The sequence below is a fragment of the Klebsiella sp. 141162 genome, from assembly GCF_050600755.1.
GTDB lineage: Bacteria > Pseudomonadota > Gammaproteobacteria > Enterobacterales > Enterobacteriaceae > Klebsiella > Klebsiella aerogenes.
In genome coordinates this window covers 229,454-287,124 of sequence record NZ_JAQIRI010000004.1, presented here as the reverse complement: position 1 = coordinate 287,124, position 57,671 = coordinate 229,454, and the positions used below count along the sequence as shown (strand labels likewise).

The 57,671-nt window shown below is 57.3% G+C and carries 49 protein-coding genes (2 of these 49 running past the window's edge); 21 read left to right on the top strand and 28 right to left on the bottom strand.

Going from position 1 to position 57,671, the window contains the following annotated elements; all coding sequences use genetic code 11:
* Nucleotides 1-687, top strand: the 3' portion of a protein-coding gene (locus PGR23_RS15010) for an ABC transporter ATP-binding protein (protein ID WP_042894203.1). It extends 387 nt beyond the left edge of the window; 687 of the gene's 1,074 nt are visible here — the last part of the coding sequence; its start codon lies off the left edge, out of view; it ends in the stop codon at nt 685-687.
* On the top strand, nt 680-1,990 hold the full coding sequence (locus tag PGR23_RS15005; protein WP_396279985.1) for an ABC transporter substrate-binding protein: 1,311 nt from the start codon (nt 680-682) through the stop codon (nt 1,988-1,990). The genes PGR23_RS15010 and PGR23_RS15005 overlap by 8 nt, the downstream gene beginning before the upstream one ends.
* Nucleotides 1,991-2,090: 100 nt before the next feature.
* On the opposite strand, the gene PGR23_RS15000 is transcribed toward PGR23_RS15005, so the two are convergent.
* The 5 genes from PGR23_RS15000 to iolD form a co-directional block, all read right to left on the bottom strand.
* The gene (locus PGR23_RS15000; protein ID WP_015368530.1) at nt 2,091-3,587 is read right to left on the bottom strand and encodes a sugar porter family MFS transporter; all 1,497 of its coding nucleotides are present in this window, start codon (nt 3,585-3,587) and stop codon (nt 2,091-2,093) included.
* 153 nt (nt 3,588-3,740) lie between these two features.
* Nucleotides 3,741-4,640 carry a myo-inosose-2 dehydratase gene (gene iolE / locus PGR23_RS14995; protein WP_396279986.1) on the bottom strand — a complete coding sequence of 300 codons (900 nt, stop codon included), beginning with the start codon at nt 4,638-4,640 and terminating at the stop codon, nt 3,741-3,743.
* Between the two features lie 23 nt (nt 4,641-4,663).
* Entirely contained in the window at nt 4,664-5,548 is an 885-nt protein-coding gene (locus PGR23_RS14990; RefSeq protein ID WP_289578029.1) for a sugar phosphate isomerase/epimerase family protein, read from the bottom strand.
* Nucleotides 5,549-5,589: 41 nt separating this feature from the next.
* Nucleotides 5,590-6,603 carry a Gfo/Idh/MocA family protein gene (locus tag PGR23_RS14985; protein WP_015704222.1) on the bottom strand — a complete coding sequence of 338 codons (1,014 nt, stop codon included), beginning with the start codon at nt 6,601-6,603 and terminating at the stop codon, nt 5,590-5,592.
* Nucleotides 6,604-6,650: 47 nt separating this feature from the next.
* Nucleotides 6,651-8,591 carry a 3D-(3,5/4)-trihydroxycyclohexane-1,2-dione acylhydrolase (decyclizing) gene (gene iolD / locus PGR23_RS14980; RefSeq protein WP_396279987.1) on the bottom strand — a complete coding sequence of 647 codons (1,941 nt, stop codon included), beginning with the start codon at nt 8,589-8,591 and terminating at the stop codon, nt 6,651-6,653.
* 527 nt (nt 8,592-9,118) lie between these two features.
* Here iolD and PGR23_RS14975 point away from each other — a divergent pair.
* Nucleotides 9,119-11,032 carry a bifunctional 5-dehydro-2-deoxygluconokinase/5-dehydro-2-deoxyphosphogluconate aldolase gene (locus PGR23_RS14975; protein ID WP_396279988.1) on the top strand — a complete coding sequence of 638 codons (1,914 nt, stop codon included), beginning with the start codon at nt 9,119-9,121 and terminating at the stop codon, nt 11,030-11,032.
* 148 nt (nt 11,033-11,180) lie between these two features.
* Nucleotides 11,181-12,035, top strand: coding sequence for a MurR/RpiR family transcriptional regulator (locus tag PGR23_RS14970; RefSeq protein WP_015368536.1), 855 nt, complete (start codon nt 11,181-11,183; stop codon nt 12,033-12,035).
* An 84-nt stretch (nt 12,036-12,119) separates the two neighbouring features.
* Here PGR23_RS14970 and iolB read toward each other — a convergent pair whose 3' ends face one another.
* Both iolB and PGR23_RS14960 read right to left on the bottom strand, forming a co-directional pair.
* Nucleotides 12,120-12,920 carry a 5-deoxy-glucuronate isomerase gene (gene iolB, locus PGR23_RS14965; protein ID WP_396279989.1) on the bottom strand — a complete coding sequence of 267 codons (801 nt, stop codon included), beginning with the start codon at nt 12,918-12,920 and terminating at the stop codon, nt 12,120-12,122.
* 18 nt (nt 12,921-12,938) lie between these two features.
* A complete protein-coding gene (locus tag PGR23_RS14960) occupies nt 12,939-14,444 on the bottom strand; it encodes a CoA-acylating methylmalonate-semialdehyde dehydrogenase (RefSeq protein ID WP_015368538.1) in 1,506 nt (501 codons plus the stop codon).
* 355 nt (nt 14,445-14,799) lie between these two features.
* Here PGR23_RS14960 and PGR23_RS14955 point away from each other — a divergent pair, with 355 nt between their 5' ends.
* Together PGR23_RS14955 and PGR23_RS14950 are read left to right on the top strand one after the other, a co-directional pair.
* Nucleotides 14,800-15,621: a TIM barrel protein gene (locus PGR23_RS14955; protein ID WP_315712406.1), complete on the top strand. Its 822-nt coding sequence runs from the start codon at nt 14,800-14,802 to the stop codon at nt 15,619-15,621.
* An 87-nt stretch (nt 15,622-15,708) separates the two neighbouring features.
* Complete coding sequence (locus PGR23_RS14950) at nt 15,709-17,211, top strand: helicase HerA-like C-terminal domain-containing protein (protein WP_315712405.1); 1,503 nt, start codon at nt 15,709-15,711, stop codon at nt 17,209-17,211.
* A 142-nt stretch (nt 17,212-17,353) separates the two neighbouring features.
* Here the strand turns inward: PGR23_RS14950 and lptG are convergent, their stop codons facing one another.
* Together lptG and lptF are read right to left on the bottom strand one after the other, a co-directional pair.
* Complete coding sequence (gene lptG / locus PGR23_RS14945) at nt 17,354-18,436, bottom strand: LPS export ABC transporter permease LptG (RefSeq protein ID WP_045394714.1); 1,083 nt, start codon at nt 18,434-18,436, stop codon at nt 17,354-17,356.
* On the bottom strand, nt 18,436-19,533 hold the full coding sequence (lptF, locus tag PGR23_RS14940) for an LPS export ABC transporter permease LptF (protein WP_045394713.1): 1,098 nt from the start codon (nt 19,531-19,533) through the stop codon (nt 18,436-18,438). Before lptF ends, lptG begins: the two co-directional genes overlap by 1 nt.
* 390 nt (nt 19,534-19,923) lie before the next feature.
* Here lptF and pepA point away from each other — a divergent pair, with 390 nt between their 5' ends.
* The 3 genes from pepA to PGR23_RS14925 all read left to right on the top strand — a co-directional run bounded on the left by pepA (nt 19,924) and on the right by PGR23_RS14925 (nt 24,855).
* Nucleotides 19,924-21,435 carry a leucyl aminopeptidase gene (gene pepA / locus PGR23_RS14935; RefSeq protein ID WP_008807121.1) on the top strand — a complete coding sequence of 504 codons (1,512 nt, stop codon included), beginning with the start codon at nt 19,924-19,926 and terminating at the stop codon, nt 21,433-21,435.
* Nucleotides 21,436-21,556: 121 nt separating this feature from the next.
* Nucleotides 21,557-22,000: a DNA polymerase III subunit chi gene (holC, locus tag PGR23_RS14930; RefSeq protein WP_020079783.1), complete on the top strand. Its 444-nt coding sequence runs from the start codon at nt 21,557-21,559 to the stop codon at nt 21,998-22,000.
* Nucleotides 22,000-24,855, top strand: coding sequence for a valine--tRNA ligase (locus PGR23_RS14925; protein ID WP_396279990.1), 2,856 nt, complete (start codon nt 22,000-22,002; stop codon nt 24,853-24,855). Before holC ends, PGR23_RS14925 begins: the two co-directional genes overlap by 1 nt.
* Nucleotides 24,856-24,903: 48 nt before the next feature.
* Here the strand turns inward: PGR23_RS14925 and PGR23_RS14920 are convergent, their stop codons facing one another.
* Nucleotides 24,904-26,100, bottom strand: a complete 1,197-nt coding sequence (locus tag PGR23_RS14920) for a YjgN family protein (RefSeq protein ID WP_396279991.1) — start codon at nt 26,098-26,100, stop codon at nt 24,904-24,906.
* Between the two features lie 184 nt (nt 26,101-26,284).
* On the opposite strand from PGR23_RS14920, the gene PGR23_RS14915 reads away from it, so the two are divergent.
* Nucleotides 26,285-26,788 (top strand): GNAT family N-acetyltransferase, encoded by a 504-nt coding sequence (locus tag PGR23_RS14915; protein WP_045394710.1) that lies wholly within the window; start codon nt 26,285-26,287, stop codon nt 26,786-26,788.
* A 246-nt stretch (nt 26,789-27,034) separates the two neighbouring features.
* On the opposite strand, the gene miaE is transcribed toward PGR23_RS14915, so the two are convergent.
* Both miaE and rraB read right to left on the bottom strand, forming a co-directional pair.
* Nucleotides 27,035-27,799, bottom strand: a complete 765-nt coding sequence (gene miaE / locus PGR23_RS14910) for a tRNA isopentenyl-2-thiomethyl-A-37 hydroxylase MiaE (protein ID WP_049059566.1) — start codon at nt 27,797-27,799, stop codon at nt 27,035-27,037.
* 71 nt (nt 27,800-27,870) lie between these two features.
* A complete protein-coding gene (gene rraB / locus PGR23_RS14905; protein ID WP_015368550.1) occupies nt 27,871-28,296 on the bottom strand; it encodes a ribonuclease E inhibitor RraB in 426 nt (141 codons plus the stop codon).
* Nucleotides 28,297-28,459: 163 nt separating this feature from the next.
* Here rraB and argF point away from each other — a divergent pair, with 163 nt between their 5' ends.
* Nucleotides 28,460-29,464, top strand: coding sequence for an ornithine carbamoyltransferase (argF, locus tag PGR23_RS14900; RefSeq protein WP_396279992.1), 1,005 nt, complete (start codon nt 28,460-28,462; stop codon nt 29,462-29,464).
* Nucleotides 29,465-29,520: 56 nt separating this feature from the next.
* Here the strand turns inward: argF and PGR23_RS14895 are convergent, their stop codons facing one another.
* A complete protein-coding gene (locus PGR23_RS14895) occupies nt 29,521-29,973 on the bottom strand; it encodes a YhcH/YjgK/YiaL family protein (protein WP_320482891.1) in 453 nt (150 codons plus the stop codon).
* 164 nt (nt 29,974-30,137) lie between these two features.
* Here PGR23_RS14895 and PGR23_RS14890 point away from each other — a divergent pair, with 164 nt between their 5' ends.
* The 4 genes from PGR23_RS14890 (at nt 30,138) to ridA (ending at nt 32,179) form a co-directional block, all read left to right on the top strand.
* A complete protein-coding gene (locus PGR23_RS14890) occupies nt 30,138-30,272 on the top strand; it encodes a pyrBI operon leader peptide (RefSeq protein ID WP_072201274.1) in 135 nt (44 codons plus the stop codon).
* A 36-nt stretch (nt 30,273-30,308) separates the two neighbouring features.
* Nucleotides 30,309-31,244 carry an aspartate carbamoyltransferase gene (gene pyrB, locus PGR23_RS14885; RefSeq protein ID WP_045394707.1) on the top strand — a complete coding sequence of 312 codons (936 nt, stop codon included), beginning with the start codon at nt 30,309-30,311 and terminating at the stop codon, nt 31,242-31,244.
* Between the two features lie 13 nt (nt 31,245-31,257).
* Nucleotides 31,258-31,719 carry an aspartate carbamoyltransferase regulatory subunit gene (gene pyrI / locus PGR23_RS14880; protein ID WP_015368555.1) on the top strand — a complete coding sequence of 154 codons (462 nt, stop codon included), beginning with the start codon at nt 31,258-31,260 and terminating at the stop codon, nt 31,717-31,719.
* Nucleotides 31,720-31,792: 73 nt separating this feature from the next.
* Complete coding sequence (gene ridA, locus PGR23_RS14875) at nt 31,793-32,179, top strand: 2-iminobutanoate/2-iminopropanoate deaminase (RefSeq protein WP_020079786.1); 387 nt, start codon at nt 31,793-31,795, stop codon at nt 32,177-32,179.
* Nucleotides 32,180-32,236: 57 nt separating this feature from the next.
* Here ridA and PGR23_RS14870 read toward each other — a convergent pair whose 3' ends face one another.
* The 3 genes from PGR23_RS14870 to mgtL all read right to left on the bottom strand — a co-directional run bounded on the left by PGR23_RS14870 (nt 32,237) and on the right by mgtL (nt 37,697).
* Nucleotides 32,237-34,630 (bottom strand): beta-N-acetylhexosaminidase, encoded by a 2,394-nt coding sequence (locus PGR23_RS14870; protein ID WP_396279993.1) that lies wholly within the window; start codon nt 34,628-34,630, stop codon nt 32,237-32,239.
* A gap of 158 nt (nt 34,631-34,788) precedes the next feature.
* On the bottom strand, nt 34,789-37,497 hold the full coding sequence (mgtA, locus tag PGR23_RS14865) for a magnesium-translocating P-type ATPase (protein ID WP_045394705.1): 2,709 nt from the start codon (nt 37,495-37,497) through the stop codon (nt 34,789-34,791).
* Between the two features lie 146 nt (nt 37,498-37,643).
* Nucleotides 37,644-37,697 carry a mgtA regulatory leader peptide MgtL gene (gene mgtL, locus PGR23_RS14860; protein WP_219340445.1) on the bottom strand — a complete coding sequence of 18 codons (54 nt, stop codon included), beginning with the start codon at nt 37,695-37,697 and terminating at the stop codon, nt 37,644-37,646.
* 181 nt (nt 37,698-37,878) lie between these two features.
* Here mgtL and treR point away from each other — a divergent pair, with 181 nt between their 5' ends.
* The 3 genes from treR (at nt 37,879) to treC (ending at nt 42,082) form a co-directional block, all read left to right on the top strand.
* A complete protein-coding gene (treR, locus tag PGR23_RS14855) occupies nt 37,879-38,826 on the top strand; it encodes a trehalose operon repressor TreR (protein ID WP_045394704.1) in 948 nt (315 codons plus the stop codon).
* Nucleotides 38,827-38,956: 130 nt separating this feature from the next.
* Nucleotides 38,957-40,375 (top strand): PTS trehalose transporter subunit IIBC, encoded by a 1,419-nt coding sequence (gene treB / locus PGR23_RS14850; RefSeq protein WP_045378471.1) that lies wholly within the window; start codon nt 38,957-38,959, stop codon nt 40,373-40,375.
* A 51-nt stretch (nt 40,376-40,426) separates the two neighbouring features.
* A complete protein-coding gene (gene treC / locus PGR23_RS14845) occupies nt 40,427-42,082 on the top strand; it encodes an alpha,alpha-phosphotrehalase (RefSeq protein WP_396279994.1) in 1,656 nt (551 codons plus the stop codon).
* Nucleotides 42,083-42,138: 56 nt separating this feature from the next.
* Here treC and celB read toward each other — a convergent pair whose 3' ends face one another.
* The 3 genes from celB to PGR23_RS14830 form a co-directional block, all read right to left on the bottom strand.
* Nucleotides 42,139-43,491, bottom strand: a complete 1,353-nt coding sequence (gene celB, locus PGR23_RS14840) for a PTS cellobiose transporter subunit IIC (RefSeq protein WP_045378465.1) — start codon at nt 43,489-43,491, stop codon at nt 42,139-42,141.
* Between the two features lie 25 nt (nt 43,492-43,516).
* Entirely contained in the window at nt 43,517-44,824 is a 1,308-nt protein-coding gene (locus tag PGR23_RS14835) for a 6-phospho-beta-glucosidase (protein WP_320896137.1), read from the bottom strand.
* A gap of 91 nt (nt 44,825-44,915) precedes the next feature.
* On the bottom strand, nt 44,916-45,224 hold the full coding sequence (locus tag PGR23_RS14830; RefSeq protein ID WP_020079792.1) for a PTS sugar transporter subunit IIB: 309 nt from the start codon (nt 45,222-45,224) through the stop codon (nt 44,916-44,918).
* 261 nt (nt 45,225-45,485) lie between these two features.
* Between PGR23_RS14830 and PGR23_RS14825 the strand changes: the two genes are divergently transcribed.
* From PGR23_RS14825 to nrdG, 3 genes are all read left to right on the top strand, one after another.
* Nucleotides 45,486-46,229 carry a MurR/RpiR family transcriptional regulator gene (locus tag PGR23_RS14825; RefSeq protein ID WP_045394700.1) on the top strand — a complete coding sequence of 248 codons (744 nt, stop codon included), beginning with the start codon at nt 45,486-45,488 and terminating at the stop codon, nt 46,227-46,229.
* A 356-nt stretch (nt 46,230-46,585) separates the two neighbouring features.
* Nucleotides 46,586-48,724, top strand: coding sequence for an anaerobic ribonucleoside-triphosphate reductase (gene nrdD, locus PGR23_RS14820; protein WP_047078412.1), 2,139 nt, complete (start codon nt 46,586-46,588; stop codon nt 48,722-48,724).
* Nucleotides 48,725-49,196: 472 nt separating this feature from the next.
* Complete coding sequence (gene nrdG / locus PGR23_RS14815) at nt 49,197-49,661, top strand: anaerobic ribonucleoside-triphosphate reductase-activating protein (RefSeq protein WP_045386772.1); 465 nt, start codon at nt 49,197-49,199, stop codon at nt 49,659-49,661.
* A gap of 3 nt (nt 49,662-49,664) precedes the next feature.
* Here nrdG and PGR23_RS14810 read toward each other — a convergent pair whose 3' ends face one another.
* The 9 genes from PGR23_RS14810 to PGR23_RS14770 form a co-directional block, all read right to left on the bottom strand.
* A complete protein-coding gene (locus tag PGR23_RS14810) occupies nt 49,665-49,949 on the bottom strand; it encodes a type II toxin-antitoxin system RelE family toxin (protein ID WP_315712385.1) in 285 nt (94 codons plus the stop codon).
* Complete coding sequence (locus PGR23_RS14805) at nt 49,939-50,181, bottom strand: type II toxin-antitoxin system RelB/DinJ family antitoxin (RefSeq protein ID WP_047046232.1); 243 nt, start codon at nt 50,179-50,181, stop codon at nt 49,939-49,941. The genes PGR23_RS14810 and PGR23_RS14805 overlap by 11 nt, the downstream gene beginning before the upstream one ends.
* A 77-nt stretch (nt 50,182-50,258) precedes the next feature.
* Nucleotides 50,259-52,169, bottom strand: coding sequence for a BglG family transcription antiterminator (locus PGR23_RS14800; RefSeq protein ID WP_396279995.1), 1,911 nt, complete (start codon nt 52,167-52,169; stop codon nt 50,259-50,261).
* Nucleotides 52,170-52,191: 22 nt separating this feature from the next.
* Entirely contained in the window at nt 52,192-53,343 is a 1,152-nt protein-coding gene (locus tag PGR23_RS14795) for a lactonase family protein (protein ID WP_045394693.1), read from the bottom strand.
* A 320-nt stretch (nt 53,344-53,663) separates the two neighbouring features.
* Nucleotides 53,664-54,404 (bottom strand): 2-dehydro-3-deoxy-phosphogluconate aldolase, encoded by a 741-nt coding sequence (dagF, locus tag PGR23_RS14790; protein ID WP_045394691.1) that lies wholly within the window; start codon nt 54,402-54,404, stop codon nt 53,664-53,666.
* Nucleotides 54,401-55,519, bottom strand: coding sequence for a DgaE family pyridoxal phosphate-dependent ammonia lyase (locus PGR23_RS14785; RefSeq protein ID WP_396279998.1), 1,119 nt, complete (start codon nt 55,517-55,519; stop codon nt 54,401-54,403). Before PGR23_RS14785 ends, dagF begins: the two co-directional genes overlap by 4 nt.
* On the bottom strand, nt 55,503-56,636 hold the full coding sequence (locus PGR23_RS14780; RefSeq protein WP_047046238.1) for an amidohydrolase/deacetylase family metallohydrolase: 1,134 nt from the start codon (nt 56,634-56,636) through the stop codon (nt 55,503-55,505). Before PGR23_RS14780 ends, PGR23_RS14785 begins: the two co-directional genes overlap by 17 nt.
* A gap of 112 nt (nt 56,637-56,748) precedes the next feature.
* The gene (locus PGR23_RS14775; RefSeq protein ID WP_015368573.1) at nt 56,749-57,393 is read right to left on the bottom strand and encodes a DUF4310 family protein; all 645 of its coding nucleotides are present in this window, start codon (nt 57,391-57,393) and stop codon (nt 56,749-56,751) included.
* A 13-nt stretch (nt 57,394-57,406) separates the two neighbouring features.
* Nucleotides 57,407-57,671, bottom strand: partial view of a DUF4311 domain-containing protein gene (locus PGR23_RS14770; RefSeq protein WP_015368574.1) — the final stretch only. It continues 512 nt past the right edge of the window; only the last 265 of its 777 coding nucleotides appear in the window; the start codon falls outside the window, past its right edge — the gene reads right to left on this strand; its stop codon occupies nt 57,407-57,409.

Below are 57,671 nucleotides of genomic sequence, written 5' to 3'. Positions count from 1 at the left end.
GCTAAGCTCTCCGGCGGCCAACGGCAGCGGGTAGCGATGGCGCGGGCGATCGTGCGTAATCCGCGGCTGTTCTTAATGGATGAACCGCTGTCCAACCTCGACGCCCGCCTGCGCAGCGAAGTCCGTGACAGCATTATGGACCTCCACCAGCAGTTGAAAACCAGTACCGTCTACGTCACCCACGATCAGACCGAGGCCATGTCGATGGCCGACCGCATCGTGGTGATGAACGGCGGCCACGTGCAGCAGGTAGGACGGCCAGAATATCTGTATGCCAACCCGGCCAATCTGTTCGTGGCCGGATTTATCGGTTCGCCAGCGATGAACCTGCTATCGCTCCCCTGCGTTGACGGCAACGTTCAGCTTGGCGAACTACGCCATCCGCTACCGCCGCGCCACCGCAGCCAGACCCGCGTCTGGCTGGGCATTCGCCCGGAACATATTACCGACCGCGTGGAGCAAGGCCATCTGCGCCTGCCGGGCACCGTCCTGCAACGAGAACTGATGGGAGCCGATTATCTGCTCCACGTCAGCACGCCGATCGGCACCCTGCGCTTTAGCCGCCGCCACCGCGGCACGGTACCTGAAAAAGGCGAATCGCTGATCCTCGGCTTCTCGCCTGCCGATGTGCATCTTTTTCATGCTGAGACCCAGCATAATTTACTGATGGAGACAGACCATGTTTAACCCCATCACCGCCCTGACGGTTGGGCTCAGCCTCGCCCTGAGCGGCGCGGCGCTGGCGAAAGAGAAAATAGACTTCATGTTCCCGGCCCCGGTCGACGGCAAGCTGACGATGGAGATGACACGCGTTATTAAAACGTTCAACGACTCGCAGCAGGATGTCGAAGTTCGCGGCATCTTCACCGGCAACTATGACACCACCAAGATCAAAGCCGAATCCGCACAGAAGGCCGGACAACCGCCGGCGCTGGTGATCATGTCCGCCAACTTCACTACCGATCTGGCGCTGAAGGATGAGATCCTGCCGATGGACGAACTGTTTAAATATGGCGATCAAAAGGCTGGCGATTTTCTGCAAAAGGAATTCTGGCCCGCGATGCATAAGAACGCCCAGGTGATGGGCACCACCTATGCGATCCCATTCCATAACTCGACGCCGATCCTCTACTACAACAAGACGCTGTTCGATCGGGCTGGAATCGCCCAACCACCGCAGACCTGGGCCGAGCTGCTGGCCGATGCAAAAAAGCTGACCGACGAGAGCAAAGGCCAGTGGGGGATCATGCTGCCGTCGACCAACGACGACTACGGCGGCTGGATCTTCTCGGCGCTTGTGCGGGCCAACGGCGGTAAATATTTCAATGAAGACTATCCGGGTGAGGTTTATTACAACTCGCCGACCGCTATCGGCGCTCTGCGCTTCTGGCAGGGTCTGATCTACAAAGACAAAGTGATGCCTTCCGGGGTACTGAATTCGAAGCAGATCAGCGCTTCATTCTTCTCCGGCAAGCTCGGAATGGCGATGCTCAGCACCGGCGCGCTGGGCTTTATGCGCGAGAACAGTAAAGATTTTGAACTCGGCGTCGCCATGCTACCAGCCAAGGAGCAGCGCGCGGTGCCGATCGGCGGCGCCAGCCTGGTAAGCTTTAAAGGCATCAACGACGCGCAGAAGAAAGCGGCCTACCAGTTCCTGACTTATCTGGTAAGCCCGCAGGTGAACGGGGCGTGGAGCCGCTTTACCGGCTACTTCTCGCCGCGCAAGGCTTCTTACGATACGCCGGAGATGAAAGCATATCTGCAGCAGGATCCGCGGGCGGCGATCGCCCTTGAACAGCTGAAGTACGCGCATCCGTGGTACTCCACCTGGGAGACCGTCGCCGTGCGTAAGGCGATGGAGAACCAGCTGGCGGCGGTGGTCAACGATGCCAAAGTAACGCCGGAAGCCGCGGTACAGGCGGCACAGAAGGAAGCTGACGCGCTAATGAAACCTTATGTTGATAAGACCGCGCTGGGAGAAGTGAAGTAGCACAGATCGGTTGCGGGGCGCCCGGCTTGCGCCGTAAACGCCCAGGCCGGGTGACCAACCGCCCCCAGCGCAGGATGCGCCGGGGAGATTTTGTGAAGCCTTAGATTTTATCCGCCTGCGACGAAGCCCAGGATTTACGCGCGTAGGCTTTTCCCGCCGGGCTGGTATCCAGCTTCTCGCGCAGATAGTGCTCGATCTGCTCAAGGCTGCGGTTGCGCGTTTCCGGCACGCATTTGATCACGAAGATCGCGCCGAAGATGCCGATTGCCGCAAAGATAAAGAAGGTTCCGGACAGGCCGACCCACGACAGCAGCATCGGGAAGAACAGCGAGATCAGGAAGTTGGCAATCCACATTGAGAACACCGCCCCGCCCATAAACATCCCGCGCATCCGGGTTGGGAAAATTTCCGATAACAGCAGCCAGGTCACCGGCGACAGTGCCCCCTGCTGGAAGCTCAGGAACAGCAGCATTCCCGCCAGTACCATATAGGCGCGCAGCGCATCCGGCTGACCATTGACCGTTTCCGGCAGCAGGTAGCTCACCGCGCCGATAAACACCAGGCAGGCGGTACAGCCGAACTGGCCGATCATGGTCATTGGGCGACGGCCTATCTTCCCCAGCATCCAGATGCCGACAAAGGTCATCAGTACCGAAACCACGCCGTTGGCGATGGTGGCGAACAGCGCGGCGTTATCGGTCATACCGACCGAGGTCAGCACCGTCGGCGCATAGTACATAATGGTATTGACGCCGGTAAGCTGCTGAATAACCGCCACGCCGATACCGATCATGAACAGCTTAAACAGCCACGGAGTCATGATTTCACGAATTTTTGGCTTACCGAGATTGCGCTGCTCGTCGAGAGTTTCCGTAATCTCCATTAGCTCCCATTCGACATCATCTTTACGCCGCGTACGCTCCAGCACCCGGCGCGCTTCCGCCAGTCGGCCTTTCATCGCGTACCAGCGCGGGGTATCCGGCATAAACATCATGCCAAACCACAGCAGCACGGCAGGCAGCGTCGCCACCGCCAGCATCCAGCGCCAGGTGCTCTCGCCGCCCCACAGCTCATGGAAGGTGGCGTTAGAGATATAGGCCAGCAGCTGGCCGGAGACGATCATCAGCTCCTGCAGCGTGACCAGTTGCCCGCGTTTGTTGGCGGGCGCCATCTCAGCGATATATACCGGCACCGTTGCCGCCGCGCCGCCAACCGCTACGCCGAGAACCAGGCGGAAGAAAATCATCCAGTTGACGTCCGGCGCAAGGGCGGTACCCACCGCGCCAATAGCGAAGATCACCGCCAGCCAGAGGATGATTTTCTTTCTGCCTGCGGCGCTGGCCAGATGGCCAGAAAGCAGTGCGCCGAATGCGGCGCCGAACAGCAGCGAGCTGGTCACCAGCCCGGTGGTAAACGGCGTGAGGTGCAGTTCCTTACCCATAAACAGTAGGGCGCCGGAAATCACCCCGGTGTCGTAGCCAAAGAGTAAACCGCCTAAGGTCGCAATCAACGCGACGATCTTAACAAACGGCGTTGCCGGGGCGTCGCTATTCGGCCCCGACGCTTTATTGAGTGTGAGATATTGTTCCTGTGACATAGAAGACTCCAGTAACCTACCTTGTAGGGGGAAGATATGCTCTTGTCTGAATACAGAGGCCTCCTGCCTCACGGACGTGTCGTTCTCGTGTGGTTCTTTTGAGGTTTAGAAAAAGCAGGCCACGCAGCTGTGTGGCCCGAAATGCATCAACGATCAGATTCCTGCCGTTTCGCGGATGTACTTACGCGCCTTTACGGCGTATTCGAAGGGGTTCGCCAGCGCAGGGTCTTGTTCGGCTTCCACTACCATCCAACCCTTGTAGTCGTAGTCATCCAGCAACTGGAAGACCGGGCGGAAATCTATTTCGCCGTCTCCCGGTACGGTAAAAGTGCCTTTCTTGACGCCGTCGAGGAATGAGAGCCCTTCGCGGCGCACCTGCTCAATCACCGCGGGGCGGACGTCTTTCAGATGCACGTGGTTGATGCGCGGCAGATATTTTTTCAGGATCGCCAGCATCGGCGCCTCGCCGCCCTCTGAATACCAGGCGTGACCGGTGTCATAGAGCAGGAAGACGCGTTCGTCCACCAGCGACATAAACTTGTCGATCTCCGCGGCAGTCTGAATGCCGGTGCCCATATGGTGATGCAGACAAACCTGCATCCCCTTCTCTGCCGCCAGTTTGCCAAGCGCCTTATAACCTTCGGCTACCCGCTGCCACTCTTCGTCGCTAAAGCACGGTTTTACATCGCCGAGGATCGGTTTATCGAGCCCCTGGATACTGCCGCTTTGTTCAGAGCAGCCAATCACCTTCGCGCCCATCGCATGGAGGAAATTCATGTGGTTAACGAATTCATCGATGGTTTTTTCTCTTTGGCCATTCGCGAAGAAGGTGCTGAACCAGGCGTTGCAAATTTGCATGCCGCGAATATCCAGCATCGGCTTCAGCACCGCCGGGTCGCGCGGATATTTGCTGCCGACTTCGCTGCCGGTAAACCCGGCCAGCGCCATTTCGCTGACCGTTTGCTGAAATGTGTTTTCGCTCCCCAGCTCAGGCATATCGTCGTTAGTCCAACCGATAGGGGCGATAGCCAGTTTGACGTTGTCTTTGTTCATTTTGATGCTCCTGCCGCCGCGCCTTACCGGCGCAGCAGTTCACGTTCGATAAGTTCACGCGTTTCCACGGCCTGGTATTTCATCTTTTCCGGGTAACCAAACAGCGAGGTGCAGACGATCGGTTCACCGCCAACTTTGAAGGTCTGTTCAGCGAAGCGCATATCGCGCAGAGTGCTAAACAGAGCATTGAAATCGACATCCCCCTCGCCGACGCCGACGTGCTGGTGTACGGCGGCGTCAACGCCCGGCGGATTAACGATATAGCGGCAGTGTTTGGTGTGGTTGCGGGTATCGGCAATCAACACGTGCGACAGGTCCTGCCCGGCATAGCGCAGCATCTTCTCGACTTCACCTTTACCTTTGTCGTAGAAGAAGGTGTGCGGTACGCTGTAGACATACTTCACGTTGTCGCTGCGGAAGGACTTCACGATATCCACCGTCTCGTTGTTTTCTTCGCAGAAGTCCCACGGATGGGCCTGGATTTCGACGCGGATCCCTTCACGTTCGAATATCGGCAGCAGTTCTTCCATCGAGCGGTAGAACATCTCTTCGCAAATTTCCGGCTGGTTAGGATCGCCAGAAAATTCGGTGTTGATAACCTGCACGCCCATCTCTACCGCTACTTCGATTAGCCGTTTCCAGTTCTTCACCGCCGCCTGACGGCGCAGCTCATCCGGGCCGGACCAGCGATAAACGCAGATGAACGAGGAGAGTTCAACGCCGTTGTCACGCAGCGCCTGCTTATACTCGGCCATGATCTCCCGGCTGGCGCGCGGATGTTTGTAGAATGGGTTAATCTGCGGGTGCGGCGACTGTTCAATGTATTTGTAGCCCCACTCCGCCACCTGCTGGACCATTCTGGTGATCCCGAGATCTCGAATCACATCGACATCAAAAGCAATTTTCATCGTCGTTACCTGTTTGAAACGTTACGTCGGTGAAGGATGATTTAGCGTTGGTAGAATGCCGGGCACTCAGGCAGCGACACTGCTACCGGTTCGTTACACTCTTGCGCCTTCAAACAGGCGTCGGCGGCAACCGATGCCGCATAGCCGTCCCAGGCGGAGGGGCCCTGCAGCTTGCCGGCTTTCACATCATTGATAAATGCCTGCAGTTCGACGTCGTAGGCTTTGATGAAACGGTCTTTCCAGTCGGTGAGGATGGCGGTAGACAGGCTGGCGGCTTTACGCATCTCCACCGCCGACGGTTCCGGCAGGCGCGCAATGCCCGTTTCGCCAACGACTTCGCACTGGATGTCATAGCCGTACTGGCAATTCACGAAGACTTCGACGTCGATCAGGGTGCCCTTTTTCGTTTCAAACGAGACGATCTGTGGGTCTTTCAGCCGCGCATGGGTATGGGAGGTCGAGCGCGGGAAGCGTACCTGTACGGAGCGGTAGTCGTCATTTAGCAGCCAGCGCAGCACGTCCAGCTCGTGGATCAGGGTGTTGGTAATCGCCATATCGGTGGTGTAGTTCTCGCCGACCGACTGGTTGCGGTGGGCGCAGCGCAGCATCAGCGGCGCGCCGATATCGCCGTCATCAATGACTTTCTTCAGCGCCAGATAGCCTTCATCGTACGGGCGCATAAAGCCGACCTGCACCAGGCGACGCCCGGCTTTCATTTCAGCATCAACGATGCGGCGACAGCCTTCCGCGCTCATCGCCAACGGCTTTTCGCAAAATACGGGCTTACCGGCCTCAATAGCCGCCAGGGTGTACTCTTCATGGGTTGGATCCCAGGAGGTCACCAGCACGGCGTCAACGTCGCTGGCTTTAATCACATCATGACCGTCGGCGTAGACTTCCGCCTGCACGCCCGGCAGCGCTACTGCCGCACGGGCGTTATCGGCGTTGATATCGGAAACGGCGACCACGGTCGCCCCCTGTAAGACCTGGGTGCAGCGACGGATATGTTCTTTACCGATGGCGCCTGCGCCGATGACACCTAATTTGAGTGACATGATGGTTCTCTCCGTAGTTCTGTAGGGTTCAGGGTTCGTGTTCTTTGTTAGTAATCCCGCGCCTGGGCGCGTTTTTCATTAATCATTTCAGCGACTTTACGGATGCGTTCCGACAGCGCCGTCTGCGCCACGCCGACGTTCCACCAGCTCCCGTATTTGTGGACCATGGTTTTCGGCAGCACTTTAATGTCGATAAGCGTGCTGACGGTTTCACGGCGAGCGGCATCCAGCGCGTGGCGAAGCTCATCGAGGGTGGTGACCCGCCAGGTCTTGCAGCCGTAGCCGGAAGCGATCGTGGCGAAATCCACCGGCACCAGCCCGCCCTGCAGCTGGCCGTTTTCCGCCGAGCGGTAGCGGAACTCGGTGCCAAAGCTATCCATACCGTGTTCCAGCTGCAGGTTGTTGATGCAGCCGTTCGCCATGTTGTCGAGCAGAATGACGTTGATCTTCGCCCGCTCCTGCAAGGAAGTGACCAGTTCAGAGTGCAGCATCATGAAGGAGCCATCGCCGACCAGCGAATAGACCTCGCTCTGCGGCTGCGCCAGCTTCACGCCGAGAGCGGCGTTGACTTCATAACCCATGCATGAGTAGCCGTACTCTACGTGATAGGTGTTCGGCGCCCGGTTGCGCCAGACGCGTTGTAAATCCCCCGGCAGGCTGCCCGCCGCCGCCACAATGACCGCATCCGCCGCCAGCGACTCGTTCAGCAAGCCAAGTACGCTGCTTTGCGTCAGGGTAGAATCCGTGATTTGACGGAATTCGCGATAAACCGATTCACGGTCAATATGGTCGTCAATTTCTGGTACGAAATCCTTTTCCTGCCAGACCGCCTGATAGACGCGCTGGGTCTCTTTCATCTGCCGGCTCTGCACGCTTGCAATCTGCGCGCCCCATCCTGCCTGCCAGGACTCGTTCTCCAGCGCAGCGCTGAGCGCGCTCAGCGCCTCGCGGGCGTCCGCCAGCATTGGGATGCCGTCCAGCTTCCAGGCATCAAAATTACTGACGTTCACGTTAAGGAAGCGCACGCCAGGGGATTGGAATATCCATTTCGAGGAGGTAGTGAAATCGCTAAAGCGTGTGCCGATACCGATGACCAAATCGGCCTCTTTCGCCAACAGGTTGGCAGCCAGACAGCCCGTTTCGCCAACGCCACCGACGTTCAGCGGATGCGATGAAACCACCGTGCCCTTACCGGCCTGCGTTTCCGCAAACGGAATGCCGTAACGTTCGGCGAAGCTCACCAGCGCATCGCCTGCCGCGGAATATTTCACGCCGCCGCCGCAGACGATGAGCGGTTTACGGCTGGCTTTTATTGCCGCTACCGCATCAGCCAGCTGCGCCGCGCTTGGCGGACGGCGATCCAGACGGTGGACGCGGCGGGCAAAAAAGGACTCGGGATAATCCCAGGCTTCACCCTGCACGTCCTGCGGCAGACACAAGGTAACGGCGCCGGTTTCCGCCGGATCCGTCAGCACGCGCATGGCATTAATGCAGGCGCTCATGAGCTGTTCCGGGCGGGTAATACGATCCCAGTACTTACTCACCGCGCGAAATGCGTCGTTAGTCGTGATACTCAGATCGTAGCTCTGTTCGATTTGCTGCAGTACCGGGTCCGGCTGGCGGGTGGCGAATACATCGCCCGGCAGTAATAACAGCGGGATACGGTTGGCCGTAGCCGTCGCCGCGGCGGTGATCATGTTGGCCGCCCCGGGGCCGATGGATGAAGTACAGGCTATAATCTGCCGACGCAGCGACTGGCGAGCAAAGCCGGTCGCCGCATGGGCCATTCCTTGTTCATTACGCCCCTGATAAACCCGCAGCTCGCCGCGGTTTTCTTCCAGCGCCTGGCCTAAGCCCAACACGTTGCCGTGACCAAAAATAGCGAAAATCCCTTTCACGAATTTCTGCGCTTCGCCGTCCACCTCCAGATACTGGTTATCAAGGAACTTCACCAGCGCCTGCGCCATTGTCAGTCTCAGTTTGCCCATGTTGCCTAATCCTTATCGTTCAGTATTTGTCGTGTGAGTTAGCGCTTTGCTCGCCAAAGAAGATGGCGTAGGTGCGGGAAAGCCGTTAACGTCCACTGGAATATTTTTGGATTATAGGCAAACATTTTTTTCATTAAACACAAATACAGAAGAAATGTTTCATTTTGCGAGAAGGATCAAACTCTCTACCCATTTCACACGTTTCACTTACATCTCCTTCGCGAGAAGGCTTCCAAACAAAAGAGGAAAAACAAAATTATCTACATGAAAATTATGGATAATATTGATATTAAAAAAAGGGGAACATGGGTAAACGGGACGCAGACAGCATGTATGAGCAGGCAGCTGCTCAGCCGCGCAGAGTGGTAGATCCTTCACACTTTTGGTTTTTTAATTTCGATTAGATTTGAAAATGAAATATTTATTTCTCAAACTAGAGATAACCAATAACCATCAGGCTGTTCACGGCAGACCGTCACTCGAGCGACCTTCTCCTGGCAGCAAATATGCAAAAGGAAACCCAAGCGATGAATGCAGCAGTTAAGCGGCTCGACGTCATCTGTATTGGCCGGGTGGCCGTCGATCTCTACGCCCAGCAGATAGGGGCAAGGTTGGAAGATGTGGCGAGTTTCGCCAAATATCTCGGCGGCTCCTCAGGCAACGTCGCCTTTGGCACCGCGATTCAGGGGTTGAAATCAGCGATGCTGGCCCGCGTTGGCGATGAACACAACGGTCGCTTCCTGCGTGAAACCCTCAGCCGCGCAGGGGTCGATACCGAATACCTGATCACTGATAAAGACCGGCTGACCGCATTGGTGATGCTGGGAATCAAGGATCAGGATACCTTCCCGCTCATTTTCTACCGTGACAACTGCGCCGATATGGCGCTGACGCCTGACGATATTAATGAACAGTACATCGCTTCTTCCCGCGCTCTGGCGGTGACCGGCACGCATCTTTCACATGCCAATACCCGCGAAGCGGTGCTGAAAGCGCTGGAATACGCCCGCCGCCACGGTCTGCGTACCGCACTGGATATCGACTATCGCCCGGTGCTGTGGGGGCTGACTTCACTTGGCGACGGTGAAACGCGTTTCATTGAATCCGGACCGGTGACCCGCCAGCTGCAGGAAGTTCTGCATCTGTTCGATTTAGTCGTGGGCACCGAAGAGGAGTTTCATATTGCCGGCGGCAGTACCGACACCCTCACCGCGCTGAAAAACGTGCGCCACGCCACTAACGCGACGCTGGTCTGCAAGCGCGGGCCGATGGGTTGCGTGGTGCTGGAAGGCGCGATCCCGGATAGCTGGGATCGCGTCCCGCTGCAGCAGGGCGTTCGCGTCGAGGTGCTTAACGTGCTCGGCGCCGGCGACGCCTTTATGTCCGGCCTGCTGCGCGGCTGGCTGAATGATGAAGGCTGGGAACAGGCCTGCCGCTACGCCAACGCCTGCGGCGCGCTGGTGGTTTCGCGCCACGGCTGCGCGCCGGCGATGCCGACGAAAGTCGAACTTGATGATTATCTATCGCGGGCAGATGCCGTTCCGCGCCCGGATATCGATGCGCGGCTCAATCACTTGCACCGGGTGACCAGCCGCCGCCAGCCGTGGCCAGAGCTATGTATCTTCGCCTTTGACCACCGCAAACAACTGGCGGACCTGGCGTTAGAAACCGGCCGCGATCCGGCCTGCATTCCCCGGCTCAAGCTGCTACTGTTGGCAGCCGCCGAAGCCGCAGCCGCTGAGGCCGGGCTTGAACAGCGTAGCGGTATCCTGGCCGACGGCACCTACGGCCAGCGTGCGCTTAACGCCATTACCGGTAAAGGCTGGTGGATCGGCCGGCCGATCGAGCTCCCCAGTTCACGTCCGCTGCGCCTTGAGCATGGCAATATTGGCTCGCAGCTGATCGACTGGCCGCTGGAGCACGTCGTCAAATGTCTGGTCTTTTACCATCCGGACGATCCGGCGGCGCTGCGCGCCGAGCAGGACGCGCTGCTGCTGGAAGTATGGCAGGCCTGTAATAAGTCCGGGCACGAACTGCTGGTGGAAGTGATCCTACCGGAGAACGGGCCAGACAAAGACGAACGCCACTACCACACCATGCTGGAGCACTTCTATCAGTTAGGCATCCAGCCAGACTGGTGGAAGCTGCCGCCGCTGGCCAGCGCGCAGTGGGAGCGGATCTCCGCGCTTATCGAGCGTGAAGACCCGTGGTGTCGCGGGATCCTGCTCCTGGGGCTGGATGCGCCATCGGATCGTCTGCGCGCCGGTTTTGCCGAAGCGGCCAGACACCCAATGATCAAAGGCTTCGCCGTCGGCCGCACCATCTTTGGCCAACCTTCGCGCCGCTGGATGCAGGGCGAACTGGATGATGCTGCGCTGATCGATGAAGTAAAGCGTAACTATCTGCGGCTCATTGGCTACTGGCGCGAAGCGCGCGGCTAACCTCCTTCAGGCCCGCCTCTTCCTTGAAAATGGCGGGCCTGCGGTTTCTTCGTGAAATGAATCGCGTATTTCATCGCAAAAAATGAAAAATTCGCTTCATTTGGTACACTGGAAGCCATATTCCTTCCATTTTCTCAGAGCGCAACTTATGGCTAATAATCCGACCCAACTGACCATCCTGCAGGATGAAATCAGACGGCGCTACGACACGCTCAGCAAACGTCTGAAGCAGGTGGCGCGCTATATACTGGATAACAGTAATAGCGTTGCTTTCGATACCGTAGCCTCCATTGCGCAACAGGCTGACGTTCCGCCCTCAACGCTGATTCGCTTCGCTAACGCCTTTGGCTTTAGCGGCTTTAACGAAATGAAGCAGATGTTCAGGCAGCATCTGATGGAAGAGACCGCCAACTACACCGAGCGCGCACGTCTGTTCCGCCAGACCACTAACGACGAAACGACGCCGCCGGAAACGCCGACGGAAATCCTCAACATGTTCAGCATGGTCAATACCCAGGCGCTGCAGCAACTGGCAATGCAGACCTCCGGCGAAGACCTCAACCGCGCGGTAGATTTACTGGCGGATGCGGAAAATATCTATGTCATCGGCCTGCGTCGCTCGTTCAGCGTCGCCTCTTACCTGACCTACGCGCTGCGCCATCTGGATCGCAAAGCCTTCCTGATCGACGGCCTCGGCGGGATGTTCACCGAGCAGCTCAGTCTGGTGGGGCCGAAGGATGTGGTTGTGGCGGTGAGTTTCTCGCCCTACGCCCGTGAAGTGGTGGAGCTGGTTGAGCTTGGCGCCCAGCGCAAGGCGCGACAAATCGCCATTACCGATAGCCAGGTAAGCCCGCTTGCCGCCTTCAGTGATGTGTGCTTTGTGGTGCGTGAAGCGCAGGTAGATGGTTTCCGTTCGCAGGTGGCCTCGCTGTGCCTGGCGCAGACGTTGGCGGTATCGCTGGCATTGAATAGCAGCAAAGAGCCGCAGCAGCACCGCGCCTGATTACCCGTTGCGCTACGCTGTAAACAACGGCAATCAACAGACAAAAAAGCCGGGACATCCCCGGCTTTTCTCGTTTATCGCGCACTATGAATAGCGATCGCTGTTGATCCAGGCGTGATCGTCTTCCCAGGTAAATAGCCACTTACGATCCGGCCCCGCCATTACGTTCAGATAGTAGCTGTTGTAACCGGCGATCGCCGCTACCGGATGATAGCCGCGCGGCACCATCACCACATCATGGTTATAGGGCGCCATACAGGCATCCAGGCTGCGGTCATCGGTGTACACTCGCTGAAAGGCAAAGCCTTGCGGCGGATCGAAGCGGTGGTAGTAGGTCTCTTCCAGCTGGGTTTCCTGCCCCGGCAGCGCGGTATCGTGCTTGTGCGATGGCCAGGAGCTGGTCGCCCCTTCTTCGGTGTAGACTTCCACCACCAGCAGGCAATCCGCCTGCGCATTATCCGGCAGAATATTGTGCACCAGGCGCTGGTTGCGCCCTTTACCGCGATGCTCTACGCCGACATCCTCAGGCCGTATCACTCGCGCCGGAAAGCTGCCTTTGCCCGGCGCGCTGCAAACCGCCAGCTCAAGATCGGAATCTGCAGTGACCTCGACCTTATCGTGCGGCGGCACATAGACCGACCACGGCGGCGTACGCTCGAATGGCGACATGCGTGTACCAAGGTCGGGAAAATCGGCTTGCTGAGTTTTGATCGAGGCCAGCCCGGAAACCAGTACCAGACATAGCTCACGCTCGCCGCTCTCCAGGGTCACGGTTTGCCCCTGTTTTAACATCCAGACATCAAAGCCAATATACTGCCACCCCGCGCTCTGCGGGGTGATGTGCTGGATATGTCCCTCTTTTTGCGCTTTAGCCAATAACGACATAGCGTTCTCCTTCGCCGATTAACCTAACGTCGGCATACTGAATTCAGATACGGTTTGCTGCCCCTGCGGCCAGCGCACGGTGGCAGTTTTCATACGGGTATAGAAGCGGACGCCGTCCGGCCCGTGGACGTTCAGCGCGCCAAATACCGAGCGCTTCCAGCCGCCGAAGCTATGGAAGGCCATCGGCACCGGCACCGGTACGTTGACACCAACCATGCCGGCCTGTACGTCATGGACGAACTCGCGGGCGGTATGGCCGTTGCTGGTAAAGACGGCGCTGCCGTTGCCAAATTCATGGCTGTTAACCAGCGCCAGCGCGCTTTGGTAATCAGCGACGCGAACGATCCCCAGCACCGGACCAAATATCTCTTCGCGCCAGATGGTCATTTCAGGAGTGACGTGGTCAAACAGCGTACCGCCAACGTAATATCCGTCCTCATGCCCGGCTACGCGCAGCCTGCGGCCATCCACCACCAACGACGCCCCTTCGCTGACGCCCTTATCAATATAGCCGAGTACTTTTTTCTGATGCGCTTCGGATACCACCGGCCCCATTTCGTTTTCGTCTTTGCCGCGCAGGCAGCCGGGACCGACTTTCAGCGACTCAACTAATGGTTTCAGGCGGGCGATTAACTTATCTGCGGTCTCGTCACCGACGGCCACCACTACCGGCAGGGCCATACAGCGCTCGCCAGCGGAACCATACGCGCCGCCCATAATGGCATTCACGGTCGCATCAAGATCGGCGTCCGGCATCACGATGGCATGGTTTTTCGCCGCGCCAAACGCCTGGACGCGTTTTCCGTGAGCGCTGGCGGTTTTATAGATATATTCCGCCACGCCGGAGGAGCCGACAAAGCTGACGGCGGCAATACGCGGGTCGGTATAAAGCTGCTCGGCATCTTCATTGCTGCAATGGATGACGTTAAAGACGCCATCCGGCAGACCGGCTTCTTTCAGTAACTCAGCCATGCGTACCGCCGCGGTTGGCGCCAGCGCCGGTGGTTTCAGCACGAAGCTGTTGCCGCAGGCCAGCGCGATGGGGAACATCCACATCGGCACCATCGCCGGGAAATTAAACGGCGTTATCCCCGCCACCACGCCCAGCGGCTGCATGAGCGAATAGCTGTCGACGCCGGTACCCACGTCGGAAGAAAACTCGCCTTTAATGAGATGCGGAATACCGCAGGCGAACTCAACCACTTCCATGCCGCGGGTCAGCTCGCCCAACGCATCGGACCACACTTTGCCGTGCTCGCTAACGATAATTCCCGCCAGTTCATCGACGTGCTGTTCGAGCAGCATTTTAAAATTGAACAGCACGCGGGCGCGGCGCAGCGGCGTGGTGCGGGACCAGCTGTCAAAAGCGTCGCGAGCGACCTGGATTGCGTCGGAAACCTCCTGCGCGGTGGAAAGCGTGACTTCGCGAACTACATCGCCAGTGGCCGGGTCGTACACCGGCATCGTTTCGCGGCTGCTGCTGGTTACCGTTTTCCCACCAATAAAGTTACCTGTGATAGTCATCTTCTCGCCTCATAGTGTAGAAGGCCGTTCAAGTTACGGCCCGTCGCTGATTGTGCTGTGCTATAACCGTAGTAAAATGAAATTTATATTTCAATAAACAGATAAAATGAAATTCCACTTTGGTGATAGCTGTCGCATTTTTCAGCAAGCCTCTCTCTATGTGATTTCATATCACAGCAGTATAGAAGGTGAGATTTTATGCGGTTAGCTTTGATGTAAACCATGAAATGGCGCAGCAACTATTTTGCGATCGTGCTCAAATAACCATCATTTCATCCATTGCTAATGATGAAATAAACATTTTAACTATCTGGCAATCGAACTAAACCAGTCAACATCTTGTCAGGAGTGTCAAATGGCCATTGCCCCGCAGCGTTTCTGTATCAATCGTAAAATTGCGCCGTCGCTCAGCATTGAGGCGTTTTTCCGTCTGGTGAGCGAACTCGGGCTGCATAAGGTCGAGCTGCGTAATGATTTACCCAGCGGTAAAGTCACCGACGCGCTTACCCACCAGCAGGTGCGCAGGCTGGCCGACCGATACCAGCTTGAAATTCTGACGATCAACGCCGTCTATCCCTTCAACCGCCGCAGCGCTGAAGTACGTCACCTGACGGAGTCGCTGCTAAAAGAGGCGCAGGCTATTGGCGCCAAATCGCTGGTGATGTGCCCGTTAAACGATGGCACCACCGTAGCGCCGCAAGAAACGCTTGCCGCTATGCGCGAGCTGGCGCCGCTGTTCGAACAATATGGCATTCAGGGTCTGGTCGAGCCGCTGGGCTTCCCACAAAGTTCGCTGCGCTCGGCGGCGCAGGCGCAGGCGCTTATTCGCGACGCCCAGGTACCGTTTAAGATATTAATTGATACTTTCCACCATCATCTTTATCCACAAGCTGAAGAGGAATTCAGCCAGCTGGACATTACTGATATAGGCCTGGTGCATCTCTCCGGCGTCGACGATCCCCGCCCGCGCGAACAGTTGACCGACGACGAGCGCATCATGCTGACACCACAAGATAGGCTGCTGACCTGCCAGCAGATAAAACATCTCGAAGCCCGCGGATATCGTGGCGATTACGCCTTCGAGCCTTTCGCCCCGCAGCTGGCGTCATGGCGTGAAGAGGATATTCGCCGCGAGATTGAACAGAGCATTGCGCTGATTCAACGCCACTGCGCGTGAGATTAAACGTTGAGAGTTATCGATTTCCTCCCTCTTTTTGCTGTCAGGTTGCCTATAATCGACGCAGGATAAATGGAGGAATCGATCATGAGCTCACCCCTGCTAATTGCACGCACGCTGGACAAACAGCTCCACCTGCTGCCGGCAATGGCCAACCGTCACGGCTTAATTACCGGCGCCACCGGCACCGGTAAAACCGTTACTCTGCAAAAGCTGGCGGAGTCGTTTTCTGAGATCGGCGTGCCGGTCTTTATGGCCGATGTGAAAGGCGACCTGACCGGTATCGCGGAGGCAGGCCAGAGCTCTGAGAAACTTCAGGCGCGTCTGGAAAAAATCGGCGTTACCGACTGGGAGCCGCACGCCAACCCGGTGGTTGTTTGGGATATCTTTGGTGAAAAGGGCCACCCGGTGCGCGCCACGGTGTCTGACCTCGGCCCCCTGCTGCTCGCCCGCTTGCTCAACCTGAATGAAGTACAAAGCGGCGTGCTGAACATTATTTTCCGTATCGCTGACGATCGCGGTCTGCTGCTGCTCGACTTTAAAGATCTTCGCGCCATTACCCAGTTTATTGGCGATAACGCCAAAGCTTTCCAGAATCAGTACGGCAACATCAGCAGCGCGTCGGTAGGCGCTATCCAACGTGGTCTGTTGACCCTGGAGCAGCAAGGCGCAGAGCACTTCTTCGGCGAACCAATGCTGGATATTCAGGACTGGATGCGTGTCGATGCCAGCGGTAAAGGGGTGATTAATATCCTCAGCGCCGAAAAGCTCTATCAGATGCCGAAGCTGTACGCCGCCAGCCTGCTGTGGATGCTCTCCGAACTCTACGAGCGCCTGCCGGAAGCCGGCGACCTCGAAAAACCGAAGCTGGTGTTCTTCTTCGACGAAGCCCACCTGCTGTTTAACGATGCGCCGCAGGTACTGCTGGATAAAATCGAGCAGGTGATTCGCCTTATCCGTTCTAAAGGAGTCGGCGTCTATTTTGTCTCGCAGAATCCGTCGGATATCCCGGATGCCGTGCTCGGGCAGTTGGGCAACCGCGTGCAGCATGCCCTGCGAGCCTTTACCCCGAAGGATCAAAAAGCGGTGAAGACCGCCGCCCAGACCATGCGCGCCAATCCGGCGTTCAGTACCGAGCAGGCCATTCAGGAACTCGGTACCGGCGAAGCGCTGATCTCCTTCCTCGACGAAAAAGGCAGTCCGTCGGTAGTTGAGCGTGCGATGGTCATCGCCCCATTTTCACGGATGGGGCCGGTCAGCGATGATGAGCGTAATGGCCTGATTAACCACTCGGCGCTATACGGCAAGTATGAAGAAGAGATTGATCGCGAGTCGGCCTTCGAAATGCTGCAAAAAGGGGTGCAGGTCGCCACAGAGCAGCAGTCGGCGCCGCCGGCAAAAGGCCAACAAACCGGCGATGACGACGGGCTGCTCGGCGGACTGAAAGATATTCTGTTCGGCACGACCGGCCCGCGCGGCGGTAAACGAGACGGTATCGTACAGACCGCGGCCAAAAGCGCCGTACGTCAGGTCACCAACCAGATTGTCCGCGGCATGCTGGGCAGCCTGCTTGGCGGAAGGCGCCGTTAACGTCAGTGTCGAGCCCCGGATTGCGGCGCGCTGCGTCCGATCCGGGCGACAACAATACAGGGCATTACATTGCGGATAGCCACTCAAACGGCAGGCACAAAAAACCCGGCGTTGCTTGCGCTTGGCCGGGTCATTTATCGAACTACGCTTTTCTCATCATCAGCCAAAGGCTTATCAGGAAGAAGCTTGCGCTTGGCAGCAGCGCGCCGATGATTGGCGGTATGCCGTAAACCAGCGTCAGTGGGCCAAATATCTGATCGAGGACGTAGAAGATAAAGCCGAAGCTAATCCCGGTAACGACCCTCACGCCCATCGCCACGCTCCGCAATGGACCAAAAATAAACGACAGCGCCATCAGCATCATCACGGCCACCGACAGCGGCTGGAAGATTTTGCTCCACATGTTGAGCTGGTAACGGCCCGGATCCTGACCGCTGGACTTCAGATAGGTCACGTAGTTATGCAGGCCGCTGATTGACAGCGCATCCGGATCCAGCGCAACCACGCCGAGTTTGTCCGGCGTTAGTTTGGTCTTCCAGGTACCGCTGACCATCTGGGTACCGGTTACCTGCTTCGGATCGGTCAGGTCGGACTCATCAACCTGCGACAGACGCCAAACCTTAGCTTCATTATCAAACTTAGCGGAAGCGGCGTAACGGACAGATTGCAGACGACGGTTATCGTTAAACTGGTAGATGCTCACCCCGCCCAGCTCATCGTTACCCTTTACTCGTTCAATGTAGACAAAATTATGCCCGTCTTTCGCCCACAAACCCTGCTGGGTCGACAGCAGCGAACCGCCGTACATCTGCTGCGCTCGGTAGTTACGCGCCATCTGTTCGCCCTGCGGCGCCACCCATTCACCCATCGCCATGGTCAACAACACCAGCGGGATCGCCGTTTTCATCACCGCCAGCGCCACCTGCATACGGGTAAAGCCGGAAGCCTGCATCACCACCAGTTCGCTACGCTGCGCCAGCATCCCCAGCCCCAGCAAAGCCCCAAGCAGGGCCGCCATTGGGAAGAAGATTTGCACATCTTTTGGCACGCTGAGAATGGTATAGAGTCCTGCTCCCAGCGCATCATAGCTGCCCTGCCCGGCTTTTTTCAGCTGGTCGACAAACTTAATAATGCCGGAGAGCGACACCAGCATGAACAGCGTCATCATGATGGTGTTAAAAATGGTTTTACCGATATAGCGGTCAAGTACGCCAAACGCCTGCATCACACCGCTCCTTTATTAAACCGGGCACGGAAACGACGCATCGGCACCGTATCCCACAGGTTAAGCAGCACCGCCAGCGCGAAGTAGAGCAGGTTCACGCCCCACATCCAGATGGCGGGGTCCATTTTGCCTTTACCCGCGTTCGATTTGATCGACGTTTGCAGCAGGAAGAACACCAGATACAGCAGCATCGCCGGCAGCATAGACAGCACGCGGCCCTGACGCGGGTTCACCACGCTGAGCGGGACAACCATCAGCGCCATCATGAACACCGCCGCCACCAGCGTGAAGCGCCAGTGCAGTTCGGCGCGGGCGCGATCGGTGTCGGTACGCCACAGGGTGCGCATATTCATCTGTTCGGTGTCGCTGGGATCGGCCGCTACCGCCTGATGGCCAATAACCGCCTGGTAATTTTTAAAGTCGGTAATACGGAAATCGCGCAGCATCGCCGTGCCTTCAAAACGCGTCCCCTGGGTCATGGTGACCACCTGGGAGCCGTCTTTTTTCTGCGACAGCTCGCCGGAATCCGCCACCACCACGGAAGGACGCGCGTTGCCTTTAGGCCGCAGTTGCGCCAGGAACACGTCGTTGAAGCGGTTGCCGTTGACGTTTTCGATAAACAGCACCGCGCTGCCGTCGCTGGCCTGCTGGAACTGGCCCTGAGCCAGCGCCGCCATTCCAGGGTTAGCTTTGGCTTCCGCCAGTACTTCGTCCTGATGGCGCGACGACCACGGCCCCGCCCACATCACGTTGACCGCCGCGACGGCGCCGGTAAACAGGGCGAGGATCATCGCCGCCTTAATCAATACAGCTTTACTTAAGCCGCAGGCGTGCATCACCGTAATTTCACTTTCGGTATACAGTTTGCCGAGCGTCATCAACAGCCCGAGGAAAAGACTCAGGGGCAGAATGAGCTGCGCCATTTCCGGTACGCCCAGCCCTAACAGCGAGAGCACCAGGTTGGTCGGGATATCGCCATCTACCGCGGCGCCGAGGATCCTGACGAGTTTCTGACAGAAGAAAATCAGCAACAGGATGAATAGGATCGCCAACTGGCTTTTCAGCGTCTCACGAACCAGATATCTTATGATTATCACTATAAATACGCCCGTAAAAACCCGTCTTATTGCAGGAAAATTGCTTGTTTCATGGCTTAAACGTCATTTATTCTCTTTTGTCGTCGAAAACATCGCTAAGATTAAATGACTCATCGGTTCTGCGTATCAGGATCTTTTCTGACGAACCAAAGCCGTAATAACGTTAAGATTAACACGAAGTCACCGCAACAGCGGACATGAGTTACGAAAGCTTGCAATTATATACTCAATGGATTTCGAGTTGTAGAAAGGCGGCAGGACTGTGAAGCCCCGGTGCGGCATCAGCCAGCGTCAGGGGTAAGCAGGCGTAGCCAACGCATCTGCAACTGGAAAGGCGACGAGTATAGCCGTAGCCACCACTGTTGTCTTTAAGATTCAGGAGCATAGTGCATGGAGTTCAGTGTAAAAAGCGGTAGCCCGGAGAAGCAGCGGAGTGCCTGTATCGTGGTCGGCGTCTTCGAACCACGTCGCCTCTCCCCCATCGCCGAACAACTCGATAAAATCAGCGACGGTTACATCAGCGCCCTGCTGCGTCGCGGCGAGCTCGAAGGCAAGCCTGGCCAGACCTTGTTACTGCACCATGTGCCGAACATCCTGTCTGAGCGCATTCTGCTCATCGGCTGTGGTAAAGAGCGCGAACTGGATGAACGTCAGTATAAACAAGTTATTCAGAAAACCATTAATACTCTGAATGACACTGGTTCGATGGAAGCCGTCTGCTTCCTGACCGAACTGCACGTTAAAGGTCGCAACAACTACTGGAAAGTTCGCCAGGCCGTTGAAACCGCCAAAGAGACGCTGTACAGCTTCGATCAGTTGAAGACCAACAAAAGCGAGCCGCGTCGTCCGCTGCGTAAAATGGTCTTCAACGTGCCGACTCGCCGCGAGCTCACCAGCGGCGAACGCGCCATTCAACATGGCCTGGCGATCGCAGCCGGTATCAAAGCGGCGAAAGACCTCGGCAACATGCCGCCGAATATCTGTAACGCGGCTTACCTTGCTTCCCAGGCGCGCCAGCTGGCCGACACTTACAGCAAGAATGTTATCACCCGCGTGATCGGCGAACAGCAGATGCGCGAGCTGGGCATGAACTCCTATCTCGCCGTCGGTAACGGTTCGCAGAACGAGTCGCTGATGTCGGTCATTGAGTATAAAGGCAACCCGTCTGAAGACGCGCGCCCTATCGTGCTGGTCGGTAAAGGCCTGACCTTCGACTCCGGCGGTATCTCCATCAAGCCTGCCGAAGGCATGGACGAGATGAAGTACGACATGTGCGGCGCGGCAGCGGTTTACGGCGTAATGCGAATGGTGGCCGAGCTGCAGCTGCCGCTCAACGTCATCGGCGTGCTGGCGGGCTGTGAAAACATGCCTGGCGGCCGCGCGTACCGCCCGGGCGACGTTCTGACCACCATGTCCGGACAGACCGTTGAAGTGCTGAATACCGATGCCGAAGGCCGTCTGGTGCTGTGCGACGTATTGACCTACGTTGAGCGCTTCGAACCGGAAGCGGTTATCGATGTCGCAACGCTGACCGGCGCCTGCGTGATTGCCCTCGGCCATCACATCACCGGCCTGATGTCGAACCATAACCCGCTGGCTCATGAGCTGATCGGCGCCTCCGAACTGGCCGGCGACCGCGCATGGCGTCTGCCGCTGGCCGACGAGTTCCAGGATCAGCTGGAGTCCAACTTTGCGGATATGGCCAACATCGGCGGCCGTCCTGGCGGCGCGATTACCGCTGGCTGCTTCCTGTCACGCTTCACCCGCAAGTACAACTGGGCACACCTCGACATCGCCGGTACCGCCTGGCGTTCCGGGAAGGCCAAAGGCGCAACCGGTCGTCCGGTGGCGCTGCTGTCTCAGTTCCTGCTCAATCGTGCGGGTTTTAACGGCGAAGAGTGATTGCCGTCTGATGCCCGGTGGCGCTACGCTTACCGGGCCTACGGAAAGATGCCGTTTGTAGGCCGGGTAAGCGTAGCGCCACCCGGCTTTGCATTTAAATCCACAACAAGAAGCCCCATATATGAAAAACGCAACGTTCTATCTTCTGGACAACGAAGACACCGTCGACGAGCTCAGCGCCGTCGAACAGCTGGTGTGTGAAATTGCCGCAGAACGTTGGCGCAACGGCAAGCGCGTATTGATCGCCTGTGAAGATGAACAGCAGGCTATTCGCCTCGATGAAGCGCTGTGGACGCGGCCGCCGGAGAGCTTTGTGCCGCATAACCTGGCGGGCGAAGGCCCGAGAGGCGGCGCGCCGGTAGAAATTGCCTGGCCGCAAAAGCGCAACAGCAGTCCGCGGGATATTCTTATCAGCCTGCGGCTAAACTTTGCAGATTTTGCCACCGCTTTCACAGAAGTGATAGACTTTGTCCCTTACGAAGATTCTCTGAAACAACTGGCGCGCGAACGCTATAAAGCGTACCGCATGGCTGGTTTCAACCTGAACACGGCAACCTGGAAATAATGGAAAAGACATACAACCCACAAGATATCGAACAGCCGCTTTACGAGCACTGGGAAAAGCAGGGCTATTTCAAACCGAATGGTGATGAAAGCCAGGAGAGCTTCTGCATCATGATCCCGCCGCCGAACGTCACCGGCAGTTTGCATATGGGTCATGCCTTCCAGCAAACCATCATGGATACCATGATTCGCTACCAGCGCATGCAGGGCAAAAACACCCTGTGGCAGGCGGGTACCGACCACGCGGGTATCGCCACCCAGATGGTGGTTGAGCGTAAGATTGCCGCTGAAGAAGGTAAAACCCGTCACGATTACGGTCGCGATGCCTTCATCGACAAAATCTGGCAGTGGAAAGCGGAATCCGGCGGCACCATTACCCGTCAGATGCGCCGCCTCGGTAACTCCGTCGACTGGGAGCGCGAGCGCTTCACTATGGACGAAGGCCTGTCCAACGCCGTGAAAGAAGTCTTCGTTCGTCTGTACAAAGAGGACCTGATTTACCGCGGCAAGCGTCTGGTCAACTGGGACCCGAAACTGCGCACCGCGATTTCCGACCTCGAAGTGGAAAACCGCGAATCGAAAGGTTCCATGTGGCACATCCGCTATCCGCTGGCCGATGGCGCGAAAACCGCTGATGGCAAAGATTACCTGGTGGTCGCCACCACTCGTCCGGAAACCCTGCTGGGCGATACCGGCGTGGCCGTTAACCCGGAAGACCCGCGCTACAAAGACCTGATTGGTAAATTCGTGGTGCTGCCGCTGGTTAACCGCCGCATTCCGATTGTTGGCGACGAACACGCCGATATGGAAAAAGGCACCGGCTGCGTGAAAATCACCCCGGCGCACGACTTTAACGACTACGAAGTTGGCCGCCGTCATCAGCTGCCGATGATTAATATTTTGACCTTTGATGGCGACATCCGCGAAAGCGCGGAAGTCTATGACACCAAAGGCAATGAATCCGACGTTTATTCCAACGAGATCCCGGCTGAATTCCAGAAGATGGAACGTTTTGCCGCGCGTAAAGCGATGGTTGCCGCCGTCGACGCGCTGGGCCTGCTGGAAGAAATCAAACCGCACGACCTGACCGTGCCTTACGGCGACCGCGGCGGCGTGGTTATCGAACCGATGCTGACCGACCAGTGGTACGTCCGTGCCGACGTGCTGGCCAAGCCGGCAGTTGAAGCCGTTGAGAATGGCGACATTCAGTTCGTGCCGAAGCAGTACGAAAACATGTACTTCTCCTGGATGCGCGATATTCAGGATTGGTGTATTTCCCGTCAGCTGTGGTGGGGTCACCGCATCCCGGCATGGTATGACAACGACGGCAACGTCTATGTTGGCCGTAGCGAAGACGAAGTGCGTCAGGAAAACAACCTGAGCGCCGACGTTGTCCTGCATCAGGACGAAGATGTTCTGGATACCTGGTTCTCTTCCGCGCTATGGACCTTCTCCACCCTCGGTTGGCCGGAAAACACCGACGCGCTGCGTCAGTTCCACCCGACCAGCGTGATGGTGTCCGGCTTCGACATCATCTTCTTCTGGATTGCCCGCATGATCATGATGACCATGCACTTCATCAAAGATGAAAACGGCAAGCCGCAGGTACCGTTTAAAACCGTCTACATGACCGGCCTTATCCGCGACGACGAAGGCCAGAAGATGTCCAAATCCAAGGGTAACGTCATTGACCCGCTGGATATGGTTGACGGCATCACCTTGCCGGAGCTGCTGGAGAAACGTACCGGCAACATGATGCAGCCGCAACTGGCGGAAAAAATCCGCAAGCGTACCGAGAAACAGTTCCCGAACGGCATCGAGCCGCACGGCACTGACGCCCTGCGCTTTACCCTGGCGGCGCTGGCCTCTACCGGCCGCGACATCAACTGGGATATGAAGCGTCTGGAAGGTTACCGTAACTTCTGCAACAAGCTGTGGAACGCCAGCCGCTTCGTGCTGATGAATACCGAAGATCAGGATTGCGGTTTCAACGGCGGCGAGATGGTGCTGTCCCTGGCCGACCGCTGGATCCTGGCTGAATTCAACCAGACCGTGAAAGCGTACCGCGAAGCGCTGGATAACTTCCGCTTCGATATCGCCGCGGGCATCCTGTATGAGTTTACCTGGAACCAGTTCTGCGACTGGTACCTCGAACTGACCAAGCCGGTCATGAACGGTGGCAGCGAAGCGGAACTGCGCGGCACTCGCCATACGCTGGTGACCGTGCTGGAAGGTCTGCTGCGCCTGGCGCATCCGATCATCCCGTTCATCACGGAAACCATCTGGCAGCGCGTGAAGGTCATTTGCGGTATTAACGCTGACACCATCATGCTGCAGCCGTTCCCGCAGTATGAGGCTTCTCAGGTTGATGAAGCGGCGCTGGCGGATACCGAATGGCTGAAGCAGGCGATCGTTGCCGTACGTAACATCCGGGCGGAAATGAACATTGCTCCGGGCAAGCCGCTGGAACTGCTGCTGCGCGGCTGCAGCAAAGATGCCGAGCGCCGTGTTAACGACAACCGTAGCTTCCTGCTGAACCTGGCGCGTCTGGAAAGCATCACCGTGCTGCCTGCCGATGATAAAGGTCCGGTTTCCGTGACTAAGATTATCGACGGCGCCGAGTTGCTGATCCCGATGGCGGGCCTTATCGACAAAGAAGCCGAGCTGGCGCGTCTGGCGAAAGAAGTGGCGAAAGTCGAAGCGGAAATCGGCCGTATCGAAAGCAAGCTGTCCAATGAAGGTTTTGTGGCCCGCGCGCCGGAAGCGGTTATCGCCAAAGAGCGTGAGAAGCTGGAAGGTTACGCGGAAGCGAAAGCGAAACTGATTGAACAGCAGGCGGTGATCGCCGCGCTGTAATAACTCGCCAAAGCATAAAAAGCCGGAGCTTGCTCCGGCTTTTTTACATTATAAGAACGGCAGGTTAGGTAAAAAACCGCTGAACAATTTGCCAGGTACTGGTGGTTTAAGGGCCTCATCTTGCTGCAGGTCGAGCGTTTCAACGTCACCCATTACCTCGGTGTTGGCGGCAATATAGCGCATCAAATTAATCTTTAACCAGGGGTACGCCAGACCCAATGTCAGCAGAGAAAGAAACGTCAGAGCCAATAAACGCGGGGCAAGACCAAAAAACGTCAGAGTAGAACGAAAATGAATGCTGTCGCCAAGCACCAAATTATTCCACGCGTGATTACGTAAAGCCACCTGGATATACGTCATGGCTAACACGATGCCGATGGTGAGAAATAAATTCCCTCCTGCCACCGTTCCAAGATGCCGTAATGCCATAAACAGAACCGTATTTTCATTACACAAGCCGAACATACATCCTGTAATCATTTGCATGAATGCGGAAACGAAAAACCCGAAAAACAGTATAATAAATGGCAATAGAATTACCATTGCCCATAAAAAAGCCACGACGCAACGCTTAGTGCTAATATAAATATTAAATTTATTTTTGCCTAAGCTTGCGCCTTTGCCGATCAGTTCAAGCCAGTGGCTGTAAACCACCCCGCTGGCGACGGCCATCACACACAGCGCCAGTAAAACCAGCACAACGAAACCCACTAGCATGCCATTTATGCCATAGCCTAACCAGAGACGACTTCCAGGAATGGAGAGGATAACCACCATTAGCACGCCAATCAGCAATGGTAACCCAAGCATAATCCACCATGCGCGCAGCAGATTACATTTAAACCCGAAACGAATATTAGCGAATGAGGTCATATTCGCGTGGTAGCTTAACCCCTTCATTACCATGACTGGCAGCAGGATAAGATATGCTAACGTCACCCATTCTTCGCTGCCGTGAGAGAAAATGGCAAGCGCCAGACTGAGTAAAACCAGCACGATAAACATTAGCAGCCAGCTAAGTAAAATCGTGAAACCCTTCCCGTGGTAAGCAAAACGGTTACCGTTAACCTCCATATTTTCACAAAGGTAACGGCGACTACGTACCCATGCCCAGGGAATGAATATCCCTAAAGTAATTACTGACAGTATAATATTGACCAAACAAATAAAGAAATAGGGGCGAGCCCGTCCGTGAAAGACAAAATAATGACTAGCACGCGGCTTCTTCCCTAAAGTAATATCCATAACCCCGTCATCCTTGTACTTTAAATTATATATATAAATAATAAGTCAGAATAACCATCATTAAATATGCAGAATATATTATTTTGAAATTACTCGGCAATATATTTATGCACGCCTTGCGTCGGTTAAAGAATAATGGTATTAAAACAATGTATGGTTATTTAAGCTAAAATTGAGTGATTCTATGAATCTTGCTGCGCCACAGACCTTTACTTTACGCCGCATTACGGCGGCAGATAATGCCGCCATCGCCCAAGTTATCCGCCAGGTCTCCGCGGAATACGGCCTGACCGCCGATAAAGGCTATACGGTCGCTGATCCCAACCTGGATGAACTCTATGAACTTTATAGCCAACCGGGCTCCGCCTATTGGGTTGTGGAGCAAAATGGCGAAGTGGTTGGCGGCGGCGGCGTGGCGCCGCTCTCGTGTAGCGAGTCCGATATCTGTGAGCTGCAGAAAATGTACTTTATGACCGCGGCGCGCGGCAAAGGGCTGGCGAAAAAGCTGGCGCTGATGGCGATGGATCACGCCCGCGAGCAGGGTTTTAAACGCTGCTATCTGGAGACCACCGCTTTTTTGAAAGAGGCGATTGCCCTTTATGAACATCTCGGATTTGAACATATCGACGGGCCGCTGGGCTGCACCGGCCACGTCGATTGTGAAGTGCGGATGTTGAAAACGCTGTAACGCCTCGATAGCGCAGTCGTCCCCGATAGCGCTACGCTTAGCGGGGCTACAGTTCGGTAGCCCGGCTAAGCGTAGCGCTAGCCGGGGGATGTCCCGGGCTCGCGGTGCCATTTTTTGTCGGGTGGCGGCTAACGCCTTACCCGACCTACGGCCCGTACCATTACGAGCTGAAGCTCTCAACGCTATCTCTCCCCATGACTACTGAAACTGCCAGTATTAGTGGCTACCGGGTCCGAAAATCGCTGACTACGGCGCCGTCGGTACGCCGCTGTGAAAGCGGAACTCGGGCTCCGGGCGGAGAATCAATGCCGCTTCCGCCTCGCCAAGCTGGCGCACCCGCTCGCTGATATCTTCCCCCGCTATCTTCTGCGCCAGGTCCAGGTAGTCCTGATAATGACGGGCCTCGGAGCGCAGCAACGACAGATAAAACTTCTGTAAATCATCATCCAGCCACGGCGCCAGCGCAGCAAAACGCTCGCAGGAACGCGCTTCGATATAAGCACCGCAAATCAGCTTATCGATCAGCATCACCGGCTCGTGCGATCGCACCTCCCGGCGCATACCGCGGGCATAGTTGCTGGCGGTGATTTTGACGTAAGGGATATCCCGCGCCTGCATGATCTCACGCACCTGCCAGAAGTGATGCAGCTCCTCTTTGATCAACAGAATCATGCTGTCGAGCAACTGGCTGCCCCACGGGTCGTTGGTTCGCGGCATAGCGCTTTTGTTGATCCGTTTATGCAGAGCGACAAAATCCGGCTCCGGCCCACGGCGATAGGTAAAGTCTTCGTACGGTTTCAGGCATTCCAGCAGCTCGTCGGCGCCGTCTTTATCGGCGACGTAGCGGCGTACCAGCAGCATGGCGTTTTGCGCCGCTTTCAGCTCGCATACCATATGGTCGGTCAGCAGCAGCGGCAGGTTTTCCGGTTTACGGGCTTCGTCAATCCACGCCTGCGGCGTAGGACAGTGAAGAAATGCTAAAATCGGGGAGAGTATTTGCGGGTAATCCATTGAAGCTCCAGGCTATACCCTAATCAGGACGGGTATATACGGCGGCAGACGCCGCCGTATCCGTTGACGACTTAGTGGCGTACGCCGTTGTCGTCTTCGTCAATTAAATCTTCGTCATCTTCGCCGTCATCGTCTTCGCCGTTCGGGTCTTCGTAGTAGGTACCCCAACCGTCGTACTCAACGTTGAATTTTTCCGCCAGGTTCATCAGCTGTTCAACCTGGGCGTCGATCAGATCGGCGTTAAGCGCGCTTTCGCTCAGGATATCGCAGCAGATCACCACTTCGCCTTCTTCGACTTCCAGCTCTTCCGGCTCGGTGACTTCATAACCCATCTTGAAGGCCTCTACCGCCACTTTTTCCAACGTTTCGAAATCATCGGCAGAGAGATGATGCTCAATGGTATACAGCGCGTCCGGATCGCTGCCATCTTCCAGCAGCTCTTCGATAATCAGACGCGTTTCCTCACGCTGTTCTTCCAGTAGTTCCGGGTTTGCCATGGCTCGTTCCTCATAATGTGCGGCAGATACTCCTATTGTCACATACCGCCGTGATTGCCTCCACCTTCTGTGTAAAAGATTTCTAACTCGGGGTTGCAAATGAATATTCATACATATAAAGTGAATTTTAATTCAATAGTGGCGTTTGCCAGGTGAGGGAATTATGTCCGCGTTATATCAGAAGCATTTCTTGAGATTACTGGATTTTACTGCTGCAGAAATTACCGGCCTTGTCGACCTGGCCGCGCAATTAAAAGTCGATAAGAAAAACGGCATCGAGGCCCAGAAACTGAAGGGCAAAAACATCGCGCTCATCTTCGAAAAAGACTCAACCCGCACACGATGCTCTTTCGAAGTTGCCGCTTACGACCAGGGCGCCCGCGTGACCTATCTCGGTTCCAGCGGAAGCCAAATTGGCCACAAAGAATCCATGAAAGATACCGCCCGCGTGCTGGGCCGCATGTATGACGGTATTCAGTATCGCGGCTACGGCCAGGAGCTGGTGGAAACCCTGGCGGAGTATGCCGGCGTGCCGGTGTGGAACGGCCTGACTGATGAATTCCACCCGACGCAGCTCCTGGCCGACCTGCTGACCATGCAAGAGCACCTGCCGGGTAAGGCATTTAATGAAATGACGCTGGTCTACGCTGGCGACGCGCGTAACAACATGGGTAACTCGATGCTGGAAGCCGCCGCGCTGACCGGACTGGATCTGCGTCTGGTGGCGCCGAAAGCCTGCTGGCCGGATGAAGGTTTAGTAGCGGAATGCACTGCGCTGGCGAAAAAGCACGGCGGCAATATTACCCTGACGGAAGATATCGCAGCGGGCGTAAAAGGCGCCGATTTCATTTATACCGACGTGTGGGTATCGATGGGCGAGGCGAAAGAGAAATGGGCGGAGCGCATCGCCCTGCTGCGCGGCTATCAGGTGAATAAAGCCATGCTGCAATTGACCGGCAACCCGCAGGTGAAATTCCTGCATTGTCTGCCCGCGTTCCACGATGACCAGACCATTCTCGGCAAACAGATGGCGGCGGAGTATGGACTGCACGGCGGCATGGAAGTGACCGATGAAGTCTTTGAATCGCCGGCGAGCATCGTCTTCGATCAGGCGGAAAACCGTATGCACACCATCAAAGCGGTGATGGTGGCGACGCTTGGGAAATAGCCATTAACCACGGTAGATTCCCGGATAGCGCGCTACGCGTATCCGGGCTACCCGTTTTAAGCCATCAATACCTTCACCACCGCTTTACGCACCTTCGCCGGCGCCCCGACCGCACAGAGCGGTTTATGCACTTCGCCTGGATAAAACACCACAAAATCCCCCTCGTTAAGGATAACGGTTTTCTCCTGCGCTCCCTCGGCGAGGAAGGCGATGTCTTTGTCCGCCAGCCAGTCAGTCTGCGGCTCGCCTGCCGGTAAGGTGCTGAAAGTCATCCCTTCCTGACCACGCAGCACAATCTGGATATCCAGATAGCTGGCGTGATACTCGGCGCGACGTTCGGCCTGCGGTTCGGTGCTGTCTTCAGAAATCAGATAGAACAGATTGTTGCCGTCGATATCGTGCTTGCCGAGCGGCGTCGCCTCGTTGACGTGAGCCTTAACATGCTCAATCGCCTGACGCAGCGCGTCCGGCAGCCAGGATTGCAGATGATGAATATTGCCGATAAGCATAAGAACCCTCAAATATAAAACAGCTTTTCATTTTGGTTTTATACGCCGCTTACCACTGCCAGACCACATTTTTATCGCGGTTTTTTGCGCTGGCGCAGCCTTCGCAGGCAAACGTTTCCCTGATTGTGGATTAATCGCTTGATTGCTCATCAAAGCTGCGTATAATGCCAGCCGTTTTGCCGGGAGGAAATATGGTCAATTGCGTACGACATTGCTGTGTCTTACCGCGTCTGAAAGCAGGCGCTGGCCTGGCGTTTTTCTTTCCGTTGCTCAATGAATTCTCGAAGCCCCTTATTTAAGGGGCTTTTTTTTTGCTCAGGCGTCAGGAGATAAGCATGGCTAACCCGCTATATCAAAAACATATCATTTCCATAAACGATCTCAGCCGCGAAGACCTCGAACTGGTGCTGGCGACGGCCGCAAAGCTGAAAGCCAATCCGCAACCCGAGCTGCTGAAGCATAAGGTTATCGCCAGCTGTTTCTTTGAAGCCTCCACCCGTACTCGCCTCTCTTTTGAAACCTCCATGCACCGCCTCGGCGCCAGCGTGGTCGGCTTCTCCGACAGCAGCAACACCTCGCTCGGTAAGAAAGGCGAAACCCTGGCCGACACCATTTCGGTTATCAGCACCTACGTCGATGCTATCGTGATGCGCCATCCGCAAGAAGGCGCCGCGCGTCTGGCAACCGAATTCTCCGGCGGCGTGCCGATTCTCAACGCCGGCGACGGCGCCAATCAGCATCCGACACAAACCCTGCTCGACCTGTTCACCATTCAGGAAACTCAGGGCCGCCTTGAGAATCTTAATGTCGCGATGGTCGGCGACCTGAAATATGGCCGTACCGTACACTCGCTGACCCAGGCGCTGGCCAAATTCAACGGCAACCGCTTTTACTTCATCGCCCCGGACGCGCTGGCGATGCCGCAATATATTCTCGATATGCTGGATGAAAAAGGCATCGCCTGGAGCCTGCATAGCGCCATCGACGAAGTGATGGCAGAGGTCGATATTCTGTATATGACTCGCGTGCAGAAAGAGCGTCTGGACCCGTCGGAATACGCCAACGTGAAGGCGCAGTTCATACTGCGCGCCGCGGATCTCGAAGGCGCACGCGCCAATATGAAAGTGCTGCACCCGCTGCCGCGCGTTGATGAAATCACCACCGATGTCGATAAAACGCCGCACGCCTGGTACTTCCAGCAGGCCGGCAACGGCATCTTCGCCCGCCAGGCGTTACTGGCACTGGTATTGAATAGCGAGCTGGCACAGTAAGGGGGAATGAGAGATGACACACGACAATAAACTGCAGGTAGAAGCCATTAAGCGCGGCACCGTGATCGACCATATCCCGGCCCAGGTCGGCTTCAAACTGTTGACCTTGTTCAAGCTGACCGAAACCGACCAGCGCATCACCATCGGCCTGAACCTGCCATCCGGTGAGATGGGCCGTAAAGATTTGATTAAAATCGAGAACACCTTTCTGACCGATGAGCAGGTCAATCAGCTGGCGCTGTATGCGCCGGACGCAACGGTTAACCGTATCGATGATTACGAAGTAGTGGGCAAATCCCGCCCGAGCCTGCCGGAGCGCATCAACAGTGTGCTGGTCTGCCCGAACAGCAACTGCATCAGTCACGCTGAGCCGGTTTCGTCGAGTTTCGCAGTGAAAAAACGCGCCGATGACATTGCACTCAAATGCAAATACTGTGAAAAAGAGTTTTCCCATTATGTGGTGCTGGCCAACTAATTGCGGTTGGTATTAATACCGGCCCTCCCTATAATGGCTACGACCTAATTACTGCAGTTCATCTGGAGATATTATGAGCAAAACTATTGCGACGGAAAAGGCACCAGCAGCTATCGGCCCATATGTACAAGGTGTTGATCTGGGTAGCATGATCATCACTTCCGGCCAGATCCCAGTAGACCCGAAAACCGGCAGCGTGCCGGAAGATGTCGCCGCGCAGGCGCGTCAGTCCCTGGACAACGTAAAAGCTATCGTTGAAGCCGCTGGCCTGAAAGTGGGCGATATCGTGAAAACCACCGTTTTCGTGAAAGATCTGAATGATTTCGCCACCGTGAATGCCGCGTATGAAGCGTTCTTCACCGAGCATAACGCCACTTTCCCGGCGCGTTCCTGCGTAGAAGTCGCGCGTCTGCCTAAAGATGTGAAGATTGAGATTGAAGCTATCGCGATCCGTCGCTAAGCGCTTCTCTGCCCTCACCCCAGGCGCTTGCGTCATCCACGGGGTGAGGGAAATACCCTATTTTATCTTCGTTGCCCGCAGCAGTTTCTCCAGCGGATAGACCGCCGCAATCACCAGCTCATCCTGGGTTTTCGCAGCCGTATCCAGCTGCGCCTGGATTGAGGCGTACTCTTTATCGTCCAGCGTTCCCTGCCGCGCCACCAGATCGGTCAAGCGCAGCCCGAGGCTCGCCAGCTTATCAACCTGCTGCACCACCGGTTTAATCGCCGCCAGCTGATAGTTATTGTCGGTCAGCGCCAGCACATCGCCGCTGTTGTTCTGCCAGCGGGTAAAGACGTGGCGCAGCGCATCGGCGCTCTCAGTGTCTTCGGCATCGCTGATTAGCCGCTCCGCCCACTGGTTCAGGCTGCGTACGGTGTCGCTCTCCGCCGGCAGCGCATCGGCCAGCCGGTTAAGCGGTTCAAATTGATGGTAATTGTTCGCCTGGAACTTGAGATGCTGACGCGTGTAGTAATGCGCCGGCTCCAGCGCCTCGGCGAGGATCTGCAACGCCAGCGTATGGCTGCTGTTCGCCAGGCGGGTGAACTGCTCCAACTGCTGAGCGTGCTGCTGCAGGCCGACGGAGACCGTTGACCAGCTGTCCATCGCCTGCAGGCGCTGATACATATTGTCGCTGTCTTTGACGTCCTCGGCCGACCACAACCGCTCCGCTACTGCAAAAGCCCGCGGCCACAGCTTGATATCGATGACCGGCGCGGCGACGTTTTCCGCCCACAGCGCCGCCTCGCCGCCGAGCAGATTCTTCTGTTGCTGCGCGTCGGGCAGCGTCGGCTGAATGCCCTGCGGTACGGCATCCAGCCGCTTGCCGTCAATGGGATAACGGGTGTTGCCAAGCAGGAAGTAACCTGCGAGCTTGTCATCGTTAATGGTCAGCACCGGGCGGGTTTCGCCCATCCAGGTATCGACGCGGAACGTAACCTGATTGTCGCCGAGCCATTCAATCTCCTGCACGGCACGCCGTGATTTCCCTTTAAAATCAATAAACCCTCGCCAGCCGCTATCGCCTTTTACCAGCGTAAAGCTGCCCTCAACCGCGCTGCCCTTCAGCCGCGGCATCGAAAACTGCCAGCTCTGGGCGCTGTCGCTATCGGTAATCGTATCCACGCCGTTAAGCCCCTGCGGGATAATTTCATTACGATAGTGATAGGCGGTGTACTGCGGCTGGTCGAGGTAAAAACCGGTGGAGAGAATACCGCGATAGCCGTGTTTGGCGACGTCGCCTAATGCGTCCTGCCCCTGCCAGGACTGGATGAGAATGCTCTTCGGTAAATCAGGGTGGTAGATCTCATCCCAGCCGACCATCTGCCGGTGATGTTTCTCGAGCAGCTTCTCCAGGCGCCGGTTGAAGTACGCCTGTAGCGCGTGGCTGTCCGCCAGCCCCTTCTCTTTGAGGAATTTCTGAATGGCCGGATTGGCGCGCCACTGGCTGTCATCGACTTCATCACCGCCGATATGCAGATACGGATCGGGGAAGATAGCCGCCAGTTCGCTGACCATCGCCTCGGCAAACGCGTAGGTGGCCTCTTTTGTTGGGTCGAGTACCGGTTTCAGCACGCCCCAGTGGCGCTCCATCGCGTAAGGCCCCGGCGCGCTCATCAGTTCCGGATAAGCCACGGCGATCGCCGAGGCGTGGCCCGGCATATCGATTTCCGGCACCACGCGAATACCGCGTTCAGCCGCGTAACGCACAATGTCTTTCATCTGCGCCTGGGTATAAAACAGGCCGTCGCTGGCCTGCTGCTGCAGCTTCGGATAGCGGCTGGAGGCGAAACGCCAGCCCTGATCGTCGGTCAGATGCCAGTGCAGTACGTTAAGCTTCGCCGCCGCCATACCGTCAATCTGCCGTTTGATCGCCGACAGCGGCATAAAGTGACGGGCGGAATCCAGCAGCAGTCCACGCCACGGGAAGCGCGGCGCATCGTCAATGGCGACATAAGGAATGGTGGTGCCGTCAGGACCGTTTTGTACCAGCTGTAGCAGCGTTTCCATGCCGCGCAGCGCGCCAAAACGCGTATTGGCTTTCAGGGTCGCGCCGTCTGCGTTAACGGTTAGCTGATAGCTTTCGTCGCTATCCGGCTGCGGCAGGAAAGGCACTTTTTTACTGACGATCACGTTAATGGTTAGGCTTTTCACCGGCGCCGTCTGCGGCTGGAGCGTCCAGCCGGTTTGCCGCGCAAGACGTTCGCGCCAGCGAGTTGCCGCCTCGCCAAGATCGTCGCCGCTGACGTTGATCGTCAGCTGATTATTTAGCGCCAACGCCCCCTGCGCCTGCGGGCGCTCCACATGGGCGGGCCACGGCATCAGCGGCAGATCGCCCGCCGGGGCGGCAAGCGCCATGCTGCTCAGTAATATTCCGCCGGTCAGCAGACTGTAACGTACGGTGTTAATCATCAATGTTCCTTTTTATGACGGGCCAAAAAAAGCAAAACATTGGGTTAACATGCGCACAAAATTGCGTCAATACATGGCGATGACGGGCTTCACAACTTGATGAGATTTAAGAGAAATACCGGTAAGCCCCTCTGCCCGGCGGCAAAGGGGCGAAACCTCTACTGCCAGCCGTAACGACGGCTGTAGAAGCCTTTAACGGTCTGGGTCAACACCATGTAACCCGCCAGAATCGCCACCAGCCATGGGAAATAGCTGAGCGGCAGCGCCTGCAGCTGCAGGTAGCCTGCCAGCGGCGAGAACGGCAGCGCGATACCCACCGCCATCACCAGCAGCGTCATCGCGAACAGCGGCCACGCGGCGCGGCTCTGGACGAACGGAATGCGGCGGGTACGGATCATATGCACAATCAGCGTCTGCGACAGCAGCCCTTCAATAAACCAGCCGGACTGAAACAGGGTCTGCATCTCGACGCTGTTGGCGTGGAACACCCACCACATCAGGCTGAAGGTGAGGATATCGAAAATCGAGCTGATCGGCCCGAAGAAGACCATAAAACGCCCGAGATCGGCCGGGTTCCAGCGCTGCGGTTTACGGATCTGCTCATCGTCGACGTTATCGAACGGAATCGCCACCTGGGAGACATCGTACAGCAGGTTCTGAATCAACAGGTGCAGCGGCAGCATCGGCAGGAACGGCAGGAAGGCGCTGGCCACCAGCACGCTGAAGACGTTGCCGAAGTTGGAGCTGGCGGTCATTTTGATGTACTTGAGCATGTTGGCGAAGGTGCGGCGGCCTTCGATAACCCCCTCTTCCAGTACCATCAGGCTTTTTTCCAGCAGAATGATATCCGCCGCCTCGCGGGCGATATCTACCGCGCCGTCAACGGAAATGCCAATATCCGCCGCGCGTAGCGCCGGGGCGTCGTTAATACCGTCACCCATAAAACCCACCACGTGACCTTCGCGTTTCAGCAGCGTCACGATGCGCTCTTTATGCAGCGGCGCCAGGCGCGCGAACAGCGTGGTGCGTTTCGCCAGCGCCGCCAGTTCGTCGTCGCTCATGGCTTCAATCTGGCTGCCAATCACCACTTCGCCCGCATCCAGACCCACTTCATGACACACTTTCGCCGCCACCAGTTCGCTGTCGCCGGTGAGGATTTTCACCGTAATGCCGCTGGCCTTCAGCGCTTTCAGCGCCGGGGCGGTAGTCTCTTTCGGCGGATCGAGAAAGGCGATGTAGCCTTCGAGGATCAGGTCGGATTCATCCGCACGCTGATAGTCGCCTTCCCGCGCCGGCAGGTATTTGGTCGCCACCGCCACCACTCGCAGCCCCTGACGGTTCAGGGTATCAGTCACCCGGCGAATACGGCGCAGCATGGTCTCGTCCAGTGGTACGATTTCGCCGTTGTAGCGCACCTGGGTCGAGACGTTGAGGATCTCCTGCAGCGCCCCTTTACAGATCAGCTGATGCGCGTCGTCCTGCTCTTTCACCACCACCGACATGCGGCGACGTTCAAAATCAAACGGGATCTCATCCACCTTCTGCCAGCGCTCCGCGAGACCGCGAGCGGCATCCAGCTCCACGCCTTCCAGCACCGCGGTGTCGAGCAGGTTTTTAAGCCCCGTCTGGTAATGGCTATTGAGCCAGGCGGTGTGCAGGACTCTCTCGCTGGATTTACCGGAAACATCGGTGTGGTTCTCCAGCACGATTTTGTCCTGGGTCAGGGTGCCGGTTTTATCGGTGCAGAGGATATCCATCGCGCCAAAGTTTTGAATGGCGTCGAGGTGTTTGACAATCACCTTTTGTTTTGACAGCTTCACCGCCCCGCGCGCCAGCGTCGAGGTGACGATCATCGGCAGCATCTCCGGCGTCAGGCCGACCGCCACCGACAGCGCGAACAGCGCCGCTTCCCACCAGTCGCCTTTGGTGTAGCCGTTGATCAACAGCACCACCGGCGCCATCACCAGCATAAAGCGGATCAGCAGCATGCTGACCCGGCTAATGCCTTTCTGAAAGGCGTTCGGCTCGCTTTCCTGCTCGCTGACGCGCCCGGCAAGCTGGCCGAACCAGGTGTTGCCGCCGGTGGCGTAGACGATGGCCTGCGCCGAGCCGCTCACCACGTTGGTCCCCATAAAGCACAGGGTGTCACATTCCAGCGGATTGGTTTGTAGCGGATCGCGGGTGCGCGCGACTTTTTCAACCGGCAGCGATTCGCCGGTCAGCGAGGCCTGAGCGACAAACAGGTCGCGCGCCACAATGATGCGCAGGTCCGCCGGGATCATATCTCCCGCCGACAGCCTGACGATATCGCCCGGCACCAGTTGGTCGATAGGCAGTTCGAGCCAGCGGCTCTCGCCCTGCTCGTTGATAACCCGCAGCACCGTGGCGGTATTGCTGACCATCGCCTTCAGCGCATCCGCCGCTTTGGTCGAGCGCGCTTCCTGGATGAAGTTAAGCAGCGTCGAAATGCCGACCATCAGCGCGATAACGCCCGCGGCGAACAAATCTTCAGTGGAATAGGAGACGATGCCGAGCACCGTCAACAGCAGGTTGAACGGGTTGCGATAGCAGGTCCACAGATGAACCCACCACGGCGACGGCTTCTGCGCCGGGATTTGGTTATCGCCGTGCAGGGCGATTTTCGCCGCCACTTCGACGTCGTTCAGCCCTTCAGGGTGGCTGTCGAACGCGCGCCAGATTTCATGCTCATCCATGGCCGCCACGTCCAGACAGCGCTTGCCGAGTGAATCCGGGATCGGCGCGCTGGCCAGGTTACGGGCGTCGGGCAGCGGATCGCGCTGGATCAAACGATGGGGTAAATGACGGCTAAGCTGCGCGAACAGCTGCCGGGTAAAATTTTTCAGCATAAACAGTCCCTCCGCGCTCGCGCGAGCGAACGCAGCGTTGCCAACAGGCGTGGCAAAGCCTTACCTGTCAGGCATTATTTTTATAGGGCAGGGACATCGTGGACGTCACTGCTTTACGCTTTCCGGTAAAGCAGTGCTAAACAGGCTTACCGGAAAGAAAGGTTGCTCCATCGAGGATGAGGAGTGGGATCGGGGTCCATAAAATTCTCCGGTAAGTAACTCAAGACGGCGCGGAGTATACCGCGACCAGGAAACTATTTGTGGCTATTATGGCTATCATACCGTCCGGCAACTAAACCGGACCTCAACCAGTCTTTGCTCATTGAGGATTCGTTGAGTAGCATTAGACTCACTCAAATCGGACGACGGCGAGAACCCCGTATGCAAAACCGGCTAACAATCAAAGATATCGCGCGTTTAAGCGGCGTCGGAAAATCGACGGTGTCGCGCGTGCTGAATAACGAAAGCGGCGTCAGCGAGCGCACCCGCGAACGGGTGGAAGCGGTGATGCAGCAGCACGGTTTCTCCCCTTCCCGCTCCGCCCGCGCCATGCGTGGTCAGAGCGATAAGGTGGTGGCGATTATCGTCACCCGTCTGGATTCGCTGTCGGAAAATTTAGCGGTGCAAACCATGCTGCCCGCCTTTTATCAGCAGGGCTACGATCCGATCATGATGGAGAGCCAGTTTTCTCCGGCGCTGGTGGAAGAACATCTGGGCATGCTCGCCCGGCGCAATATCGACGGCGTGGTACTGTTCGGCTTTACCGGTATTCGCGAGGAGATGCTCGCGCCGTGGCGCGAAACGCTGGTGCTGCTGGCGCGCGACGCTCCCGGTTTCGCTTCGGTGTGTTATGACGATCATGGCGCGATCAAGTTACTGATGCAGCGTCTCTATGAACGCGGACACCGGCATATAAGTTTCCTCGGCGTGCCGCACAGCGATGTTACCACCGGGGAACGCCGTCATCAGGCTTATCTCGATTTCTGCGCGCAAAAGAAGCTCACGCCGACCGCTGCCCTGCCGGGACTGGCGATGAAGCAGGGTTATGAAAGCGTTGCCAGCGTACTGACGCCCGAGACCCGCGCGCTGGTCTGCGCCACCGATACTCTCGCTCTCGGCGCCAGTAAATATCTACAGGAACAGCGTATCGACACGCTACAACTCGCCAGCGTCGGCAGCACGCCGCTGATGAAGTTTCTGCATCCGGAGATCCTCACCGTCGATCCCGGCTACGCCGAAGCCGGACGCCAGGCGGCGCAGCAGCTGATCGACCAGATCGCCGGCCACGCCGAACCCCGCCAAATCGTCATTCCCGCTGCCCTGAATTAATCTCGTTCGGGCGATTTATGTGATCTTCGCCGAGTTTCGGGAACGTTCCCATTTTGCATTCCCAACGGAACGGTTAGGATGCATGCAAGGTAAAAACGGCATCTCTCCCCTCTGTTTTTGAGGCTTCATCATGAGCAAAGTAAACCAGCAGGACATCGATAAACTGATCGAACTGGTGGGCGGGCGCGGCAACATTGCCACCGTCAGCCACTGTATTACCCGTTTGCGCTTTGTGCTGAACGATCCGGCCATCGCCAAACCGAAAGATATTGAGCAGTTGCGCATGGTGAAGGGATGCTTCACTAACGCCGGGCAGTTCCAGGTGGTCATCGGCACCGAAGTCGGCGATTACTATAAGGCGCTGCTGGCCACCACCGGCCAGGCGTCCGCCGACAAAGAGCAGGCCAAACAGGCCGCGCGGCAAAACATGAAGTGGCACGAACGGTTGATCTCGCACTTTGCCGAGATCTTTTTCCCGCTCCTGCCGGCGCTGATCAGCGGCGGTCTGATCCTCGGTTTCCGTAACGTCATCGGCGATCTGCCGATGAGCAACGGCCAGACGCTGGCGCAAATGCACCCGTCGTTGAAAACGATTTATGACTTCTTGTGGCTGATTGGCGAGGCTATCTTCTTCTATCTGCCGGTGGGGATCTGCTGGTCAGCGGTGAAGAAAATGGGCGGCACGCCGATCCTCGGGATCGTGCTTGGCGTCACGCTGGTCTCTCCGCAGTTGATGAACGCTTACCTGCTCGGCCAGCAGGTACCGGAAGTGTGGAACTTCGGCCTGTTTACCATTGCGAAAGTCGGCTATCAGGCGCAGGTGATCCCGGCTCTGCTGGCGGGGCTGGCGCTGGGCTTTATCGAAACGCGCCTCAAGCGTATCGTGCCTGACTACCTCTATCTGGTGGTGGTGCCGGTGTGCTCGTTGATTCTGGCGGTGTTCCTCGCTCACGCTTTTATCGGCCCGTTTGGTCGTCTGATTGGCGACGGCGTGGCCTTCGCGGTACGCCACTTGTTAACCGGCAGCTTCGCGCCGATCGGCGCTGCGCTGTTCGGCTTCCTGTATGCGCCGCTGGTGATAACCGGCGTACATCAGACCACCCTCGCTATCGATATGCAGATGATTCAAAGCATGGGCGGCACGCCGGTATGGCCGCTGATTGCGCTGTCGAATATTGCTCAGGCGTCGGCGGTGGTCGGCATTATTATTGCCAGCCGTAAACAGAATGAACGCGAAATCTCGGTACCCGCGGCGATCTCCGCCTATCTCGGGGTCACCGAACCGGCGATGTACGGCATCAACCTAAAGTACCGCTTCCCGATGCTGTGCGCGATGGTCGGATCCGGCCTTGCGGGCCTACTGTGCGGCCTGAACGGCGTGCTGGCGAATGGCATCGGCGTCGGCGGCCTGCCGGGCATCCTGTCGATTCAGCCAAGCTACTGGCAGGTCTACGCCACGGCGATGGCCATCGCCGTGGTAGTGCCGATTATCCTCACCACCGTGGTTTATCAACGCAAGTACCGTCAGGGCACCTTGCAGATTATCTAACGTCTTCTTTCGGGGCGCCGCTTGCGCCCCCTTTATTCGCAGGAACGTAATATGAATACCCTTCCCCGCTGGTGGCAAAACGGCGTTATTTATCAAATCTACCCGAAGAGTTTTCAGGACACCACCGGCAGCGGTACCGGCGATTTACGCGGCGTCACCGCCCGTCTCGACTACCTGCAAAAGCTCGGCGTCGACGCTATCTGGCTGACGCCGTTCTACGTCTCGCCGCAGGTGGATAACGGCTATGACGTGGCGAACTACACCGCTATCGATCCCTCTTACGGCACGCTGGAAGATTTCGACCAACTGGTCGCCGGAGCGAAAGCGCGCGGTATCCGCATCGTGCTGGATATGGTGTTTAACCATACCTCGACGGAACACGAATGGTTCATCCAGTCGTTAAATAAGGCGAGCCCGTATCGCCAGTTCTATATCTGGCGCGACGGCGAGCCGGGAACATTGCCGAATAACTGGCGTTCGAAATTCGGCGGTAACACCTGGCAGTGGCATGCGGAAAGCGAACAGTATTATTTGCATCTTTTCGCCACCGAGCAGGCGGATCTCAACTGGGAAAACCCGGCGGTACGCGCCGAGCTGAAAAAAGTCTGCGAGTTCTGGGCCGATCGCGGCGTTGATGGCCTGCGCCTTGATGTCATCAATCTTATCTCCAAGGAGCAGGACTTCCCGTCCGATACCGTTGGCGATGGACGTCGCTTCTACACCGATGGCCCGCGGGTTCACGAATTCCTGCGGGAAATGAGCCGCGATGTCTTTACCCCTCGTGGCCTGATGACCGTCGGCGAAATGTCTTCCACTTCGCTTGAGCACTGCCAGCAATACGCCGCGCTGGACGGACGCGAACTGTCGATGACGTTTAATTTTCATCACTTAAAAGTCGATTATCCCGGCGGCGAAAAATGGACCCTCGCCCGTCCGGACTACGTGGCGCTGAAAGCGCTATTCCGCCACTGGCAGCAAGGGATGCATAACCGGGCGTGGAATGCGCTGTTCTGGTGTAACCACGATCAGCCGCGCATCGTGTCGCGCTTCGGCGACGAGGGCGAGTACCGGGTGCCGGCGGCGAAGATGCTGGCGATGGTACTGCACGGCATGCAGGGCACGCCCTATATCTATCAGGGCGAAGAGATTGGCATGACCAACCCGCATTTCAGCAACATCAGCGATTATCGCGACGTGGAAAGCCATAACATGTTTATCGAGCGCGCGGCGCAGGGGCAAAGCCCGGATGAACTGCTGGCGATTCTGGCCAGCAAATCGCGTGATAATAGCCGCACACCGATGCCGTGGCACGACGGCGAGAACGGCGGCTTCAGCGATGGAGAACCCTGGATCGCGTTGGGGGATAACTATCGCGAGATTAACGTCGAGGCGGCGCTGGCGGATCCGGAATCGGTGTTTTACACCTATCAGCAGCTGATCGCGCTGCGAAAAACCACGCCGGTGCTGACCTGGGGTGATTATCAGGATCTGCTGCCGGACCATCCGTCGCTGTGGTGTTATCGCCGCCAGTGGCAGGGGCAGACGCTGGTGGTGGCCGCCAACCTGAGCCGTGAGTTCCAGCCGTGGCAGCCGCCGGAGATGTCCGGCGACTGGCGGGCGCTGATTGGCAACTATGCGGAAACGGCCAACCGTCCGGCGGCAATGACGCTGCGGCCGTTCGAAGCGGTATGGTGGGTGCAGGCGTAAAGCTTTTCCCCGGTGGCGCTACGCTCACCGGGGCTACCGGTTCGTGGCACTGGAGATTACGCGCGGTCAGCGTCAGGAAGGATAACGCTCTCCTGCGGCTGCGCTGAGGCATGCTCCTCTTTGGCCTTCAGCCGATCCCAGGCGCGGAAGAACGGATAGTAAACCACCAGCGAAATAGTTAAATTCACTACCTGCAGTACGGTGCCGGAAATATGGCCGCCGGTCGCCAGATAGCCGCTGATGAAAATCGGCGTGGTGAACGGCAGCGCGATTCCGGCCGGCGGCGCCACCAGCCCGGTCGCCATCGCGGTATAGGACACGATCACCAGCAGCACCGGCGTTAAAATAAACGGCAGGAAGAAGTAGGGGTTCATCACCAGCGGGATGCCAAACACCATCGGCTCGCTGATGTTAAACAACGCTCCCGGCGCGGCAATTTTCCCCAGCTGTTTCATCTGCTGACTACGGCTGCGCAGCAACATAAAAATCACCAGCCCCAGCAGCGCGCCGGTGCCGCCGGGCGCAATCCACAGGTCGTAAAATTGCTGGGTAATAATATGCGGGATCGGCTGGCCGTTCTGAAAGGCCGTCAGGTTCTCTGACATATTCGACAGCCACACCGGCTGGATAAATACCAGCACAATCGCGTCGCCGTGCAGGCCCAGCGTCCACAAAATACCGATCACAATCACCGAAATAATCATCCCCGGCAGCGTACCGCCGACGTGATGCATCGGAATACCGATCAAAGTGGCGATCATGCTGTTGATGTCGCCGAACGGCGAGGCCTCAACCGCCAGGCGCAGCGCCAGCACCACCGCCAGAACACAGAAGCCGGGGATTAGAGCGAGGAAAGATTTCGCCACTGCCGGCGGCACGCCGTCCGGCATGCGGATAACGAGATTGCGACTGGCGACCAAACGATAAATCTCCGTCGACAGCAGCGAAATAACAATAGCGACAAACAGCCCCTGGCTGCCGACCATGCTCACCGGGATCACTCCTTTAATCACCTCCGCCGCGCCGTGTACCGGGGTAAAGAGGGTGTTTTGCGGGATAGTCATCACAAAGGCCACCAGCGACATCGCCCCGGCGCTCAGCGGGTCGATAGTGCGGTACTTCTCAGCCAGCCGATAGGCGATGCCGAAGCTGGAAATCAGCGCCATAATGTCGTAGGTCGCTTTCACCGGGTACAGCATTTTATCGCGCCAGACCTCGCCAAACAGGCCGCTCATCATGTCGGCATACCCGGGGATCGGCAGGTAGGCGAAAATCAGGAAAAACGAGCCAATCAGCATAAACGGCATATTCAGAATGATGCCATCGCGTACCGACAGGACGTGCTTTTGCCCGGCGATTTTCAGCGCCGCCGGCATGACGTAACGTTCAATCCAGCTTGTATTCGACATGGTGTGCTCCCGAGGGAAATAGCGGTCAGTTAAATTGCGTCAGCCATTGACGGTTTATCGTTAACACTTCATCCAGCAGCGCCTGGGCATCGGTGACGTTACCGACCAGCGGGTTAGCCACCAGCGCCAGCAGCGCGCTCTCGCGGCAGCCGTGTACCGCGGCTTCAATCGTCAGCCGTTCAAAGGCTTTCACCTGCTGCGTCAGGCCGTTCATCGCCGGCGGCAGCGGGCCGAATGCCAGCGGCCGTGCCCCTTGCGCATCGATAATGCTGTTGGTTTCCACCACCGCATCATCATCCAGGCCGTGAATCGCGCCGTTGTTGCGGGTGTTTACCACCATCTCCGCGCCCAGGTTGTTGTGAATCGCGTTGATAAGCTCAACGGCCACTTCCGAGTAGTAAGCGCCGCCGCGAAAGCTCAGCTGCTCTGGTTTTTCTTCCAGCTGCGGGTCGGCGTACAGCGCAAACAGCTCCTGCTCGACCTTCATCACCTGCTCGGCGCGGGTACCTTTGGTTTTCGCTGCGGCAATCTCTTCCGCCAGCATCGCCGGCGTCAGCCAGAAATAGCGATGATAAGGGCACGGAATCGCCTTCAGCGCGCGGAGGAATTCCGCCGGCCACGGCAGTTCTTGAATGTTATTCATCGACAGCGCCTTACCGTCGCACAGCATATCGATCACTTTGCCGGTGACATCCTCGCGCCCCTGTAGCACCTTATGCACCCAGACCATATGGTTGAGCCCGGCAAAGCGCAGCTTCACTTCGGACTCCTGCGCGCCCAACATGCCGACGATCATGTGCTGCATGTTGATCGGTACGTTGCACAGGCCGATGATCTTCGCCTTGCTATAGCGGCTGACCGCCTCGGTGACGATCCCCGCCGGATTGGTAAAGTTAAGAATGAACGCTTCCGGCGCCAGCTGTTCCACTTTGCGCGCAACATCGAGGATCACCGGGATCGTCCGCAGCGCCTTGGCGAATCCGCCGACGCCGGTGGTCTCCTGGCCCAATAGATGATATTTGAGACCCAGCCGTTCATCGGCGGCGCGCGCCGCCAGTTGCCCGACGCGTAGCTGCGTCAGCACAAAGCTGGCGCCGCGGATCGCCTCGTCGAGCGTAAAGTGGACGCTGACCGCCACCTGCTCCAGCCCTTTATGTTTCAACATCCGCCGGGTCAGCGCGGCAATGATCTCAACCTTTTCCCTGCCGGATTCGACATCCACCAGCGCCAGCTCGGTGACCGGAAGCTGCTCATAACGAACGATAATCCCTTCAATAAGCTCCGGCGTATAGCTGCTGCCGCCGCCGATAACGGCGATTTTCAGTGCTTGCATAGTGACCTCTATTCGCATTTTTCGGCATGCAGATCGCCGCGCGCGATCGCCAGGACCGCACGTGAGGGTGATAAAAAACGGGATTAGTAAATTAGCGTTCGAGCAGGGCCAGCGCTTTATCCAGCACCGCGGCGCCGCGCATCATGCCGTAGTCGGCCATATCGATCACCGCTACCGCTTTGCCCTGCGGCGCCGCCAGCGCGGTTAGCCGTCCGGCTTCGTATTTGACCTGCGGTCCGAGGAGGATGACATCGGCGTTCGGCAGTTCACGTTCAAATTCCGCCACCGCCACCGCGTAGATTTCCAGCGCCAGCGCGCGCTGCTGGGCTTCCGCTTTCATTTTATTTACCAGCATGCTGGTCGACATGCCTGCGGCACAACAGAGTACGATTCGTGGCATTGCGCTTCCCCTTTGCATGTTTATCGCTTCAGCCTTCACGACCTGTGCGACTATATTGTTAATATTGTGTGATAGTGAAGGCTATATGAAAATAATTTTCACCGATGTGATCGAGGCTCAATTTTTGCGCATTATTTCCTCATGTCAATGCCAAACATCGACGCCAGATATAGGAAATCGCCTGCGCAGATGCTATAAAAACGGCTATTCACTAAGTGAAAAATATTTTCAATTCCGGGTACTGCCAAAGGGAACATCAGGATGGATATCGTAGGTCAGCTACAGGAAGGATTGATCCGCTTTAGCGCTCAGGAGTCGCGCGTCGCCGCCTTTATTCTGGAAAATCTTAGCTTTACCGCCAGCGCCTCCATTGACGAACTGGCCGCCAGCGCGGGGGTCAGCCCGGCCACCATCACCCGCTTCGCCCGTTCAGTGGGCTGTGATGATATTCGTGATTTACGTAAACAGCTGGCGCAGGCTAGTGAACGGCGCGCCAGCTGGCTCACGCCGGATAGCGCCGCCCTGCCCGTCGCCTGGCGCGACAAACTTAGCAGCCTCGGCGATACGCTAACCCGCCAGCTCGGGCACACCGCCGAAGCGGCGGTGGAAAAGTGCAAATCGCGCCTGCTGAGCGCTCGCGCGGTGCATTGCTTCGCCCTCGGCGCCCAGGACGTGGCGCTGGCGGCGCTGCTGCAGCACCAGCTGCTGCCATCCGGCATCGCGATTAATCTCTGTCAGGAGGCGGCGCTGATGCGAATGACCGCCAGTACCCTCAACGACGATCATCTACTGCTGGTGCTGGCCACCGCCGAAGCCAGTACGGTATTACAGAGCGCGACGCTGCAGGCGCGTACGCAGGGAGTGACGATTATCGCACTGACCCCGGAACAGCATGCGCTGGCCGATATGGCCAGCGCCGTGCTTCCGCTGCCCGCCAACCCGCAACATGCCCGCTACGCCCTGCTACTGCTGGTCGATCTGCTTAACGATACATTGATAGCCTGAATGTTTTGCCCGTTCCTTTAGCGTTCGGGCCCAATTTTTGCTTATATTTTAAGCGCCTAAATTTACATTTACGCCAGCGCCCATCATCCGTACTCTCACCTTTTTACCTTGTTCTGGGTCAATAAAATCGCAAACATCTTTGATGCAAATCACTACATATAGAACTTAAAATGCGCCCCGGCCCTACATATTGTATTAATCGTCTATTATGTCGCCATATCTTGTCGTTGTTGGGCGGTGATGAGATGTGGATAAAAAGGGCCGGATCCGAAGGCAAACGCCGCTAGTCGTAGCGTGGCGCGCTTTTGGGAGACCTTCCGCCTCTGTGGATAACCTGTTCTATATATGGAGTGATCATGACACCGCATGTGATGAAACGTGATGGCTGTAAAGTGCCGTTCAAGTCAGAGCGCATTAAAGAAGCAATTCTGCGTGCAGCTAAAGCAGCGGGAGTCGATGACGCAGACTATTGCGCCACCGTCGCAGAAGTCGTTAGCCAGCAAATGCAGGGCCGCGCGCAGGTCGATATCAACGATATCCAGACCGCCGTGGAAAACCAGTTGATGTCCGGCCCGTGGAAACAGCTGGCACGCGCCTATATCGAATATCGCCACGATCGCGATATCGAGCGTGAAAAGCGCGGCCGTCTGAACCAGGAAATTCGTGGTCTGGTCGAGCAAACCAACTCATCGCTGCTCAACGAGAACGCCAACAAAGACAGTAAAGTGATCCCGACCCAGCGCGATCTGCTGGCCGGTATCGTGGCCAAACACTATGCCCGTCAGCATCTGCTGCCGCGCGATGTCGTACAGGCGCACGAGCGCGGCGAGATCCACTACCACGATCTCGACTATTCGCCGTTCTTCCCGATGTTCAACTGCATGCTGATCGACCTGAAAGGCATGCTGACGCACGGCTTTAAAATGGGCAATGCCGAAATTGAGCCGCCGAAGTCTATCTCTACCGCCACCGCGGTCACGGCGCAGATTATCGCCCAGGTCGCCAGCCATATTTACGGCGGCACCACCATTAACCGTATCGATGAAGTGCTGGCGCCGTTCGTCACCGAGAGCTTCAAAAAGCATCGTAAAATTGCCGAAGAGTGGCAGATCCCGGATGCCGAAGGCTATGCCCGTACGCGGACCGAAAAAGAGTGCTACGACGCGTTCCAGTCGCTGGAGTATGAGGTCAACACGCTGCATACCGCCAACGGCCAGACGCCATTCGTCACCTTTGGTTTTGGCCTCGGCACCAGCTGGGAGTCGCGCCTGATCCAGCAGTCGATTCTGCGCAACCGCATCGCCGGTCTCGGCAAAAACCGCAAAACGGCGGTATTCCCGAAACTGGTCTTCGCCATTCGCGACGGCCTGAACCATAAATTCGGCGATGCGAACTATGACATCAAACAGCTGGCGTTAGAGTGCGCCAGCAAGCGCATGTACCCGGATATTCTCAACTACGATCAGGTAGTGAAAGTTACCGGGTCGTTTAAAACGCCGATGGGCTGCCGCAGTTTCCTCGGCGTGTGGGAAAACGAGAACGGCGAACAAGTACATGATGGGCGCAACAACCTCGGCGTTATCAGCCTGAACCTGCCGCGTATCGCGCTGGAAGCGAAAGGCGACGAAGCCGCCTTCTGGACGCTGCTGGACGAGCGCCTGCTGCTGGCGCGCAAAGCGCTGATGACCCGTATAGCTCGTCTGGAAGGGGTGAAAGCCCGCGTCGCGCCAATTCTGTATATGGAAGGCGCCTGCGGCGTACGTCTGAAAGCCGACGACGACGTCGCGGAAATTTTCAAAAACGGCCGCGCGTCTATCTCCCTGGGCTACATCGGGATTCACGAGACCATCAACGCGCTGTACAACAATCAGCATATGTACGATAGCGAAGCGCTGCGTGAAAAAGGCATCGCCATCGTGCAGCGTCTGCGCGACGCCGTTGAACAGTGGAAGAAAGAGACCGGCTACGGCTTCAGCCTGTACAGCACGCCAAGCGAAAACCTGTGCGATCGCTTCTGCCGCCTCGATACCGCCGAATTCGGCGTGGTACCGGGCGTGACCGAAAAAGGCTACTACACCAACAGCTTCCATCTCGACGTCGAGAAGAAGGTTAACCCGTACGACAAGATCGATTTTGAAGCGCCGTATCCGCCGCTGGCCAACGGCGGCTTCATTTGCTACGGCGAATATCCGAATATCCAGCATAACCTCAAGGCGCTGGAAGACGTATGGGATTACAGCTATCAGCACGTACCGTATTACGGTACCAATACGCCGATCGATGAATGCTACGAGTGCGGGTATACCGGCGAGTTCGAGTGCACCAGCAAGGGCTTTACCTGCCCGAAATGCGGCAACCACGACGCCGCCCGCGTATCGGTGACCCGCCGGGTATGCGGTTATCTCGGCAGCCCGGACGCGCGTCCGTTCAACGCCGGCAAGCAGGAAGAAGTGAAGCGCCGCGTGAAGCACCTGGGCAATGGGCAGATCGGTTAAGTTCTGCACAGGGTTCTCACCCTCACCCTAACCCTCTCCCTCAAGGGAGAGGGAACCGTTCGAACCCGGCATTAAGCCCGGCGCTGGTTTTCCCCCTCTCCCCGTGGGAGAGGGAACCGTTCGAGCACGGCGTTGAGCCCGGCGCTGGTTTTCCCCCTCTCCCCGTGGGAGAGGGAACCGTTCAAGCACGGCGCTGGTTTTCCCCCTCTCCCCTTGGGAGTGGGAACCGTTCAAGCCCGGCGCTGGTTTTCCCCCTCTCCCCTTGGGAGAGGGCCGGGGTGAGGGTATCAGCCCCTGGTAGCCCGGCCGAGCGCAGCGACGCCGGGAAATGGCCGCACGCCTGCGTTTTCGCAAAGCAATTAACGTCAGAGCAAGGCGGCAAACGAAGGAATCTCCAGGAGCGTACATTCAGTACGTGACTGGGGTGAGTGAGCGCAGCCAACGCCGCTATGACGTTAATTGAGAAGCGAAAATGAATTATCACCAATACTACCCCGTCGACATCGTCAACGGCCCCGGCACCCGCTGCACCCTGTTTGTCTCCGGCTGCGTCCACGAGTGCCCCGGCTGCTACAACAAAAGCACCTGGCGGGTGAATTCCGGCATGCCGTTCACGACCGGGATGGCCGACCGCATCATTGCCGACCTCAACGATACCCGCATCAAACGCCAGGGGCTTTCACTCTCCGGTGGCGATCCGCTGCATCCGCAAAACGTCGCGGAGATCCTCAAACTGGTGCAGCGCGTACGCGCCGAATGCCCCGGTAAAGATATCTGGGTCTGGACCGGCTATAAGATTGATGAACTGAACGCTGAGCAGATGGAAGTCGTGAACCTGATTAACGTGCTGGTCGACGGTAAGTTTGTGCAGGATTTAAAAGACCCGGCGCTTATCTGGCGCGGCAGCAGCAACCAGGTCGTGCATCATTTGCGATAGCGTTTAGAGCCGTTTATTCGCCTGATGATAAACGGCCGCTTTCTCTCTTTTGCCAATGGCAATAACGTAAACCACCACCACACTATCTCGTACTTGATACACCAGCCGATAACCTGACGCCTTAAGCTTGGTTTTGTAGCAATCCGGCAAATCGCTCAGCCTGGCCGACTCAATTCGCGGATTCTGCACAACCTGCTGGAGCTTATTTTTGAACTGTTTTTTGACCGTCTCGCCAAGCTTCTGCCATTCGCGCAAGGCTCGTGGATCAAACTCCAGTTCATAGGTCATCCAGACTCACCTTAACCCCCGGCCGTGGGTTTTCCAGCCGCTCACGAACGGTGCGTAACAACGCCGCTTCGCCATCGCTGATGGTCATACTTTTCACCGGCATGCGGCCATTTTCCGCAATGTATTGAAACAGCAAGCGTACCGCCTCCGTTGGCGTCACATCGAGTTTCTCCAGCACGGCATAAGCCTCTTTTTTGAGTTTATCGTCCAGTCGAACATTGAGCGTGGCCATTATGCCTCCAGAAAGGGGAATTTTGTAATGCAGTATAGCATTACATTTGAATTACATTCGAATCTGGAAAACACCTCTCAAAAGCGGCTGACGCACTCCATCGCCACCGTTTTAAACTCATCGAAGCTGCGGGTCGCGGCGAGGCGGCTCATGGCCCGCTCGCGCAGGAACGTCACGAAAATATCGTAGATCGCCATCGCCTCTTCATACTCGCTCTTGCTGATAGCGAGCAGGAAGATGATATGGGCGATTTCGTCGCCCCAGGCGATGCCCTGCGGAGCAATAACGGTATAGACCACCGTCTTTTTCGCTAACAGACCGAGGGCGTGCGGCAGCGCAATGCCATCGCCCAGCATGGTACTGACGATCGCTTCACGCTCGACCACCGAATCATGAAACTCCGCATCGACAAAACCCTCCTGCTGCAGCTGCTGACACAGCTCGGCGAACAGCGTTTGCTGATCTATCGGCTTATCGATCACCCGGAAGTGGGCGGCATCGAAGTACTTATTCAACATCCACGGACGGGTGCGATCCACCAGCACCAACTTGCCAATCTGATCTAACTGGTAATCGGTGGGGAACGGCGCAATGGTCACCACCGGTTTGTCTTTTTCGCCGATCCGCACCGTTGAGATAACAAAATCCTCATCGATCGCTTCTCGCTGTTCGTACTCGCGCTGGGAAATGGTGGCGGCGATCTCCAGTTGCGGATATTTACGCTGCAGGATCGCTTCGATCATCCGCACCATCGCATTGCTGGTATCGCACACCAGCAGCACGTGCGGCTGGCGCTGGTAGCCGATGTTGTAGTGGCGTTCCAGCCCGACGCCGATATGCAGCACCAGAAAGCCGATTTCGTTTTCGCTGATGGTATAAGGCGTGTATTTGCCCCAGCTCGATACCGCGGCGAGGGTCATATCCCATGCCATCGGATAGTGCTGTTTGATGTTATCGAGCAGCGGATTGGGGATCATTATCTGATAGCGCACGCGGGTGATCATGGTCTTAATGTGGGTCAGCAGATCGGCGTGCAGCTGGGCGTCTTCCAGCAGGTTATAGTTATATTGGCTGTTAATGTAACGCAGAATGTAATTTACCAGCGCTTCGTCATCGTCGGCGCTGATGGTTTCCGGATCGACATCCTGTACCTGGCGGGCGGCAATATGCACGCACAGCCACTCTTCCTCGGCGGGCGAGAAGGGTTTTCTGGCCAACCGCTGTAGCTCTCCCGCCAAGTCGCGCGCGGCGTCGCGGACGTTTTGCGCCACATCTTCAGCGCTAAAATCGGCCAGCGGATAGCCTTCACTAACGCGGCGTACCACGACCGCGCCGTACAGGCAGATAAAACGCTCGCCGACATCGGTGAGGCGAATATGATGCCGCGTGAGCGTCTCCTGCATCACCGGCTCCAGTTGCGCCGGGACATCCGCTTCCAGCGCCTCGGCGCTAATCAACGGATTAATGCCGCCCTGCAGCGTCAGCTCCCACAGTAGATCGGTCAGGCAGGCGCGAATCGATACCTCGCTGCCGAACAGCTTCATGCCGTGGCGCGGGCGGGTTTCGAGGGTAAGCTGATAGCGCTGGAAGCGCTCGCGCACCTCGACCATATCATTCTGCAGCGTGGCGCGGCTGATGAACCATTCATCGGCCAGATCTTCCAGCTTGATAGAGAATGCCGAGGTCAGGAAACGCACCAGCAAAAAGTGGATGCGCTCCTGGGCGGTACGCGGCACGTGTTGCGTCTTCGGCGCCGTCTCCTCCAGCGCCTGAAAACGCGATCGATCGTCAATCTTCAGCTGATAACCGCTACCGCGGTTGAGCGTAAACTGCGCGCCATACTGCGCCAGCAGCGCATTCAGCGCGGTAATATCGGCGCGCACGGTACGGGTAGAAACCGACAGCCGCTGCGCCAGTTCATCCTGCGGCAGCGTTTCATTTCGCAGCAGGGTGAAGAGTTGCGCTAAGCGTTGGTTGGGAAATCGCATGTCAGTTCCTTGTTGTTACGGCTCAGGGTTGGGCGGATATCACCATCTGCGATGGGCTACCGACCGGCGTGTAGTCTGAGGCAAAGGTTAATTTGCCATCCTTCGGCGCCACGCTAAAACGGGTAATATTATCGCTACGCTGGTTCATGACGTACAGCCACTGCCCCTGATTATCCAGGGTCAGCGTACGGGGGTAATCCCCGCGCGTCCAGATATCCTCCTGGTGGCTCAGGCTGCCGTCAGCCAGCACGCTAAAGTGGGCAATGCTGTTATGCAGGCGGTTGGCGACGTATAGCTGTTTGCCATCGTTGCTCAGCACAAGGCCGGCGGCAAAGCTGGTGCCCTTATACTCTTTTGGCAGCGCGGAGACGGTTTTGCCTTCGCGCAGCAGGCCGCTTTGCTTATCAAGATGATAGAAGGTTAGCGTCGACGCTTCTTCGTTAATCAGCCACAGGCCGTCGCCCTTTGGCGTAAAGACGAAGTGCCGCGGGCCGGCGCCCGGCGACGAGGCGGCGATAAACGGCGGATCGTTTGGCGTCAGTTTGCCGCTGGCGCTATCCAGACGGTACTGATAGATCCGATCCAGCCCCAGATCGGTGGAGTAAACAAACTTCCCGCTGGGATCGGCGGCGATCATATGGGCGTGCGGGCCATTGTGATCGCTAATGGCAAAGCTGCCCTCGACGGCCGCCGCCGGACGTTCGGCGCCGGCCGGACCTTCATCCTGATGCACATCCACCGCCTCGCCCAGGCTACCATCTTCTTTCACCGGTAGCACAGCGGTGCTGCCGCTAACGTAGTTGGCGACCAGCAGGTATTTACCATCCGGCGTCAGGGAGAGATACACCGGCCCGGCGCCGCCGGAGGCAACCTGGTTGAGTTCCGCCAGCTCGCCGTTCTTGTCAATTCGCCACGCCTGCACCACGCCTTTTTCGACTTCACTGGCGGCATACAGCGTTTTGCCATCGCGCGACACGGTCAGCTGCGCGACGTTCGGCAACGAGCTCACCAGCGCCTTATCGCGCAGGGCGCCGGTTTTGGCATCGACGGTAAAGCGATACAGACCTTCGCCATTAGGATTATAGGTGCCAATCCAGGCGTAGTGGGTTTGCGCGGCGGCGCCGGCGGCAAGCAAAGACAGTGAAGCAACAAGCAGGTGACGAGCGGTTGGCATGGTAACTCCTTGATGGTTCGGTGGGATAAGTTTCCCCTCACCCCGGCCCTCTCCCAAAGGGAGAGGGAGAAAACCGGACGGTCCCCTCTCCCTGAGGGAGAAAACCAGATGGTCCCCTTTCCCTGAGGGAGAAAACCAGATGGTCCCCTCTCCCTGAGGGAGAAAACCAGATGGTCCCCTCTCCCTGAGGGAGAAAACCAGACGGTCCCCTCTCCCAAAGGAGAGAGAAAACCCGATGGTCCCCTCTCCCTGAGGGAGAGGGAGAAAACCGGACGGTCCCCTCTCCCTTTGGGAGAGGGTTAGGGTGAGGGACAATGGCACTACTTCACTAACTGTTTGGTCATCTCCAGCAACTGGCGAACATCGGCCGGGCGGGTGTTGCCGCTGGCTTTATCGATAATCGAGCTGTAAATATGCGGGATGATTTTACTCACGCCGGCATCCAGCGCGATTTTCAGGATCTCGCTGTAGTTTTCCAGATCGATACCGCCGGTCGGCTCCAGCCAGAAATCGTGTTCAGCGCAGGCTTTGGCGACGGCTTCAAATTCGGCGCGGTGCTTCAGGCCGCCCATCGGGAAGTATTTGATAGAGCTGCCGCCCATATCTTTCAACAGCGCGATGGCGGTTTCCAGCGGAACAATCCCATCCGCCGCGCCGCTGCTCAGCGGGCCGGTTGAGATCTTCACCATTCCCGGCGTACCGGTCGGCGAGACCAGACCATTCACCACAGTCTCGTTCTGCCCGAGCAGCGCGCGGCTGGTAGCCACGCCGGTGAAGACCTGGTTGACGTGCTGCGGCTGCACCTGGCGAGAAATCTCGCTCACCATCGCCGACTGGTTTGGATCGCCTGCGCCCAGCCCGACGGAGAGCGCGTTATCAATCAGCTTCGCGTATTCACGCATATCGGCCACCGCGCTGGCGACGTCCGGATAGTTTTTGGAGAGCACGCCGACCAGTACATGACCTTCCGCCGCGTCGTAAATTTCACGGGCGTTGTCTTTGCTGCCCGCCAGTACGTTCAGGCACACGCGGTCACGGTAAAAATTTGGGGTCAGTTTCATGCTTGTTTCTCCTTATTCAGAACTTCTGCGATGCGGCGAGCGACCACCTCCAGCTGCTGCACGTTCACGCTGCGGACATCGGCTTCGATAATGCCTTCGTTAGCTTTATAGCCGCGGAAGTAAATGGCGTATTCGCCCTGCTTCAGCGCGTTAACCAGATCGCCGGTATTCACGCCAGTGGTCGCTTCATCAAATTTAATTTCGGCGCGGGCGATATCGCGGCCCGCGCTATCCCACACCACCCGCGCGGTCACGCCGTTGAGAGTGTTGAGCTGTTCGATAAACGGCGTCATCTTGTCCACCATCTGCTGACCGCTCTCTTTGGTCGCCGTCAGGTAGTGTTCAATGGCGCAGGTCAGGCCGAGAATGCCCTCTTTACCCACTTTCATCGCCCGGCCAATCCCCATCGACTGGCGCTTAACCCACTCGACGTACTGCGTTTTGCCGATGACCAGCCCGCTGGTCGGCCCTTCAATCGCTTTCGCGCCGCTGTAGATAACCAGGTCGGCGCCCATACGGTAGTAGCACTGCAAATCTTCTTCCGCCGCCGCATCGACGATCAGCGGCAAGTTATGCTGGCGCGCCACTTCCGCGGCCTGCGCGACGTTGAGCATGCTTTTCTGCACGCAGTGGTGGGATTTGATGTACAAAATCGCCGCGGTGCGCGGAGTGATCGCCGCCGCCAGCTGTTGGGCAGAACATTCGTTGGCGTAGCCCGCTTCCACCAGCTTACCGCCGCCCAACGCCACCATGGTGCCTACCGGCGCGCCAAAGTTGACGTTGTGGCCCTTCGGCAACACGATTTCGTTATTTTCAATCGGGGTAACGTGCAGGTTCTCCAGCAGCCAGTCGCTGTCTTTCACCAGCACCGCCGCTACCGACTGGGCAATCCCCGCCGACGCGCAGGAGACAACGGTCGCCCCTTCCACATCCAGCAGTTTGGCGATGTACTCGCCGGTTTTATTCACCAGGTCTTTCATTTCAAAGTACTGGTTCATACCGGCCATCGCGGCTTCAACCACTTCCGGGCGCGGCGTGGAGACGCCCAGCGCCGTCATCCGGCCTGAAGTATTAATAACTTGTTTTAAATGGTATTTCTCAAAAATCGAAGGCATGTTCCGCGCTCCCTTGTTCGGTCAGATAGCCCTTGCCCGCGCGAATCGCGGCCAGCGGCACCAGAATGTTGTCAGCCTGCAGGCTCTCTTTTTCAGCATCCACCAATAACGTGGGCTGATGCTGCAGGCTAAATAGCGTTAAATCGGCATCGAAGCCCGCTTCCAGGCGCCCTTTACGCGCCAGGCGCAGCCCCTCGGCGGCGCTGACGGTCACGCAGTCAATCACCTGCGGCAGGGTCATGCCGATGGCGAGGAATTTCGACATCACCAGCGCCAGCGAGCGTACCGGGCCGTCGATACGGTTACGGCAGTAAATATCGGAGCTGATGGTGTGCGGCAGAATGCCCATCGCAATCGCCCGCCGCGCCACTTCAAAGCTGAAACTGGCGGTACCGTGGCCGACATCGAGGCGCACGCCGCGCTGCAGAGCACGAGTAATGGAGCTGCGCAGCTCGCCGGCAGGATTAAGAATGCGGTTCGGCTTGCCGTTATAGCAGTGGGTAATGATGTCGCCGCTGCTCAGCAGATCGGCGATTTCATCGAGGTTCGGCGGGTTATTGCCGATGTGCACCATCAGCGGCAGATCGCCGTTTTCCTGCTGAATGGCCTTGGCGCGCGCCAGCGGCGTGATGCCGTTTTCGCCGACGACGCTGCTGCTCATCCGCGCCTTCAGGCCGACGATAAAGTCAGGATGACGCTGCACCGCCTGCTTCACCGCGGCGGCGTCGATATTGGCCATATTCGCCAGCTCATTCTGCGCAATCAGCCCGACTCGGGAGATGTTGAGCAACGCATAAACTTCCGTCGCCGCTTTACGGGTCAGTTGATAGAAGTCATCGACGTCGTCGGCGCCGGTGCTGCCGGCATCGATCACGGTAGTGACGCCGGTGGCGATGCCGACGCTATCCGGCTCATCATGATAAATCGGTGAATTCGGGTAGCAGTGAACGTGAGAGTCAATCCAGCCAGCGCTGACGTAAACCTTGCCGTTCAGTTCTATGGTCTTACGGGAGGGCGCGCTAATCTCGCCCAGCGCCGCGATTTTCCCGTCCTGGATGGCGATATCAGTCAGGGTATCGTCGACGAGGCGCGCACGGCGCAGGAGTAAATCAAACATAGCTATCTCCTGATGAAAGAGTGAATCTGTTGCCGGATGGCGGCGTACCGCCTTATCCGGCCTACAAATCGCGCTGACTTGTAGGCCCGATAAACGCAGCGCCATCGGGCGATTAGCTAATCGCAATCGGGAAGATGGAACCGAGGATCATCGCGCCGAGGATGGCGCCGCCGGTGATCGGTTTCTGCCAGATGTAGAACAGCAGTGCGCCAACCAAAGAACCAATCCCGATAGGAATAGACGCCGTCATCGCGCTGAGGATGATCAATGGACCGAGGAAGCGGCCGGAGGCATTACCGGCCCCCATCATCACGTCGGCGCCGTAGGTGGAGTCGCTCTGGTTGATGGTGAACTTACGCGCCAGAATGATGATGTAGCCGACCGCCAGGCCGAGGATCAGGCCGGTTGCCAGCGACGCGGCGAAGTTCGCCACCGGGAAGACAAAGCCCGCGCCGAGCAGTAGCGCCGGCACGCCGAGGCCGATACCGGTCTGGATGGCGCCGCCGATATCCAGAATCCCCACCAGCGAACCTTCGATGATGCGGGCGAACAGGAAGCTCGCGCCGAATGCCGCCACCGCGCCGTACGCGCCGGTATCAATCCCTGCCTTCAACATCGCCACGAAGGCCACTTCGTTAAATGCGCCGATGCCGTACAGGTAGTACATGTGCGTCCCGGCGAAGACGCCGGAGGAGAGCAGGCCAACAAAGATCGGGAACGACCAGTCGGCATACCAAAAACCTTTATTCTGTTCCATTATCAGGCTCCCGTTACTTGCCGCTGAGTGAGTTGTGGATCATGTCCAGCCAGTTCGGCACGGTCAGATGGAAGGATTCGAGCATCTTCATGTCGAAGCCGCGGAAGAAGCCGCTGAGGACGAACAGCGCGACAATGGCGATCATCATCACTTTGGTTACCCGGTTCCAGCCGCTCTCTTCTACGCCTTTACCGATCAGGATCCCCAGTACCAGACCCGGTACGGCGTTACCCATAATCAGCTGCGCCGCGCCGCCGAAAATCGTCGCCCAGAAGCCT

Bases quoted from the DNA above. Each gene is read 5' to 3' on its own strand.
- PGR23_RS14810 (WP_315712385.1), bottom strand. From the start codon at position 49,949: ATGACCTATGAACTGGAGTTTGATCCACGAGCCTTGCGCGAATGGCAG.
- PGR23_RS14800 (WP_396279995.1), bottom strand. From the start codon at position 52,169: ATGCGATTTCCCAACCAACGCTTAGCGCAACTCTTCACCCTGCTGCGA.
- celB (WP_045378465.1), bottom strand. From the start codon at position 43,491: ATGTCGAATACAAGCTGGATTGAACGTTACGTCATGCCGGCGGCGCTG.
- iolD (WP_396279987.1), bottom strand. From the start codon at position 8,591: ATGGGCAAACTGAGACTGACAATGGCGCAGGCGCTGGTGAAGTTCCTT.
- PGR23_RS14795 (WP_045394693.1), bottom strand. From the start codon at position 53,343: ATGCCAACCGCTCGTCACCTGCTTGTTGCTTCACTGTCTTTGCTTGCC.
- PGR23_RS14780 (WP_047046238.1), bottom strand. From the start codon at position 56,636: ATGTTTGATTTACTCCTGCGCCGTGCGCGCCTCGTCGACGATACCCTG.
- PGR23_RS15000 (WP_015368530.1), bottom strand. From the start codon at position 3,587: ATGTCACAGGAACAATATCTCACACTCAATAAAGCGTCGGGGCCGAAT.
- pyrB (WP_045394707.1), top strand. From the start codon at position 30,309: ATGGCTAACCCGCTATATCAAAAACATATCATTTCCATAAACGATCTC.
- PGR23_RS14785 (WP_396279998.1), bottom strand. From the start codon at position 55,519: ATGCCTTCGATTTTTGAGAAATACCATTTAAAACAAGTTATTAATACT.
- PGR23_RS14825 (WP_045394700.1), top strand. From the start codon at position 45,486: ATGGATATCGTAGGTCAGCTACAGGAAGGATTGATCCGCTTTAGCGCT.
- PGR23_RS14915 (WP_045394710.1), top strand. From the start codon at position 26,285: ATGAATCTTGCTGCGCCACAGACCTTTACTTTACGCCGCATTACGGCG.
- PGR23_RS14805 (WP_047046232.1), bottom strand. From the start codon at position 50,181: ATGGCCACGCTCAATGTTCGACTGGACGATAAACTCAAAAAAGAGGCT.
- PGR23_RS14975 (WP_396279988.1), top strand. From the start codon at position 9,119: ATGAATGCAGCAGTTAAGCGGCTCGACGTCATCTGTATTGGCCGGGTG.
- PGR23_RS14830 (WP_020079792.1), bottom strand. From the start codon at position 45,224: ATGCCACGAATCGTACTCTGTTGTGCCGCAGGCATGTCGACCAGCATG.
- PGR23_RS14920 (WP_396279991.1), bottom strand. From the start codon at position 26,100: ATGGATATTACTTTAGGGAAGAAGCCGCGTGCTAGTCATTATTTTGTC.
- miaE (WP_049059566.1), bottom strand. From the start codon at position 27,799: ATGGATTACCCGCAAATACTCTCCCCGATTTTAGCATTTCTTCACTGT.
- lptG (WP_045394714.1), bottom strand. From the start codon at position 18,436: ATGCAGGCGTTTGGCGTACTTGACCGCTATATCGGTAAAACCATTTTT.
- PGR23_RS14955 (WP_315712406.1), top strand. From the start codon at position 14,800: ATGGCCATTGCCCCGCAGCGTTTCTGTATCAATCGTAAAATTGCGCCG.
- treC (WP_396279994.1), top strand. From the start codon at position 40,427: ATGAATACCCTTCCCCGCTGGTGGCAAAACGGCGTTATTTATCAAATC.
- PGR23_RS14895 (WP_320482891.1), bottom strand. From the start codon at position 29,973: ATGCTTATCGGCAATATTCATCATCTGCAATCCTGGCTGCCGGACGCG.
- PGR23_RS14990 (WP_289578029.1), bottom strand. From the start codon at position 5,548: ATGAAAATTGCTTTTGATGTCGATGTGATTCGAGATCTCGGGATCACC.
- dagF (WP_045394691.1), bottom strand. From the start codon at position 54,404: ATGAAACTGACCCCAAATTTTTACCGTGACCGCGTGTGCCTGAACGTA.
- PGR23_RS14985 (WP_015704222.1), bottom strand. From the start codon at position 6,603: ATGTCACTCAAATTAGGTGTCATCGGCGCAGGCGCCATCGGTAAAGAA.
- rraB (WP_015368550.1), bottom strand. From the start codon at position 28,296: ATGGCAAACCCGGAACTACTGGAAGAACAGCGTGAGGAAACGCGTCTG.
- holC (WP_020079783.1), top strand. From the start codon at position 21,557: ATGAAAAACGCAACGTTCTATCTTCTGGACAACGAAGACACCGTCGAC.
- iolB (WP_396279989.1), bottom strand. From the start codon at position 12,920: ATGTCGTTATTGGCTAAAGCGCAAAAAGAGGGACATATCCAGCACATC.
- iolE (WP_396279986.1), bottom strand. From the start codon at position 4,640: ATGAACAAAGACAACGTCAAACTGGCTATCGCCCCTATCGGTTGGACT.
- PGR23_RS14960 (WP_015368538.1), bottom strand. From the start codon at position 14,444: ATGACTATCACAGGTAACTTTATTGGTGGGAAAACGGTAACCAGCAGC.
- nrdG (WP_045386772.1), top strand. From the start codon at position 49,197: ATGAATTATCACCAATACTACCCCGTCGACATCGTCAACGGCCCCGGC.
- pepA (WP_008807121.1), top strand. From the start codon at position 19,924: ATGGAGTTCAGTGTAAAAAGCGGTAGCCCGGAGAAGCAGCGGAGTGCC.
- PGR23_RS14890 (WP_072201274.1), top strand. From the start codon at position 30,138: ATGCCAGCCGTTTTGCCGGGAGGAAATATGGTCAATTGCGTACGACAT.
- treR (WP_045394704.1), top strand. From the start codon at position 37,879: ATGCAAAACCGGCTAACAATCAAAGATATCGCGCGTTTAAGCGGCGTC.
- PGR23_RS14775 (WP_015368573.1), bottom strand. From the start codon at position 57,393: ATGGAACAGAATAAAGGTTTTTGGTATGCCGACTGGTCGTTCCCGATC.
- nrdD (WP_047078412.1), top strand. From the start codon at position 46,586: ATGACACCGCATGTGATGAAACGTGATGGCTGTAAAGTGCCGTTCAAG.
- PGR23_RS15005 (WP_396279985.1), top strand. From the start codon at position 680: ATGTTTAACCCCATCACCGCCCTGACGGTTGGGCTCAGCCTCGCCCTG.
- PGR23_RS14925 (WP_396279990.1), top strand. From the start codon at position 22,000: ATGGAAAAGACATACAACCCACAAGATATCGAACAGCCGCTTTACGAG.
- PGR23_RS14970 (WP_015368536.1), top strand. From the start codon at position 11,181: ATGGCTAATAATCCGACCCAACTGACCATCCTGCAGGATGAAATCAGA.
- argF (WP_396279992.1), top strand. From the start codon at position 28,460: ATGTCCGCGTTATATCAGAAGCATTTCTTGAGATTACTGGATTTTACT.
- PGR23_RS14950 (WP_315712405.1), top strand. From the start codon at position 15,709: ATGAGCTCACCCCTGCTAATTGCACGCACGCTGGACAAACAGCTCCAC.
- PGR23_RS14835 (WP_320896137.1), bottom strand. From the start codon at position 44,824: ATGCAAGCACTGAAAATCGCCGTTATCGGCGGCGGCAGCAGCTATACG.
- ridA (WP_020079786.1), top strand. From the start codon at position 31,793: ATGAGCAAAACTATTGCGACGGAAAAGGCACCAGCAGCTATCGGCCCA.
- PGR23_RS14870 (WP_396279993.1), bottom strand. From the start codon at position 34,630: ATGATTAACACCGTACGTTACAGTCTGCTGACCGGCGGAATATTACTG.
- mgtA (WP_045394705.1), bottom strand. From the start codon at position 37,497: ATGCTGAAAAATTTTACCCGGCAGCTGTTCGCGCAGCTTAGCCGTCAT.
- treB (WP_045378471.1), top strand. From the start codon at position 38,957: ATGAGCAAAGTAAACCAGCAGGACATCGATAAACTGATCGAACTGGTG.
- pyrI (WP_015368555.1), top strand. From the start codon at position 31,258: ATGACACACGACAATAAACTGCAGGTAGAAGCCATTAAGCGCGGCACC.